We start from the raw sequence: 42,039 nt of genomic DNA, 5'->3' as shown, positions 1-42,039 counted from the left end.
GCCGCACGCCGAGAATGGCCCGCCTCGACAAACCGCACAACACGTTCACGCAAATCGAGCGAATAGGGCTTGGGCATGGCAAATCACCTCCACAAGGAAGTGAACCACAAACCTTACATCAGCGGAATCCTTCGCGATTCAATCTGATGGTCCGACGCTCTAAAGCCAGTTTTAGAACGGGATAAGACCGGAGAACGGAACGGAGGTCCATCGGTCGCCGTCGAAGATATGTGCCGCCTCGTCGTCAAAGGTTACGCAGAAGTCGTCGTTCGAGGAAAGATAGTACCCTGGCCTCTCGTAAAGCGTAGCGAAGGAGCCGTCTCCAGCGATCTCGTCGATCGTTTCAGCTTCTAACGTGGTTAGCAATCGACCTTTGAAAGCGTGAACATCCTGCAGGCTGGGACGATCTTCGGAAATATCGGTCCAAGAACCTGAGCTGTATAGAAAGGCGACGCCTTCATCCCCAACTGCCACGCCTTTTTCCGGTGTGGTGAAGGCGATTCCGTGCAAATCGACGTTTGTTGGAAGATGCTCAACGGAGGCGGTGCCCGCCACATAGGTAATTATCCGGCCGGATGAGGCGGCGAAGACATATTCGTCTCTCTTCCTTCGTGCCACTGAGTAGATATCCTGCTTGCCGCGGAAAGAGATTCGTTGCCATGAGCCGCGCCGGTTCTCGAAGATGAGACCATCCTCACCCATTATGAACTGAGGTTCATCCGCGAAACCGGTGAGTTTGATCGTCCCCAGAAGATCAACAGTGGCGATCGGTTCGACCCTGTCTCCGATCAATAGGATTTGACCATCCCAGACAGCTCCAAAAAGCTTGCCAGAGCGGTTGGCCCAGATCGACGCTACCCAATCTCGAATCTCGGCGACGAGCCGGACCTGGGGATTTCTTCGCCCGCTAAAATGATAGATGCGAGAAAGATGATCGCCAGGGCCGAGTTCCTCGTAAAACAGGCAGAAAAAGGCGTCGTTTACGGCGATGTGTGCGTCGGTGCATTCCATCGATCATACCTTTGGTACGTCACATTTGACTTCGTTGAGCCGGTCTTGGCTCCGTTTTCTGGTGGCCCATTTGAAATAGGTGTCACATATGGCCTTCAGGCATTCCTGGGCGTCAGGGCTAGCGGCCAGCTTAGGAAGGCTTTCTGCTGTATGCTGAAGTTCGGCGTCCCGAGCCTCTTCATATGTTTGCGAACAGGCACCTGACTTACCGGCACCTTCCGCTCGGCGCTGCGCTGCCGCCCGCTTGATCTGCTTGCGGGACTTTTTGCCATGCTGCGTGGTTTTTTTCTTCCCGTCGTTGAGGCAAATGCAAGGCGCGTCGCCCTCGGTATAACGTGGGAAGGCACCTATTGGTCCGCCACCACGCTCGGGTTCAAAAAAGGCATTCTGAATGACGTGGTCGGACTGCTGTTTTCCTTTCTTGCAGTGATTGTCAGCCTCGTCATAAGGGTGCACATGGATGTCAATCGAGGCAAGCAACGCTAAGCAGTTCTGTCCGCCTACGGACAAGGACGCTATATGAACCCAAGGCGGGGTGTTGCCTATTGGAGATGCATGATTGTTAGTAGCAAGATCCGTATTCCGGATAACCGGCTCGCCATCGAACTTTACGTTGTTTGACCAGGAGTTGAAGTACTCCTTGCCGGTGTTCTTCGAAGTGATAACGCCCTTCTTGGCGGCACAGCCCGCCTCTGTCCCGGACGTTTTGGACAAGTCGGATTTGTTCTTGATATTGACGGTCTTCCCGCCGATCTTGACAGTGCTCGTCCCCTGCTCGGTATCGCTGGCCATCCCGAAGCTGGGATACGGGATGGGCACTCCAGGGGGGGTTGCTGGGTTTTCGGGTGGCGTGAAGCAAACGTCAGGGAATGCAGCAATTGTCTGGGCGTTCACCGCCTTGCCGGAAATTTCCAGACCATTCGCGAATACATTGCTCACTAGTCGAATCTCGTTGCAAAGAGTGCGGCGCCACATGCGCCGGCATCGTTCGATGCTTCGATTAGCACTGGACTGCCGGCGGCATATCCCTTGCGGGCAGCCATCCAAGCCATGCCAATCATGAGCGGACCTGCTGCCGCGCCCACATTGCCAAGCGATTCGCCTGGGGACCAGATGTCCTGAAAATCGTGACGGCCGCGCAATAGACGCAAGCTTGCCAGTGCGCTCTGCTTAAACCAGTATTGCTCACCGATTAGATCGGCAATGCGATAGCCGAGTCGGCTCATCTCGATGCCCGTTTCCTTGAAGGCTATGTCGTATGCCGCAGTCATACCATCGCCGCGCAAGGGCAAGTCGTCGGAGTTGTAGATCGACGCGACCTCGCGGGCCAGGCCGAGGCCGAAGAGGCGAAAGCCACCACGCCCCGATCGCAGGCACAGAACTGCCGCAGCTGCTTCACCGGGGATAAAACCGTTGGGATTTTCGGGCGCCAGAAGTCGATTGTTCTTCTGGTAGTGTTCTATGGCCGGAGCCGTCAGATAGCTGTCGACGCCGGCAATCATCACGTAAGGCGCCTCACCCGATGCAATCATCCTGCGCGCTTGTTCCAGCGCCACATGGCCCGATGCACGATCGTGATTGATAATGCGCGAGCGTGCGTGGGGCTCGACATCGATAATTTCAGCGATATGGCGAAGCAGGCGACCTCCGTCGGCTATCGGCCGGCCCGGCCGGCTCTCTTCTGCCAAGCATAGAATGAGCGCGGTCTGACCTCGTGCTTCAGGAACGCTTTCGAAGGCCTCGCAGATCGCGGCGGCGGCGAGGTGGGCCATCCGCTTTTCGCCGATCCATTCGCGTGGCAAAGGCACCGGCGCGCCGGTCAGCCATTGACCGCTTGGTCCCAGAAAGCGAGTTTCCTGAAAACCGTCGAGGCGGGCGCGCATCGCTGCGCAGGCCGAGGGCGCATCAAGACCGACTGCCGTCACCATGCCAATCGCGGCTATATCGATGGCGATACTCATGCGTCTTCAGCTTCGTCATCAGGAACAGTGAGGCTGGCTCGAACATAAGCGCGCCCACTGGCGCGTGCTCGCAGCATTGACTCGGTCGGCGGCCCGACCCAGCATTCTGAGAAATCGAGGATAGTCCGCTGGATGCGTTGCGAGACGCGCCAAACCAGCGAAAAGCGGCGCTTCTCAGGCTCGAGGAGAATGGTGTCGGGGAAAACATCGGCCTCGTATGCTTTCTGCCTGCCCTTGAACAGTGTCATCGGCAGCGCAGTCGAGGGCAGCCGGAAGCTTACGCGCCCTTCCGGCGTCAGGTTCACCAACACCACCTCTTCGCCACCACGCGGATGATCGATTTGCTGGTCAGGCGGCGCCATCTGGAAGTAGCGCTCGTCGAAATCCTGCGGCAGGAATGGGAACACATTGTCGATCCAGTTCTGGTCATAAGTGCCGCCATATTCGATGCGGCCGGGCCAGCCTCGCCCCATCGGCCCGAAGCTTATCGGCTGGTAGTCGCCGAAGGGGGAGCGGATTTCTTCATTGACCGCCTGCGTGTTGGGCAGCCGCAGGCCTGGAATGAAACGCTGGTTCTTGGCGCGAGACCAGCCGGTGCCGACCGGGTTGTATTTGTAGCTGGCGGGAAGCTGATCCTCGGGGTCCAACCGGTCGACGCCGCCCCAAGCGAAATCGTAGGAGATCGGTAGTTTCAGGAAGGGCTGCGGTGCAGTTGCGGTGAAGACCGGACCTATGGCCCGCCACTCCCGGTGGCCGACCACTTCGAAGAGCTTCGACCAGTTGCCGACCTTGATGCCGACTGGTACCCGTTCCGCCGGGCGTTCACCCGGTGCATAGGCGCAGCCATTGGCAATCACGTCGCAGCGCGGCTTACGGAAGGCGAAGTCGGTCTCCCACAGCGTCGCTGAGTAACCCGGCGCGCCGGTATGCGTGTCAGCCATGACCAGCGGAACTTGCTCCGCCGATTTCTGCACGAGGCCGCCGGGCTTCTCCGGAAAATCGAACGTGCCCTTCACCACGACCACGATCCACTCATGGCCGGCCTTGTCCATGCCCATGGTGAACTGATGCGGAAAACCCAGCTGGTTCCAGATCTGCATCAGCTGGTCTCCCAGCTAGCGGCGAAGATCCGCTCCACCGTCTTTTGCGGCGCCTGCGGGTCGACGTCGAAGATATCCGTGCGCGCGGTCCACATGACGAGGTCGTCGACAACATCGCCATCCTCATCGACCGCCGGGGCAGGCAGGGCGCCCAGCGCGGCATCCAGTTCGTCGGGCGTCAGCTCGCCCCGTTGCGCGGCGAAGGCCGCTTCCTCGATGCGGTCGAACCAGGCATCCGAATAGGCCAGCCTGAGCGGCGCCTCGGCAAGCCGTGCGACGACGCTGAGCGGGAACTGTCGGCCGACCTTGTCGGCGCTCTGCACGATGACGCCGGCCGAGGCGCCGAACGAGGCGGGGCCGGCGAGGAAGCGCAAGGCAGTGTCCGTCTGCCAGGCATCGTGGCCAAACAGCGGGACGATCTGCTGCGCCAGCCAGCGATCCCAGACGCGCACGAAATCGCCCGGCAGCCGCCGCGTCACGAAATCGCCGGTGGCGGGCATCTTGCCGTAGAAGCCGGTGCTCATATCTGCGGCGGACATGTGAACTTCTTGAACATCTCGAGTGTGTAGGGGTTCTCGACGCTGGCCGCCTTGAGCTCGAAATCGGCATACATGCCTTTCGTGCCGAGGCGCAGGCTATAGACGTCGGATAGGTTGGTTCCGGCGAACTTGCCGCCGCGCAGCATCCTCAGCCACGCCCAGCTGCCGGTCTCGTTGAGCATCACCTCGGGCGAGCCGTCGACCGGCTGGAAGGCGAGCGAGATCACGCCGGTGCCGTCCTTGCCGGGCCACGTCATCGGCTGCGGCCGGGTCGCGTTGTTGTAGTAGACGAGGTTCTGGCCATCGAGGTTGAGCGTCACCCGCGCCACGTTGGGCGACAGATCCTTTGGCTCCAGCGTGAAGTTCATCACCGGGCCGGTGCCGCCGGGAAACAGGTCGTCGCGGATGTGCCGTGCCTGCTCGAACGCCGCCAGCGCGGCCGCGTCGAGGCCGAAATCGGCGCGCCATTTCCACGGCTGGCTGGCGGTGTCGACATAGTTGATCAGATGGTCGTTGATGAAGGCGTCGATCAGGCCGGCGGGGCCGAAGAGGCGCTGGAAGTCGCGCACATTGACGTCGACCGCGCTCTCCGGGCTGAACGGATAGCGGTTGTTGAGCGCCGCCTGGCAGAAGGGCAGGATGTCGGCGCGCCAGATGGCATTGAGCTCGTTGGTGACCGCCTTCTGCGACAGGCCGCTGGTGTCGCCGGCAATCCCGCCCAGCCAGTCGTTGATCGGCGAAGGCAGGATCTGCGCCTGTCTTGCGACCGCCCCCGTCAGCTCGGCCAGGCCGCCCTGCTTCTTGATGGCGTCCTGCGGGTCGGGGTTGGCCGACACGGTCTGCAGCACATTGGACAGCGCTGTCAGCGCCACCACGGCTGCGTCGAGCGCCGGCGGCTGGCCGTCTACCTCGGCGATCGTGCCTTTGAGCGGCTTGAAGTGTTCGGCCACCAGGCTGCCGGTCATGTCGACCTGCTCGGCCGAGCCCGCGCGCGGCAGTAATTTCGCTCCCGTCTTCACCACCTTGCCGAGTTTGCCGAGCTTGGAGAGCAGCTTCGAGCCGCTCTTGGCGGCGGCGCCGTTCTTGTTGTCAGCCGGCGCTTCGTCGGAACGGGTGAGATCGAGTTCCTGCACGACGGCGGTGAGGAGGCGTTTCAGCGCGGAATCGGCGCTCGAAAGGTCCTTGAGATTTTCGCTGGCGACATTGAGGTCGGTCAGCGGCGCCAGCCGCATGTCGCGCAGGAAGCTGTCCCACTGCGAAATGTAGTCGTCGTAGTAGAGCTTCAGAATGTCCTCGGACAGCGCCGAGACCGAGGTCTCGGCATTCTCCGAGCAGCCGCCGGCAAATACCGCGCGATCGAGCGCCGCCTGCGCCGCCACATCCTCGACGCGATCGAGAACGGCGTCGTGGAAGCCGGCATAGGTGTAGGCGCCGGGAACGCCGACGCGCAGCGTCTTGGCGGAGCGGCGCGCGAACACTTTGGCGCCGTTCGGGCCGGCGAAATTGGCCGGCACCCATTCCTTTACCGCTGCCACTTCCGGATCCGCGAGCAACTGCTTGTAGGCGCGCTCCGGCAGCGAGATGGTGCACACCGTCTTCAGCGCCTCGGCCACCAGCTCCTTGTCCGGGGCGATGTAGCTGTCGTCAACCGCCATGCGGCGGATCGCGGCAAGCTGGTGCTGTTCGGCGTCGGCGGTCGGGAAGGGCGGGGCGGGCGCGAATTCCGGCAGACTGTTCACCCACCAGTTCTGCACGAAGTCGGTGTCCATCTGCGACAGGCCGGTCATCATGCGATAGGTCTTCAGCGCGCCGAGCATGAAATCCGGATCGCGGATCTGTCGCCACATCGTGGCCTCGAGCAGCGCCACCATGTGTGGCTCGAGCACATTGCGCAGCGCGTGGTCGTAAGTGTCGGTCTGGGCGCGCACGAGCTCGGCCGAAGCGGTCGGGCCGAGCAAATTGTGGACAGCATCCGGCGGTGCGGTGCGCGCCGTCGCTACCGCATCCATCGCGGCCAGCGCCCCATCCATCGTCGGCTGCTCCACCGAAGCCGGCGTGGCGGAGACGTCGGTCAGCGGCGCCTGCAGCGCCTCGAACTGGCCGGCCTGCTCGGTGATCGCATTGCGGTTGTCGAGATAGGACCAGGTGAACAGCCCGCCCGCCAGCAGGGCGGCAAGCGCGCAAGCCGCGGCCGCGCCGCGCCAGATCCAGGCGCGCCGGCGCTGCGCCAGCGGATCGAACGTGCCGAGACCCGCTTCCTTGAAGATGACCTCGGTCAGGAGATTGCGCAGGAAGAAGCTGCGCTTCTCGACGCGCGGCGCCAGCATCGCGCGGCGCGGCGGCAGTCCGAAGGAGGAGGACAGCGCCGCCGTCAGCCGGTCGATCGGCGCGCCTTCCTGTGTCGCCGAGGTCAGATAGAGGCCGCGCAGCCAGGCGGCTTCCTCGTAGCGGCTTTCGCCGAACATCGCCTCGATCAGCATCTGGATCGGCTCGGAGAGGCTAGCGAGCTGGGCCGGGAAACGGAAGATTTCCGCGCGCGATCCGAGCTTGTCCTCGTCCTCCAGACGCGGCACCAGCCGCCGCTCCAGCTCCGTGGCAAGCGCGGCGAGCTCTCTTTCGACGGTCTTGGCGTCGATGCGGGCATCGAGCGGAAAGGTCGTCCCCCATACCTGCTCGCGGGCGGCGGTCGAGAGACCGCCGAAGAAGGCCTCGAAGCCCTTGATCAGGTCGGCCTTGGTCAGCATCAGGTAGACGGGAAGGCGGATTTCGAGGCGGTCGTTCAGCTCCGCCAGCCGGCGGCGGATCTTGCGGCCATGCGCCTTGATGGCTTCGTCCCCTTCCGAAAGCGCATCGATCGACAGCGCGACGATGACGCCGTTGAGCGCGCGGCGGCCACGATGCTTCTTGAGAAGATCGAGGAAACCCAGCCATTCCGTCGCGTCGACATCCGGCTGGCTCTCCTGTTGGACATAACGGCCGGCGGTGTCGATCAGCACCGCATTCTCCGAGAAGAACCAGTCGCAGTTGCGCGTGCCGCCGACGCCCTGCAGATCGTCGGTGAGATCGATCGGGAAGTTGAGGCCTGACTGTCGCAGCGCCGTGGTCTTGCCCGTGGCCGGCGGTCCGACGATGACATACCAAGGCATCTCGCGCAGGAATTTGCGGCCGCCGAGCTTGCGTCGCTTGAGCTCCGCCATCACCTCGCCGAATTTGGCGCCGACCGCGGCAACGCTTTCCTCGCCAGGAGTGAGCTGCTTTTCCGTCACGGGCGCGGCGATCTCGGCGACGAACATGCGGTTGGCGCGGATCGCGCGGCGCTGCGCGATGATCAGCCAGATCAGCCACAGGATGATCAGCCCGGCGATGATGGCGATGCGCACATTGTCGGAATCGAACGGCGCATACGGGCCGACCTGGACGATCGGGCCGAACACCCAGATCAGCAGGGAAAGCAGCGCGATGCCGATCAGCGTCCAAAGGAAGCGCGAAGTGAGAACCGCCCAGAGGAAGCGCAGGATGAACATCAGAGCCTCTTCTCGACCAGGACCTCGACGCGGCGGTTGAGCGCGCGGCCCTCGCGCGTCGAGTTGTCGGCCACCGGATCGGTCTCGGCGCGGCCTTCCGAATGAATGCGCTCCTGCGGGACGCCGGCCTGCACCAGAAGGTTGGCTATGGTCTCGGCGCGCGCTTCCGACAGCCGCTGGTTCGACGAAAGCGGGTTCGATTTCTGCAGGCGCACATTGTCGGTGTGGCCGACCACCGTGACGTTCCCGATCAGTTCCTGATTGGCGAGGATCACCTTGGCGATCGATTCGATTAGAGGCTCATAGCCCTGCGTGAGTGTTGGCCGCGCCGACTGGAACAGTTCGGGATTGGAAGACTGGATGACGAGCTTGGCCAGCGACACGCTCTCGGTCCCGCTCAGCGCCCGCTTGAGACCATCCGGTGCCTCGGCCTTGAATTCAGGCAGCAGCGCAAAATCGACCGGTTCCGGCTGTGGCGCCTCGGGTTCGGGCGCGTCGACCTTGGGCGCGGCGCGGGTGACGTCGCCCCGCGAGGGCGGCGGCAAAGCGCGGACCAGGGCGGAGAGCTCGACCGCCTGGCTGCTCAGCCCCATCGACAGGCCGACATAAGCAGCGGCGGCGATGACCACGGCCGCCAGCGCCATCACCCAGATCGGTACGATGAAGCGCTGCGGCTCGTCCGAGGCGATCACGCCCTTCCAGTTCGGCGACAGCGGCGCATCTTCGGCGTCGGCATTGCGCAGGAAGCGCGCCGCCGCCACGCGAACGGCATTGAGCGAGCGGTCGCCGGCGCGGCCAGGCACGCGATATTTGCCGCGGAAGCCGAGCGCCAGGCAATAATATTGCAACTCCAGCATTTCGCGGTCGCGGTTCGGATGCCTCTCCAGTTCGTCGAGCCGCGAGAAGAACTGCGTGCCGGCATCGACGTCGCCGCGCAGCATCACCACCAACGGCTGGCGTGGCCAGGCGCTGGCGCCGCCCCAGGGCGTGTTGAGCGCGAGGTCGTCGAGCAAGGCCGCCACCGCCCAGGCGGCCTGATCGGCCCGCTCCAGCGACGAGCCCGCGGCCATCGCGGCGTCGCGTGCGCGCACGAGCTCCTCGAGCAGGCGCGTGCGCAGCACTTCCGGGTTCTCTGGCGCCAGCGCGCTTTCCAGCTCCGGCGCGAATTCGAGCAGCGGCGCGAAGCTATTGATCAGCACATTGGGATGGGCGCGCGCGCGCTTCACCGGCGCGCCCGGCGCCAGCGGCGCCATCGGCCGGGGCGAAGCGCCCGTCAGCCTGATGCGCGTGCGTTCGCGATCCTCCGACAGTCCGAAAGGATCATCCCGGCTCATGGCCTCACCTGTTCACCGAATAGCAGTCGACCTGCGGCTCGCTTGGCAGCACGCCGGAAACGCCGATGACGAAACCGGGGGCGTCGAGCAGCGAGGCCCAATGCTCGCTCTTCTGGTCCAGCTCCAGGCACAGCCGGTCGCCGTCATAGGGGATCTCGCGCGGCTGCGAATGCAGCGGCTTCAGCGGAATGCCGGGCAGGCGCGACTTCCACAGCCCCTCGAACTGGTCGGCGGACCCGACGGTGGCCTGGTTGACGAAGATCTTGCGCAGCGCGTCTTCCGACAGTTCGGAGCCGACGCGGATGACGATGCGGCTGGCCACCAGAAGTTTCGGGTTGTCGATGCGCACCTTCCAGACATTGGTGGCATGCCGCATGACCGGCAGCGCGCGCGATTTCGGCTCGATATACCGCAGGCTGAGGATCAGCGAGCGCAAGGCGTCCGCCAGGGCCATATAGGCAGGGCCGGGCGCCATGTGGTCATAGGCCGGTAGCTCGCCGAGCCGGCGCGAGCTGGAGCCATAAGTCGCCATTTCGCCGGCGAGGCCGGCGAGCTCGAGGTAGAGCTCGGCCGGATGGAAGACATCTTGCGCCAGCATGTGGGCGAGCCGCGGCTTGGCCGCATTGGCAAGATGAAGCATCAGCAGGTCCTCGACGCTGCGGCCGGGGCCTCCCATCACCATCTTGCCATGCGCTTCGGCGATCTGGTCGAGACCGGTGACGACCTCCTGCAGCAGTTGCCGATACCAGGCGACCGCGCCCGTGATCAGCGTCGGCGGCAGGAAGCTCTCGTCGAGCGAGACGCCGCCGTCGGCCCGCACGCCCTTGATGTCGGCGACCGGCAGCGCGGTATAGCCGCCGACCGATTTGCCGGGCGCAAGCAGCACCGCTTGCGGCCGGGCGATCTCGATCTCTTCCGGGTCGGCGCCGCCCTGCACGGAATCGCGCACCGACACGATCCTGCCGTGATAGCGCGCGCCGGTCGACGCGGCATGCGCCGGGTCGAAACCGACGCCGCCGGGCGGCTCGAGCGGCAGCGCGACCAGCACCGGCCCGGCGCCGGTATCGGCCGTGACCGGCAGCGGTTTCGGCGCGTCCATCATTTCCGGGATGGAGAAGGGCGTGCCGTCGGGGAAAATACCCCGGGCGGACACGATAGAAACCTGGCCTGCATCGAGCAGCGATTGATCGAGCGTCAGCTGCTGGAAGCCGAACGTATGGAGCTGGCCGGCCTGCAGCGCGCCCCGCACCATCGCCTCGAAGAACCGGTCCTGCTGCTGGAAATGCTGGGTTCTCAGGAAGAGCCCCTCGGACCATAGCACCCTGTTTGCGTCGCTCATGCCGCTGCTCTCTGCACTGCCAACTTCTGTCTCGCCGTCAGGCGGAAATACCGCCGCCGCCTAGCGTGACGTTGATGGTGAATTTCGATCCCGCCGACACCGACTTGGTCGTGCGCCAGTTGCGTCCGCCGGGTTCGCGGATCAGCGCGACGAAGCCGAGCGCCGTCGCGTTCGGTTCGACCGTGATGGTCTTGGCCGCCGTCTTGCCCGGTGCGACGGAGATCGAATCGGATCCGATAAGGTCGGCCCCAAGTGCGGACCCCGCATCGCCCTGCAGCGCGAAATAATCGGCCGAATTGAACTTGCCGGTGCTGGCAAGCCGCATCACCAGCACAGTCACCGGTCGATCGCCGCCGCCGGGTCCCGGATTCATGCCGGCGCCACCGGTCACGTTGACCGAGATAACCGATGGTTTCGGCGGGCCGCTCTGGCAAGCCGCAAGCAGCCCCGTCGCGCCGAGCGCAACGATGAATTCGCGTCGATCGATCATGTCCTACTCCTCTTCGTATGCATCCCTGAAGTCTGCGCCGATCTCGCCCAGGAAACTCGATTCCGCGCTTTGGGCGATGTCGCGATGGCGTTTCTGGTAAAGCTCCCACAGCTTAGCGTTGCGGCCGCCCGCAAGCAGGTTGCCGATCGCGGAATTGGATTTCAGCTCTTCCTCGATCGTCGCCGGATCGAACCGGTCGATCATGCGCCGCAGCGCTGCCTGAACGCCGCGCCAGGCGCGCACGTGGTGCTGCGCGAGATCCTTCACCGCATCGCCGATCGCCGCCTCGCCGGAGAGGAAGCCGGGACTGCGCTCCGAGATTATGGTGACGATGACATCCTCGACCGTCGGCAGGAATTTGAGCGGGTTGACCTCGGAGGCGCCGACCACCGTCTGGGCAACGCGCGCGCTGCCCTTTTCCTCGGCGCGCTTGCGCAGAAGCTGCATCAGCCCGTCCAGCATCAGCCGGTACTCGCGCCCGAATTTTTCCATCTCGGCGATCGCGTCGCGCCCGAGAAAATCGGCCTCCTCGACCCCCATGCCGCGCAGGAAGGCGGCGCGCAGCGCCATATCGCCGGGCACAGGCTGAGCTGCACGGGACGGCCTGGGCGCGGGAGCCGGGCGCGGCGGGGGAGGCGGCTCGGGCGTGCGCGCCGGCAAGTCCCGCGGAGGAGCGACCTGCGGCTTTTCGGCCGGCTGCTCGCTGCGACGGGCCGTATGCGCGCCGTTGGCGGAGGCAGGCGTCGCGGCGGGACCGAAGCCGAAGTCGTCGAAGCCGGTCGGTTTCGGCGCCGGCTGCGCCGTATCGCCGCGCGCGGGCATGTCGCCGAAGCCGAACGGATCGGAGCGGCCAGTTGCCGAGTCGTCGTCCGAGGCCTGTGACGCCACCGGGTCGAGGCTGAATGGGTCGTCGAAGGCGGGCGAATTGCGCTGGTTCGAGGCGCGGTCATACGCGCCGGGCACAGGCTGCTCGAACGGGTCCGGCAGATCGGCCGGCCGCGGCCGCCGCGGCTCCTCCTCGACCTTGGCCGAAAAGAAATCGTCGCCGCCAATGCTGGACGAAGATCGCGGCTGAGGCGCCGACCAGGCGGCGGCGGAATGGTTGGCGGCCTCACCGACCGAAGTCTGGCTCGCGCTTGGCTGGACCTCGACATAGAGCACGTAGTCGCCCAGTCTCAAACGCATGCCGCTTTGCAGCCGTGCCGACCTGCCGGTGCCGAGTGGGCTGTCGGAATCGTCGATGAACAGCCCGCTGCTCGACGTGTCGGTGACGAAGTAGCCGTCGCGGCCGCCGCTGATCTTGCAATGGGCGCGCGACACGAACATGTCCGGATCATCGATCTGCCAGCCGGCATCGGCGCTGCGCCCGATCACCAGTTCGCCTTCGTCCAGCCGGGTCTGCCTGACCACCTGGGAGCGCGGGCCTTGTTCCAGCGTCAGCAGCAGGCTCATGCGGCCGCCTCCGCCATTTCCGGCCGCCAGCCGACGACAGTGCGGAGCTTGAGATCGTCGGCGTCTTCCTTCTCGGCGGGGCGAGCAAGCCAGGAGGTTCGGCCGAGCTGGACGGTGCCGATCTTCGGCGGCGGCACGGCGTCGCGCGCAAGCACGATGCGCAAATCGACATCCAGCGCTTCGCCGATCATGTCGCGCACCGCTTTCTTGAAGAGGGCGAGGCGCCGCTCTCCAGGCAGGAACGACTTGAAGTCGTCGAGATCGAGCGGGCCGACGCGCAACTCGATCCGGCTCTGGCGGCTGAAGACGCGCGGGCCGATCGTCGCCCCGCGCCCGAGCGCCGCATAGGCCTTGCCGACGCGGCTCTGCAGTGCCGCCGGTATGGTGATCCAGGAAGCGACGAATTCCTTGATCTCGACCGGCACCTTGAAGGCCGTGGCAAGAAACAAGGTGAGCCGTTCCGGACCGTCGACCTGGCTGGCCAGCGATCCGGCCTGGCGCAGCCGCACAGCGTCGAGTTCGGCATCCTGGGTGCCGGGAAGGCCGATCCCCGACATTGCTTCCAGCATGGCGCGGACGCGTCCGCCGATCGAGCGCTCGACCTGCACCGCCGGATGTGCGTCGGCCCAGGCGCGGTAGTAAAGCGCGATCATCCGGTGCTGCAGGATGTTGACGAAGTCGACGAAGGTTGTATCGCTGGTCTGCTCCGCTTGCGTGCCGGTGAACCAGCGCTGCGACAGCCGGTCGAGCACCCAGCGCGTCAGATGCAGCGGCATCGGCCCTTCGGGCCCGAGCAGTCCGAGATTGGCGACGGTCACCCGCGCCGGAGCCTTTTCGCCCGCCTCCTGGAATTTCATCACGTCCCTGGCCGAGAAGCTCAGGCGGACATGCTGGCCGAGCCGCGCCGGCTCGCGATTGGCCTGGCCGGAATAGCCGAACAGCCCGCCCCTCTGCTCCAGCCGGCGCAGAAGCTCGAAGAAGTCAAAGCTTTCCGACAACGCCCCGATTCCGTCTGAGACGGCTTCGCTCAGGGCGGGCCGCGCTAGATCAGGTAGCGATTGCCGGGCGTCATCGGCCATGGCACATCCTCCTGCTTCTGCAGCAGCCGCGTGCGTGTCCGCACGAAACCGTTTATCCCGGCATGGCGGGCAAACAGCCGCGCCAGCAGGGCCGAAAGCAAAAGCGTGCTTTGCCCCGCCAGCACCGACTGGTCGACATGCAGCGTCACTTCCGTGCCCCGCCCGAAGCACATCGGCCCGTCGATCTTGAGCCGCTCGATCACCGGGCGCGAGTCGATGCGGGTGATCGAATGCACGTTGCGGGCGAGGCTCGGGTCGCCGCGGTCGGCATAAAGATCGAGCAGCGCGTGCAGCGGATCCACGCCGTGGCCTTCCTTGGCAAGACTCAAGAAGTTGAGCGAGAGCTGCGCCACCAGCCGCCAGGCAAGATTGTCGGCGCGGGATTCGCCTTCGGCGCCCGCCGGCAGCGACGCCGGGATCGACGGCTGGGGCGGCCGCAGCGCGCCGAGCAGCCTGACGGCCTCCACCGGGTCCGCCGTCTCTAGCGTCAGTGTCGGTGTGTCGTCGAGGATCGGCAGGTCGCGATTGGTGCAAAGCGCCATGATGTCGAGGCGCTTGAGCGGCCGGTTGGCCGGGCTGCCGGCCGGGCGCGACACCGAGAGGAAAACGTCGTCTCCCGTGTAGGAGGTGCGAGTCAGGCCGTCGCGACGCTCATCTTCGGTGGCCCTGCGAGGGCGCCGCTCGGTCGAATACACCCAGCCGCTGCCGCGGTTCTGCCCCAGGCTGAAAAGCTCGGGAATCTCGGCCTCGCTGCCCTCCGCGTCGGCATCCTCCACTCGGGTGACGCGGAAGATCTCGAAATCGCGCGCTCTGGTTCGATCGGCATGCAGCACTTGCCTTGTCCTGCGCGGATCGATCTCGATGACGTTGCATTCGCGCTCGAAGAGATTGATCAGCGGCGTCACGAAGAGCTCGAAATCGGCCGGCGCAACGTCGGCGAGCTCGGGCACCGGGCGGCGGAACAGGAAGATGATCTCCATCCCTGCCTCGCATCTGCGCACCACCGGCTGCAGGCCGGCGACCCGCACATAGTGGAAGCGTTCGGGGACCATGAAATATTCGCGCAGCAGGCGGTAGCCCTCGAAGGTCGGGCGGGTGCGCGGCATCAGCGCCTCGTCGTCGCGGATGCCGACCATCTCGGGCTCGGGCAACGCCGATAGCGGATTGGTCTTTCCTTCCGCCCGCGCGCCGACGGCCGAGCAGGCCCCGAAGATCGCGTCGAACAGGAGCGGCGCCTTGGTGCGACCGGCGAAATAGAGATCGAGACGGTCGAGCGACAGCTCGCTGAGCTTGCCCTTTCCGGTGCGCGCAAGCGCGACGCGCAGCGCTGCCTCGCCGCGCGCGCCGGCGACTGGGCCGATGCCGGCGGCAGCCAGCGCGCTGCGATCCTGGAAATAGCTGACGGAGGTGATCGCGATCGGCCATAGCGTGATCTCTTGCGCGGTGCTGAAGGTTGACCGCGTCGACAGCCCTGGATGCAGGCTGGAGACCAGTCGTGTGCCGCGCGCGACTGTATGACCGGCGATCATCGACTGCACTTGCTGGCCGGGTTTCAGCACCGCCATCGCCGTTGCCGGCGCCGGGGTGACCAGGTCCGGGTAAAGAACGTCGAGCACGGCGCGCGAGAAGCGCGAGCGCTCGGCGTCGACCTTCAGCCGCGTGCGCGCGGCAAGGAAGGCCACGCCGTCGAGCAGCCGTTCGACATAGGGGTCCGGGCAGGGAACGGTGTCGAGGGAAAGATTGCGGGCGACTGCCGGATGCATATCGGCGAATTCGGCCGCGAGCGCCCGGATATGGGTCAGTTCTTCTTCGTAATATTCGACGAAGACCCGATCCATCTCAGGTCTCCCGGAATTCGGTTCGCGCCAGGCCGTTGTCGAGATTGATCGTGGTGCGCAGCCGCATGCGCTCCGGCGCCGGCGTCATGATCAGCACGGCGTCGATCTCGATCTTCAGGCCGACGCTCTTGTCGCCAAGGGTGACATTGACCGTCGTGGCGCTTTCCTTGAGCCGCGGCTCGAAGGTGGCGAGCACCGCGCGGATCTCGCGCGCCAGGGTATCGCGGTCGAAGTCCCGCGAGGAGCGGCCGGAGAAGGACGGCACGCCGTAGTTCACGACGCTGCGGCGCACCTCCGGAAAGTCGGCAAGCGACGGCAGCTCGTCCAGGGGCTGTTCGTGCTCGGCATCGGAAAGCATCGGAACGGACTCGAAGCGCTCGGTGTTGAACAAGGCTTCGATGTCGCGCCGGACGGCTTCCCTGAGCACCCGCGCCGACACCACCACGCCGCGGCTTTCGATCTCGGCGCGATGTTCGGCCTGGAACACCAGACGGTGCAGGCGCCGCTTTTGGTCGGGGGTGAGTTCCGCATCGGCATCGATGGTGCGTGCGCTGCCGGCAAGAAGAGCCTCGACGCGCTCGGCGCCGAGTTCTTCTTCCAGCAGGCGACGCAGCCCCTCGATCTCCGACGTCAGCCCGGGCAGGTCGTTGATGAGGCGGTCCCAGAGGGAGGGCTGGACCGCCTCGCGCTTTGCTCGCGAACTGCCGGCGAGCTGCGCCCTTGCGCCGGGCCTTTTGGCCTCACTTGCCGACATAGACATCCATTTCGATCTCGTCGTCCTTGTCGTAGACGAATTTGATCTTCTTATAGGCGAAGCTCACTTCTTCCTCGATCAGGTCGGCCTCGTCATCGGCCTGCTTCATGTCGTATTCCATGATCGAAGCGTCGGTGAGCGTCACCACCAGATAATCGCTGGTCTCGCCGTCGATGGTGCGGCGCGCCGAAAACACCACTTCGTCGAGCGCCTTGTTGTCGAACAGCGCCTTCTTCAGGTAAGGCGACGCCTTGTCGTAATGCTTGGTGAACTTGATCATCCCCAAGGATACGCGCCCGCGGCGCGAGAGCGAATTGGGATCGTAAGGCGCGATCATCTTGTAGTCGACGCCATGGACTTCGATCTCATCTTCGTGGCCGTCGCGCACGCTGGGACCCTTGATGTCCGGAACTTTCAGAAAACCATCGATCTTCATTGAAGGCATTGTCTTTCTCCACCGCTCTCAAACCAAACAAGATGACTATGCTTGCGATTTCACCCCTTCACTGACGGCAGTTCGGACACCAGCCGGAGCGAGGCATTGATGCCTTCCAGCTGGTAGTGCGGACGCAGATAGAAACGGGCGTTGTAGTAACCGGGCCGGCCTTCGACACTGTCGACCTGGACCTCGGCCGCGGCGAGCGGGCGCTTGGCGCGCGCCTTGTCGTCGGCAAAGGCTGGATTGGCCAGCACGTACCGGTTGATCCATTCGGTCAACCAGATCTGCATGTCGGTGCGTTCCTTGAACGAGCCGATCTTGTCGCGCGCGATCGCCTTGAGGTAGTGGGCGAAGCGCGAGACCGGGAACAGGTAGGGCAGGTTGGCGCTGAGCCGCTCGTTGGCCTGCGCGTCGGGATCGACCAGACGCCCGGCTCGGGTCTCGTCGTCCTGCAGCGAATGGGCGCCGATGAAGGCCGCAAGGTCGGTGTTCTTCCGGTGCAGGATCGGCATCAGGCCGAGTTTGGCGAGCTCCGCTTCGCGCCGGTCGTCGATAGCGACTTCCGTCGGGCATTTCATCGCGATCGATCCGTCGTCGGTCGGAAACGCGTGCACCGGCAGGTTGAGCACCGTGCCGCCGTTTTCGACGCCGCGGATCTGTGTGCCCCAGCCAAAAAGCTTGTGGCTGCGGTTGATGTTGACGCCCATCGGGAAGGCGGCGTTCATCCAGACATATTTGTTGTGGTCGCCTCCCACCTCTTCCTCGAAGGTGAAACCCTTCACCGGAACGGTTTCCGAGCCGTAAGGCAGGCGCGCCAGCACCCGCGGCATGGTGAGGCCGATATAGCGGGCGTCCTCGCTCTCGCGCAGCGACTGCCACGAGGCATAGGCCGGGTTGTTGACGATCATCTGCAGGTCCTGCGGGTTGGGCAGTTCCTGCCAGCTGTCCATGCGGAACAGGCGCGGCGAGGCGGCGGCGATGAAGGGCGTGTGCGCCGAGGCGCAGACGCCGGAGATGTTGCGCAGCAGGCCGACGTCGCGCGGATGGTTCGAGAATTCGTAGGCGCCGAGAATGCAGCCGATCGGCTCGCCGCCCAGCATCGAATACTCGTCCGTATAGACCTTCTTGAAGATCGGGCTCTGGTCCCACATCTGGCCTTCATAGTCTTCCAGCGTGTCGGCCAGCTGTTCCTTGGAGATGTTCATCACCCGGATCTTGAGCTTCGTATCCGTCTCGGTGTTGTTGACGAGATACCAGAGGCCGCGCCAGGTGCCTTCCATCTCGCGCACTTCCGGCGCGTGCAGGATCTCGTTGACCTGCGTCGTCAGCATCTTGTCGATGCCGGCGATCAGCGACTTGATCGACTTGATCGCATTGGACGAGATGGTGGTGGTTTCGGAGCGCGACTGCGCCGCCAGCGCCAGGTTGCGCACCAGCTGCTGCAGCTTCTCGCTGTCGTCTTTCTTGACCTTGAAATCCTTTTCCAGGAGGCCGCTGAATTCGCCGAGGTCAATCGCTTCCGCCTCGGCGGTGGCGGCTGCGGTTTTTTGCTGTTCAGCCATGACTTACTCCTCGCCCTTGCCCTCAGAAATCGCCTGGCCGGCGATCTTGCTCAGCAGCGGTTCGTTGTTCAGAAGCTGCGCGATGCGCTTTTCGGCGTCGACGCGGCCGTCCATGAAGCCGAGCAGCTCTTCGAGCTGCCGGCGCATCTTGAGGATCTCGGCCAGTTGCGGGACCTGCTCAGCGATCTTGTCCGGCGCGAAATCGCCCATCTTGGAGAAGGTGAGATCGATCGCGAGCTCTTCGTCCCGCTCGGCGCCCTCGGCTTGCGGGAGTGTGTTCTTTACCCGTGCCTTCACCCGCGGCCCCATGGCCTCCATGAACTTCGGGAACCGATTGGCGTCGGTCTCGACGAAGTTGCGGTCGAGCACTGACTTCACCGCTTCCTTGGTCTGTGAAGCGCCGGAAAGATCTGCCATCACGGCCATGACGAACGGCAGTTCGATCGTTGTCGGGCTGCCGTAGGTCTCGACGTCATAGGCGATCTGCACGCGCGGGGCGCGGTTTCTTTCGATGACCTTCGCTTTGCTCTCTGCTGGCATGCTTGTTACCTTTCATCCTTCTGGGCCGGCTTCTTCGGATCGGGGACACCGGCAAGCAGCCGGAACTCCTTCAGCCCCGATGGGGCGAGATCTTCCATCAATTCCACGAAATCCATGTGCACCATGCGGCGCACGCGGCGGGCGAGATGCGGGATCGGGCTCGACGGCTCGGTGCGGTCATAAAAGGCGACGACGAGATCCAGGCATTTGACGACGTCGTCGCGCGAGGTGATCCGGTCGGGCAGCCCGGCGCCCGGTTCCGCATAGCTTGCGACACTTGCCATCGATTCGGCTCCCCTCGCTTCGGCGCCCATCCTTTCGGCACCATGGCCGTTTGGGCCGCGCGCTGCCGGTTCCGCCGGCTGCGGGATTGGCTTTGCGGCCCCGTTCGCCCCGGCACCGGCGGCGGAATTCCGCTCCAGCGTCGTCAGCAAACGCTGCAGGAAGCGTCTCAATTCCGGAATGGCGGGGCCGTTGCCGTCGATGCGCTTGTTGAGGGCGGCGTCGACCTCGTCGAGAGCGGCGATCACCGCGCGGGCGTCGGCGAGCAGCGAGGTCATCGCCTCGCCGGCCTGATCGACTTGCGCCTTGCACCCGGTGCGCACCCGGTTCACCAGCTGGTTGTGGCCGCTCACCAGCGCCGCCTTTTCCGCCGCGCCCAGTCCCGAAGCAGCCTCCTGCAGCATGACGTGTTCGTCGAGGCTGCCCTTCTCCAGGTCCTCTCCCTTGATCGGGCCGACCGTGCGCGGCGCAAAGAAGACCATGCCGCGCAGATCCTTGAGCAGCCCGTCCTGGCTGTTTTGCAGGTCGATCAGCGCATTGATGCGCCGCAAGGCAGCCTCGCGCGGCGTGGCGCCAGAGCGCAGTGCCGGATGCATCGTTTCCCAATGCCTGTCGAAGGTTTGGGCGATCAGCGTCAGGCCTTCGGCGAGCCCGCCCAGCTGTTCTTCGTTGGCAAGGGCACGCACAACCAGGACGAGGAGGCGCAGGTCCCGCCCGTGCGACCGCAACTCCTCCGCCTTGGTGAGTACGACGGACCAGTCGACCGGAACATCGACTTCCGATTTGTTGTTTCCTTCGTATTCGACCTTTTTCTGCTGTTCGGTCAGGCGCTCCAGCTCATGAAAGGCCGGGTCGTTACGCAAGTCCTCTCCCGACGGATTTTCACCGTTCAGAGGATTCAGCCAGAGTGCGAGATCAATCACACTAACCCCCAGCCAGCGGCCCTGAGACCCTATGTGACGCAACGTTACCACCGGCCTCGCGCCACGACAATTGAGCAGCTGCTCAAAAACTAACGGATGCTAAACGCGACCGTTTCTTTCAGCAAAACCCATTGCGCGATTGCCGGGCCGGGTATGTGAAATGGCTCGCATAGCCCGCACCGCAATCCGGTATTTCTTGCACGACATTGCAGAGCTTGTGTAACCGGGCAGTGCCGCCCGGATGGATCCAAACGCCTTATCCGTCACACGGCTTTGTCAAGCCGCCGCTTATATGGCAGGGTACGGTTGGCAGATTGCGGGAGCAGGTTCGAATGGAACAGCGCCGGTCATCGCAGAGCTTCAAGCGTAAGGAACTGGTCGCCAAGCTCAACGCCACGGGGGTGCGCGCCTTCAAGGCCGCGGCCGACACGGCCAAGCTGCGCGGCAATCCTTATGTGGAGCTCGTCCACTTCATCCAGCAACTGGTGCTGTCCGAGCGCTCGGACGTGCAGATGATCATCGGCGATGCCGGGTTGGACGTCAGCCGGCTGACGGCTGACATGACCCGGGCCATCGACAAGCTGCCTTACGGCGCGACCTCCGTCGAGGAATTCTCCGATCACATCTTCCACGCCATCCAGGAAGGCTGGAACCTGGCGACGCTGGAGTTCGGCGTCGAGGAGGTGCGCAGCGCCCATATCCTGCTGGCCTGCCTGAGGACGCCGGTACTGGAAGGCCTGGTGTCGAAAATCAGCGCCGAATTCGACAAAATCGATGCCGACGGCGTCGTTTCCCGTTTCGCCGATGTCACCGAAGGCTCGCTCGAAGCCGGCACACCTCCCGCCTCTGCCGCCGCCGAACAGCCGATGAAGCGCGGTGCGGGCGGAGATTCGGCGCTGGCCAAATACGCGACCGACCTCACGCTGCGCGCCCGCGACGGCAAGATCGATCCGGTCGTCGGCCGCGACCCGGAAATCCGGCAGATCGTCGACATCCTCATGCGTCGCCGCCAAAACAACCCGATCCTGACCGGCGAGGCCGGCGTCGGCAAGACGGCGGTGGTCGAAGGATTTGCGCTCCGCATCGCCCAGGGCGACGTGCCGCCGACGCTTGAGAATGTCAGCGTGCGCATGCTCGATGTCGGGCTGATGCAGGCGGGCGCCAGCGTCAAGGGCGAGTTCGAGAAGCGGCTGAAGGCGGTCATCGACGAGGTTCAGGCCTCCGAGGTGCCGGTCATCCTGTTCATCGACGAGGCGCATACGCTGATCGGCGCCGGCGGTGCCGCGGGCACCGGCGACGCCGCCAATCTTTTGAAGCCGGCGCTGGCGCGCGGCGAGCTGCGCACCATTGCCGCCACGACCTGGGCCGAATACAAGCAGCATATCGAGAAGGACCCGGCGCTGACGCGCCGCTTCCAGGTGGTCAAGATCGAGGAGCCGTCGGAAGCTGTGGCCGTGCTGATGCTGCGCGGCGTCGCCGGCGTCCTGGAGCAGCACCACAAGGTCCAGATACTGGACGAGGCGATCGAGGCGGCGGTCGCGCTCTCGCACCGCTACATTCCGGCCAGGCAACTGCCGGACAAGGCCGTCAGCCTGCTCGACACGGCTTGCGCGCGCGTTGCGGTCTCGCAGCATGCGACGCCAGCCGAGGTCGAGGACATTCTGCGCCGCCGCCAGGCGCTGGAGGTCGAGAGTGGCATCATCGGCCGCGAGGCGGCGATCGGCATCGAGGTCGCCGACCGTCAGGCTCGCGTCGATGCCGGGCTGGCGGAAACCGAGACCACCTTAGCCGCCGCCCAGGCGCGCTGGGATCGCGAGAAAGCACTGGTCGCCGAGATTCTTGACCTGCGCGCTAAACTACGCGGTGAAGGCGTGCCGCTCGATGCGGCGGGGGGGGAGGCCGGGGAGGAAACCGTAGCGGCTGAGCCGGCTGCGTCCGAAACTCCCGAAGCAAAGGCGCCCGAGAGCAAGGCGGCTGAAACCAAGCCCGCGAAATCCAAGGGCTCGAAAGCCAAGGCGGCGAAGGGCGAGGCGGTCGAACCCGAGGCGGTCGTCGGAGAGACGATCGCCGAGGGATCGGCCGGTTCGTCTGCCGATCTCGCGCGGCTGCGCGAGCTGATGGCGGAGCTTGCCGCGGCGCAGGGCGAGACGCCGCTGATCCTGCCTTCGGTCGATCGCAATGCGGTCGCCGCCGTGGTGCAGGATTGGACCGGCATCCCGACCGGACGGATGCTGTCCAGCCAGACCGAGAAAGCGCTCAGGCTGGCCGCGACCCTTTCGGAACGCGTGGTCGGCCAGGATCACGCGATGGAGATGATCGCCAAACGTGTCCAGACCAGCCGCGCCGGCCTTGGCGCGCCGGAAAAGCCGGTCGGCGTATTCCTGCTCTGCGGCCCCTCCGGCGTCGGCAAGACCGAGACCGCGCTGGCGCTTGCCGAGACGCTTTATGGCGGCGAGCAGAACCTGATCTCGATCAACATGTCCGAGTTCCAGGAAGCGCATACCGTCTCGACGCTCAAGGGCGCGCCGCCCGGCTATGTCGGTTACGGCAAGGGCGGCATCCTGACCGAGGCGGTGCGCAGAAAACCCTATTCGGTGATCCTGCTCGACGAGGTCGAGAAGGCGCATCCGGACGTCCACGAGATCTTCTTCCAGGTTTTCGACAAGGGCATGATGGACGACAGCGAGGGCCGACGCATCGATTTCAAGAATACGCTGATCCTGCTCACCTCGAATGTCGGCTCCGACGTCATCATGGACCGCACCAAGAACGGCACCGTGCGGACCGGCATCGACGATCTCGACGCGGCCCTGCGCACGCCGCTGCTGAAAGTTTTCCCGGCCGCCTTCCTCGGTAGGGTGGTCACCATACCCTATTATCCGCTGTCGGATTCGATGATCGAGGCGATCGCCCGCCATCAGTTCGGCAAGATCGCGCGGCGGCTTAAAGCGACCAACGATGCCGAACTGGTCATCGGCGACGGCGTCATGGACCTGGTCAAGGCGCGCTGCACCGAGATCGAGTCCGGCGGCCGCATGATCGACGCCATCCTCACCAACACGCTGCTGCCGGAGCTTAGCCGCGGCGTGCTCAACCGCTCGCTGGAGGGTGCGAAGATGACGAAGGTCACCGTCGGCGCGTCCAAGGAAGGTTTTACCTACTCCTTCGAGTAGCCGCAGCAACTCCGGGGAAGGAGTGTAGCGCCCAATCGGGCCAAGCTATTTTGAATGTGGAGTCGGGGAACTTTTGCTCCGCTGGCGATTTTGGATATGCTGCTGATCCGAATGGCCGGAAGGGTGCCGCCGATGACGAAAAACCTTGCGATCTCCGCTCTCGTTCTGGCCACGGCCATTGGCGTGTCCGGCGCGACGTTCGCCGGCGACCGGCAGCTCAAGCGCCCGGTCGAGCAGGAGCGCTACGTTCCGGCCCAAGGCGACCTCATCGACATCCTGTTCGGCGGACCGCGCTACTATGACGCCATGCTGGTCACTTCGGCGGCCGGCGCATGTTCGTACCACCGGAGGGGGCCGGACGCGAACGCGCTGAACAAAATCAACGACCATCACTGCGGAAAATAAAGTCTGCCCCGCGCCATTCGTACGGGCCAGCCGTCGGCAAGCCGCGACCGCCTCCATTGATCATGCCGCGAACTGATCGTTCGCCGAGGTGGCTGGCCGTTCGGACAGCCAGTCCTCAGCCTGGCCCGCGGTTGGGCCGCTCTGCCGTCGCACACATTCAGCCCAAACATTGTATACAATAACAAAGAAATCTGTTGACAATCTGTCCCAGGCGGCTTCCCATAGGCTATCCGCGCAGCCAATGAGCAAAAACAAAAGCGCGATAACCAGAAGGGAACCGATATGATCAACCGACGCTCGACTTTGAAATCGCTGGTGCTTGGCGCCGTCTCGACCCTGGCCATGGCCGCCATAGGCATCCCGTCCGCGCAGGCTGAAAACAAGGAACTGAAGATCGGCTTTGTTGGTGTCACCAGCGGTCCCGCCGCCGCCTGGGGCACGTCCAATGTGCGCTCGATGCAGACGCGCGCCGCCTGGCTCAACGAAAAAGGCGGCGTCAAGATCGGCGACGACACCTACAACATCAACATCGTCACCTTCGACGACCAGAAGGATCCCAAGCGCGCCATCGCCGGCATGGAGAAGATGGCGCAGGAGGGCATCCACTATGTCGTCGGACCCAATGTCGATGACGGCGCTGCTGCGGTGCGCCCTGTCGCCGAGGCCAACGGCATCATCTATTTCCCCTACGCCTTCCCGAAGGCGCTCTACCAGAAGCCGGCCTCGAACGCCGTGCTCGGCATGATCGCCAACTACCAGTCGGGCCCGGCGATCTATAAATACCTCAAGGAAAACAAGGGCGTGAAGACGATCGCCTTCGTCGCCGCGAACGAATCCGACCCGCTCAGCCAGCGTGACAGCGGCGTCGAGGCGGCCAAGGCGCTCGGGCTCGACGTCGTCGCGCAGAACGACACATACCAGAACGACACCCGCGACTTCACGCCGGTGCTGACCCCGATCGTCGCGCTGAAGCCCGATCTGCTGGTGCTGTCCGGCGTGGCGCCGGCCAACGCGCCGCTGCTCATCCGCGCCGCCCGCGAGCTCGGCTTCGAGGGCTTGATCTCGACCGAGACGGCGCAGGACGCCAAGGTTCTGGAGGAGGGCGCCGGCGAATACGCCAACGGCTTCATCTCCGTCGGCGGTGCCTCGACGCCGGAGATCGCTTCCGACGAGATGAAGGAGTTCGTCGCCCGCTACACCAAGATGTTCGGCGAGTATAACGACGAGTCCAATACCAAGGTTTACGCTTTGGAGTACATCATCGAGACGATGAAGGCCAATCCGGCCGCTATCAACAATGTCGACGAATTCAAGAAGACCATGGACACCTTCTCGGCGCCCAACCCCTTCCTCAAGGGCGACGCCAAGCTGAGCTATGTCGGCGCGACCTCCTTCGGCCAGAAGCGTCAGCTAGCCGTGCCGATGGTGGTCAACGAATACAAGGACGGCGCTTTCCAGACCCTGTTCGTCGGCTCCGTCGACTAGGTTTGGGTTCCTAAGGTTACTTCCTCCCGAATGCCGGGGGTCCGGGCGATGCTCGGACCCCGCGGAAGATCGAAGGATCCATGGAACAGGTCATCGCCAACGGATTGTATCTCGGCGCCCAGTACGCGCTGATCGCGCTCGGGCTAACCCTGATCTTCGCCCTGATGAACGTGCTGAATTTCGCCCACGGGCAGATGTACGTTCTGGGCGGGTTCATCACCTATACCGTCTACGGCCAACTCGGCCTGCCTTTCGTGGTGGCGCTGCTGGCCTCCGGCGTGACGCTCGCCGTCATCGGCGCGCTGATGGAGAAATTCCTCTTTCGAACGGTTATCCGCCGCAGTCACCGCGAGGAGAGCACCATGCTGCTCGCCGCCGCGACGGCCTTCTTCTTCGACGCCGTCATCCTGCTCATGTTCGGTGAGAAGCAGCGCGGCGTTCCCAAGATCGTCAAAGGCGTCTTCAACGAGGCCGGCATCATCATGCCTTATGACCGCCTGGTTGTCGGCGCTCTGGCCATCGTCTTCATCGCCGCCTTTGTCCTTTACATGCAGTACAGCCGGGTCGGCCGCGCCATGCGCGCGCTCGCTCAGGACCGTGTCGCGGCCCAGCTGATGGGTGTCAGGGTCGACCGCTATTCCATGATCGGCTTCGCGCTCGGTGCCATGCTGGCGGGCGTTGTCGGCGGCCTGCTGGTCACCATCACCGGCGTCAATTCCGGCATTGGCGGCCCGATCTCGATCAAGGCCTTCCTGATGGTGATGATCGGCGGCGCCGGCGTCGTCGGCGGCGCGATCGCCGGCGGCTTCATCCTCGGCATGATGGAATCGGTTGGCCTCACCGCGCTGCGCGAATATGGCGACGTCACCTATCTCGTCATCTTCGCCGCCCTGATGGTGTTTCTGTCGATCCGCCCCAACGGGCTGATGGGCAAGCCGTGGGGTTGATCGCGCCATGACCCGCAATCGCAACATGAAGATCGCTTCGGTCGCAGCCTTCCTGGCGATCGTCTTCATCGCCGTGCCGGCCGCGATCTCGGCCAGCGGCCGCATCGACCTCTACTACACGCTGACTTCGGTGGCGCTGCTCAGCATCGCCAGCGCCGGCGTGTGGCTCACCTTCTACATCGGTCGCATCAATATCGGCCAGGGCGCCTATGCGCTGATGGGCGGCTATGTCTCGGCCATACTGGTGATGAACCACGGCTGGTCGTTCTGGCTGACGCTGCCTGTCGCGGGTCTCTTCTGCGCCGGCGCGAGCGTGCTGATCGGTCTGCCGATCCTGCGGTTGCGCGGCGTCTATTTCGCCATGGTGACGCTGGTTCTGACCGAGGTCGTGCGGCTCTTGGCGCTGGCGCTGCCGATCACCAACGGCGCCAAGGGCATCGTCAGCATCCCGCTGCCCGGCGCGCTCTCGGTCTTCGGGCTGACCATCATCCCGGACTTCGCCACGCTGCAGAATTCGCGGCTCGCGTTCTACCTGCTGGCGATCACGCTGATGGTGGGCTGCTTCGCGGTGATGTATCGGCTGGTCAACTCGCGCATCGGCAAGCTCTGCCAGTCGCTGCAGCAGAACGAGGAACTCGCCTCCTCGATCGGCGTCAACATCGCCTATCTGCGCGTCATCGCCTATGCGGTGTCCTCCTTCTTCGGCGGTCTCGCCGGCGCCATCTTCGCCGCCATCTCGCAGTCGATCTATCCGTCGAGCTTCACGGTCACCGATTCCGTCAACTTCATGCTGAACTGCTTCCTCGGCGGCCTCGGCTACGTGTTCGGTCCGATGCTCGGCACGCTGGTGCTCTATTTCGGCTGGGACCTCTTGTTCCAGACCGGCCAATTCCAGCTCCTGATCTATTCCGGCCTGATGATCGTTTTGATGCTGGTGCTGCCCAACGGCCTGCTCAGCCTCACGGTTCCGACCCGGAAGAAGGCTTGAGCCATGGCCGAAATGCTCGAAGTTTCCGGCATCACCAAGCGCTTCGGCGGTCTCGTCGCGGTCAACAACGTCTCCTTCTCGGTGCGCGAGAAGGAGATTCTCTCGGTCATTGGTCCGAACGGCGCCGGCAAATCGACGCTGTTCAAGCTGATCTCGTCGTTCCTCAGGCCAACGTCCGGCGAGGTCCGCCTGAAGGGTGAACGCATCTCCGGCATGGCGCCGCATATCGCCGCGCGCAAGGGCGTCGTGCGCACCTTCCAGGAAACGACGATCTTCAAGAACATGAGCGTGCGCGACAACGTCATTATCGCGCATCATCTGCGCTCGAAGGCGAGCCTCGTCGGCTTCTTTCTCGGCACCGGCACGGCCAAGGCCGACGAAGCGGCTTTCGGCCAGTCCGCCGACGAGATCCTGGCGCTGCTCGGCCTGGCTTCGCTTGCCAGCGAGATCGCCCGCAACCTGCCACATGGCCATTTGCGGGCGCTGGGCATCGCCATCGGCCTTGCCACCGATCCCTCGATCCTGCTGCTCGACGAGCCCTTTGCCGGCATGAATCACGACGAGACGATGCGCATGGTGGCGATGGTGCGGCGCCTGCGCGATCTCGGCCTCACCATCCTGCTCGTCGAGCACGACATGCCGGCCGTGATGAAGATCTCGGACCGTATCGTGGTGCTCAATTTCGGGCAGAAGATCGCCGAGGGAACACCGTCGGAAATCCAGGCCAACGAGAAGGTCATCGAAGCCTATCTCGGCAGCGAAGACGAGGCGATCGGGCTATGAACCAGATCCTGAACTTCGCCGGCGTCGAACTCTATTACGATCACGTCTATGCGCTGAAGGGCGTCTCGCTCGAGGTCAATGAGGGTGAGACCGTCGCGCTGATCGGCGCCAACGGCGCCGGCAAGTCGTCGATCCTGCGCGCCATCACCGGGCTCAACCGGATTAGGTCCGGCGAGATCCACTACAGCGGCAAGCGCATCGACGGCGCCGCTCCAGACGAGATCGTCAAGATGGGCATCGCCATGGTGCCGGAAGGGCGCCGCGTCTTTCCCTATATGACGGTCAGGGACAACCTTTTGATGGGCGCCTTCACGCGCTCGAGCAAGGCCGAGATCGCGGCGACCTTGGAGATGGTGCTGGGGCGCTTTCCCCGGCTGAAGGAGCGCTTCTCCCAAGCTGCCGGCACGATGAGCGGCGGCGAACAGCAGATGCTGGTCATCGGCCGCGCGCTGATGGCCAAGCCGAAGCTTTTGCTGCTCGACGAGCCGTCGCTCGGAGTCGCGCCAAAACTTGTCCAGGACATCGCCCGCTCGATTGTCGCCATCAACCGCGACGAGAAGGTCAGCGTTCTATTGGTCGAGCAGAATTCCCGCATGGCGCTTCGCATTTCGCAGCGCGCCTATGCGCTGACCACCGGCAGCGTCGCCCTGAGCGGCAACTCCGCCGAATTGCTGAGCGACGACCGGGTCAAACGTCTTTATCTCGGCGGCGAGATCTGAGGCTGATTTTAATGCGCATACTCGTCATCAACCCCAACACGACCGCGTCGATGACCGGCAAGATCGGCAAGGCGGCGACAAGCGTCGCCTCATCAGGAACCGAGATCGTCGCTGTCAATCCGGCCGATGGGCCGCCGAGCATCGAGGGCTATTTCGACGAGGTGTTTGCCGTACCGGGCATCATCGCCGAGATGAGCAAGGCGCCGGCGGCGGATGCCTATGTGATCGCCTGCTTCGACGATACCGGGCTCGACGCCGCGCGCTGCGCGACCGAAGCGCCGGTCATCGGCATCGGCGAGGCGGCCTTCCATCTCGCCAGCCTTGTCGCCGGCAAGTTCAGCGTGGTCACCACGCTTGCCCGCTCAGTCCCCGCCATCGAGCACAACCTTGCGAAATACGGTCTTTCCTCGCGCTGCGCCAAAGTGCGCTCGTCGGAAGTCGCCGTGCTCGAGCTTGAACGGCCAGGCTCGAACGCCAGGCATCGGATCTCGGACGAGATCGCGCGCGCCATTCGCGAGGATCACGCCGAGGCGATCGTGCTGGGCTGCGCCGGCATGGCCGACCTTGCGCACAGCTTGTCGCAAGAGCATGGCGTTCCGGTGCTTGACGGCGTCGTCTGCGCCGTCACCCTGGCCGAGAGCCTGTTCAAGGTCGGCTTGAAGACATCGAAGATCGGCGGCTATGCCGCCCCGCGAGGCAAGCGTTTCGCGGGTATCTTCGCTTCGGCGTCTCCCCCGGGCGCCGGTTCGCCCGGCTGAACGTGGCCCCGGGAGATCGATCCCGCGGGATTGACCGGGGCGCGAGCGCCATTAGATTGGACCGGCCGCTGGCGATTTGGGGGCAGAGCGGGCCGCGTCGGGCCTGCGCATTGAAAGCATGTTGACGGTACTCAGAGAAGACGATCGCGACGACAAGCCGGCAGCGCGCTGGTCGCCGATCTACTATGGGCTGAGAGACGCCATCGTCAGCCATCGTCTCGCTCCGGGCACCAAGCTGCCCGAGGACGAGCTGGCATCGATCTATTCAGTGAGCCGCACCGTCGTCCGCGCCGCCTTGCAGGCCCTTGCGCATGACCGGCTGGCGCGGCTGGAGCCCAATCGCGGCGCCTTCGTCGCGCAGCCTTCGAAGATCGAGGCGCGCGAGGTGTTCGAGGCGAGGGCGCTGATCGAACCCAAGGTGGCGGCGCTCGCCGCCAAGGCGGCGGTACCCTCCGACATCGCGCAATTGCGAATGCATCTCGAGAAGGAGCATGAGGCGCTGCATGCCGGTCGCGATAGCGACGCCATCATGCTGTCGGCGCGCTTCCATGTCGGCATCGCCGAGATCGCGGCTCATTCGGTATTCACCAACTTCGTGCGCGACCTCGTCTCGCATTCCTCGCTGATCATCGCGCTCTACTGGAAACGCCGCGACGCGACCTGCGAGAAACATGCCCATCACGCGTTGGTCGACGCCATTGAAGCCGGCGACAGCGCCGACGCCGCGGCGCTGATGAACAGCCATCTGGTCGATCTGCTCTCGGGGCTCGATCTCACCGACAAGGTCGAGAAGTCCGACAGCCTCGCTGATCTGCTCCGCATCTGAGAGAGGCGTGTGCCCGGTCGATCGGTCTGATGCGTTAAGCCTGAGCCTGCCGTCCCCTCGGCCGTTTTCGGGTGGTCTCGGCGCCGCCTCGATACCTGATGTGATCGATGAATGCGCGCAGTTTGGGCAGGACCTGATGTTTTTCCGGATAGTAGAGGAAGACACCCGGCGATGTCGCGGCGAAGTCCGAAAGCAGCGTTTCGAGGCGCCCGTCTGCGAGCGCCGCGGCGGCAATCGGGCTTGGCACCTGGGCAAGCCCGGCGCCCTGGATCGCAGCGCCAAGCAGCGTGGGATAGTCGTGTGCAATGAACGGCCCGGAAACGATTGCCTCGACCGCCTTGTTGCCCTTGGTGAAGCGCCACGGCGCGACCGAACCGTTCGATCGGCGCAGGCGCAGGCAGGCATGGTGGCGCAGATCCTCGATGCGCTCCGGCGTTGTTCGCTGGCGTAGATAGCCGGGACTGCCGACGACCACCATCGGAAAGGACGGCGTCAGTCGAACCGCGACCATGTCGGCCGCGATGAGGTCGCCGAGCCGGATACCGGCGTCAAATCCCTCGGCTGCGAGGTCCGCCAGTTCGCCGCTAGCGACGATCTCCAGCTCAATCTCGGGATAGGCCTGGCAGAAGGATGCGATCATCGGCTCCAGCAGCGTCGGCACCACCGCAGGCGGAACCGACAGGCGCAAAAGTCCAGCCGGCCGCTGGCCGATTTCGCGCGCGACCTCGCTTGCTGCTATCAATTCCTCGAAGGCTGGCCGGGCGCGCGAGAAAAAACGCTCGCCGGCTTCGGTCAGGCCGACGCTGCGTGTCGTGCGGACGAACAGCGCGGCGCCGATGCGCCCTTCCAAAGTCCGCACCGCCTGGCTGATCGCCGACGGCGTGACGCCCAGCTCCGCCGCCGCCTTGCGGAAATTGCGATGCCTGGCGACGCTCAGGAACGCCTCGACGCCGTCGAGCGCGCCATGCCGGACTGTGAAGTTTTGCTTCATGACCCATGGAGATTATCGCGGATAGTTCCCGGCACAAAGCAGTCGTATCTGTGTTGTCGATTGGAAGGCTGAAGGGAAGTGGCAATGACGGACGATTTGGATCGCGTGCGGCTGCGGGCGTCGGGGCCGCCGCCTTCGCTAAATCTCGGCGTCGTCATGGGGCCGGGTTCCGCGGATTATGCCGCCAATCTTGGACGCAATCTGTTGGAAGGCCGTCTCGGTATCCTGACGGCGGTATTCGAAGCCGTTCCAGCCAATGTCTGACGGGAGACAAGAATGACGCCGGCCACGATCTTCAGCATCCATCTCCTCCTGGGCTACGTCCCGTGGCTGCTTTGCTTCGGCGCCTATATCTGGCCGAGGCTCAGGCTCATGGACCGCGTCGAGGCGCAGCGCGCCATCGCGACGCTGCACAGCTTCCGATTCTTCGGGCTGGCCTTCCTGGTTCCGGGCGTCGTTGGCCCGAACCTCCCGGCGGACTTCGCCGTCTTTGCCGCCTATGGCGATTTCGCGACCGGGCTGCTGGCCATGCTGGCGCTGCTTGGCGTGAGGCGGCCCTCGATCTTCTGGCCGTCCGTCGCAGCCTTCAATCTGGTAGGAATAGTCGACCTCGTCGGCGATTACTATCACGGCACCGTGCTTCATCTGCCCGAGCAGGCCGGGCAGCTGGGCGCCGCATACGCGATCCCGATCATCTATGTGCCCCTGCTGATGATTACGCACGTGGCCGCCCTTTATCTTCTGGCGCGACCTCAGCCCAAGACCGAGCCGGGCGCGGACAATAGGAAGGCGAGCGGTCTCAGTTCCCTTCGCTCTCCTTCATCCGTTCGATGATCGATCGGGCCGAAGCGCCGGCCTTTTCGACGGGCTTCGTCTGCTCATTCTGCACCATCGCCAGCGCCGTTCCCGGCTCGCCCTCCCACAGGATCAGGCTTGCCGCGCCGACCAGCCCGGCGCGGTCGCCGAGCTCGGCCGGCACGATCGGCACGTCGCGATATGCCTTCATGGCGCGCTCGTCGACCGTCGCCCTGATGCCGGGCGCCAGCAGGTCGAAGCCGTTGGCAAGGCCGCCGCCCATGACGATCAGGTCCGGCGAATAGAGATGCAGGAGATTGGTGAAGCCGATGCCCAGCCATTTCGCCTCGGTGTCGACCAGTTCGCCGGCGGCCGCGTCGCCGGCGCGCGCGGCATCCACGACATGCCGGGCCGAGACGTCGCCGTCGTCGGAAAGACGTCTGAGCACCGAGCCGTCGCCTGGCTTGGTGAGGCGGGTCGCCCGGCGCCCGAGCGCGGTGCCGGAAGCAACGGCCTCGAAGCAGCCGACGTTGCCGCAGAAACAGCGGTCGCCTTCGCCGGTGATGGTCATGTGGCCGATCTCGGCTGCGAGCCCGCGCCTTCCATGGTAGATGTGGCCATCAGCGACCACGCCGCCGCCGATACCGGTCGAGACGGTGACGAAGACCAGCGAGCCCGCGCCGCGGCCGGCGCCGAAACGCCACTCGCCGAGCGCCGCGGCATTGGCGTCGTTCTCCAGCCGTACCGGCAAGCCGAACCGGCGGCTGAGGATGTCGATCAGCGGCACGTTGTGCCAGCCGGCGAGCGTCGGCGGCCCGATGACGATGCCTGCCTTGGGGTCGAGCGGCCCCGGCGCGCACATGCCGATGCCGCTGACCTTTGCCTTCGGGTGTTCTTTAAGCAGCCTGTCCGCCAGCGCGATGATCTGGCCGATGACCGCTTCCGATCCGGCGCCGGCAAGCGTCGGCGCCGAGACGCGCTTGACGACCTCGCCACTGCGCTCGACCAGCGCGCCGCGCAGTTCCGTGCCGCCGAGATCGAAGGCAAGGGCGATCGTGCTCATCAGGCGGCGGCCTTCAGTCCATGCAGCCAGGCCATGCGCTGGGCGAGATTGGGATCGCCGAAAGCGAGCGAGCCCAGCACCACCGTGTCGGCGCCGGCGGCGCGCAGCAGCGGCACCGTCTCATGGCGGATGCCGCCATCGGCGGCGAGCCGGATGTCGGGCTCGCGGCCGGCCTTCCTCATCAGCGCGCGCGCCTCGACCAGCCTTGGGCAGGCTTCCTCGGACAGGCTCTGTCCCTTCACCCCGATCGAGGTGCCGAGCAGCGTCACGAAGGCCACGCGTGGCAGGAACGGCTCGATCGCTTCAACCGGCGTCTCCAGCCGCAGCACCACGCCGGCCTCCGCGCCGAGCTCACGCGCCAGCTTCACGGCGCGCAAGCCTGCAGCGCCATTCTCGGCATGGATGGTGACGAGATCGGCACCAGCCTCGATGAACTGGCGCGTCTGAGCCTCGACGATCTCGGCCTCGACCATCAGATGGACGTGGATCGGCTTCGCCGTCAGCTTGGCGATGCGCGCCACCATGTCGGGGAAGAACAGGAAGCCTGGCGTGAAGCGGGCATCCGCCACGTCGATATGGTGCAGATCGACATGGGCTTCGATGCGCTTCAGGTCGCGCTCCATATTGGCGAGATCCGCCGACCACAGCGAGAATTCGCCGATAAGCCGGTTGCGCGGCAGTGCGGCTATTGCCGCGGGTCCGGAGACGGGTTTGGCGGTCATGACGGAATGAGGCTCCGGGCATTCGAGTTGGACTGGAGGAAGGAACCGATCTGCTCGTGCAGTTCGATGAAATGTCTGGCGCTGTTGCGCGCCTTCGGCGTGATTTCGGCGAAGACCGCGCGGGGCATCGCGGCGGCAAGCGTGTAGGCGCTCGACAGCGGATGCACTGCGTCCATCGCGTTGCCGACGACCAGCGCAGGAATGTCGAGCGCCGCGACGTCGCGGTCGCAAACGCCTGGACCGTCGCCGGCGATGTCGGCGAGCACTTGCGCGAACTCCTTGGCGTCGGGCCGGTCGAAATAGCCGAGCAGCGAGGACAGATTGTCGGGCGCCTCGCGGTAGAGCCGCGTGGCCGAGTCCGATCGTGCGAAGATCGTCCGCCCTTTGTCGGCCCCGTGTTCCAGGATGAGCTCGGCGGCCTCGGTGATCGGCTGCATGTTCTGCGGTGCCGGCGAAAACGTCCATGCCGGCCGCACCAGGACCAGGGCGGCGACGCGCCGCGGATGACGGCAGGCGAGGCGAAGCGCGATCGCGGCGCCCATCGAGACGCCGCCGGCAACGAAGCGGTCGAGGCCGGCACGATCGGCGGCGGCAAGCACATCGTCAGCGAAGATTTCGAACGAGAACGGCCGCCGCTTGCCAAGCCCAGAGCCGCCATGCCCGCGGCATTCCAGCGTGATGCGCCGGAAGCCTGCGGGGAAAGTCTGCGCGACCTGCGCCTCGCCGCCGCCGAGCCCATGCTGAAAGACGACCGCCAGGCCTTCGCCGGTGTCGGTCATATGCAGCGTGGCACCGTCGCGCAGCAGCGTGCCCATCACATGAGCCCCTTGAGGAAGCGGGCGACGCCCGGCGCTTCCTCGGCCGAAAGCCCGTGCGTCACCAGCGGCCCGTCGAAGCCTGTGACCCTCAGGCGAGCGACGAAGTCGTCGAAGTCGACCACGCCTCGTCCGGCCGTGGCGAAGCGCCCATCGGCGAAACGGTCCTTGGCGTGCGCAAGCGCGACATGACCCGCCGTGCGCTCGACCGCTTCGGCAACGATGCCGCGTGCCTCGTCGGCATTCGCTCGCTCGAACAGATTGGCGGGGTCGAGCACGATGCGCAGCCGGTTCGAACCCATTTCGGAAATCAGCCGCGCGGCGTCATCGGCGGAGGTGACGATGTTGGCTTGCTCCGGCTCGATGCCGAGATCGACGCCGTGGTGCTCGGCGAGCTGAAGCGCCTTCTCCATTTCCCGCGCCATGTCGGCCCAAGCCGAGGGATCGGCATTGTCGGGGTGGTGCGCCCATTGGTCCTCGGCGTTGCGCGTTCCGGTGCACAGTGTCACCAGCGGGATCGAAAGCCTGGCGGCTGCCTCAATGACCACCCCGAGCCGCCGCAGCCCGTCATCGCGCACCCGGCTGTCCGGATGCGCCATGTTGTAGGTTCCCGACAGCGCGACGAGACCGACGCCGCTAGCCGTAGCGGCGGCATCGATCGTACGGATCGCTTCGTCGGGAACATCGTCCGGCATCGACGGCAGGCCGGCGCAGGCAAGGTTGAACTGGGTGACTGCGAAGCCCGCTTCGCGAACGGCGGCGAGCACGCCGGCCGGCTCGCCGCCTGGAAAAGTCTTGGCGAACACCCCGACCTGCATCAGACCGCTCCGGTGACGCCGGCGAGCTCAACGCGCTGGCCGCTTTCGACCGAGCGGGCGATCGCCACCATGGCGCGGATCGAAGCGAGCCCGTCCTCCACGGTAGCGCCGCGCTGCGGCGCGCCGTTGAGCACCGTGTCGGCGAGGCCTTCCAGTTGGCGGCGGAAGAAGTGGCCGTCGGCGCCGAGCGGCTTGCGCGACGTCGCGTCCTTCTCATGAAAAATGTCGACCTCGCTGGCGCGGAAATACCAGGGATTGAAGGTCTTCGCGATCACCGAGCCGTTCTCGCCATAGAGCTGGAAGCCCTCGTGCCAGTCCATGCGCACCGCAACGGTCAGGTCGAGATGGCCGAGCGCCCCATTGGCGAACTCCGTCTCGACGAACCAGCAATAAGCGCCGAAGCGTTGGTTGAGCCGCGCGCGCACGGCGGTGATGTCGCCGCACAGGAAGCGCGCCGTGTCGACCAGATGCGAGCCATGCGCCAGCATGAAATACTGTCTCAGGTCCGCCTTCGGATTGCCGGCCGGCTTCCTCGCCAGCTTGCTGGTGACGGGCAGCGGCTGCACGGCGTCGGTATTGGTGTAGCGATGGGTGGAATCGCAATACCAGGCCTTCAGCGCGAGGATCTCGCCCATCTCGTCGCGCACGAAATCGCGCGCCGCCTCCAGCGCCGGGTCGAAGCGCTTCATATGCCCGACCTGAAGCACCTTGCCGGAGCGCTTGACCGCTTCCGCCAGCCTCTCGCCTTCTTCGACGGAAATGCCGATCGGCTTTTCGCAAAGCACGTGCTTGCCTGCTTCGAGCGCCCTGATCGACATCGGCACGTGGTAGGCGTCGGACGTCGCGACGATCACCGCCTCCAACTTGGGGTCGGCGAGCATCTCGTCATAGTCGCCATACATTTTTTGCGGCTCGTAGGTGGCGCTCATGCGCGCAAGCAGGTCGGGCGCCGCGTCGCAGATCGCGTAGAGGTCGGCATTGGCTGCCTTTACGCAGGATTCCAGATGCGCGAACTGCGCGATCGGCCCGCAGCCGAGCACACCGACACGAAGACGACGGTCTTGTTTGCGGATCATCGCCTCAAGCCCCGTAGCCGCGCATGGTCTGGCGATTGGTCTTCACCGCGCCAGCCGGATCGGCGGCGGCGGTTTCGGATTCCTCCTCCAGCACCAGCCAGCCGTTGAAGTTGGGCGCGGCGCTTGCGATCTCGATCACCTTAGCCGTGTCGCAGACACCCTGGCCGAGCATCGCCCAACTGCCGTTGGCATCGACGTCTTTCAGATGCACATAGCGAATGCGGTCGCGATAGGTGGTGAGCGTATCGGCCATGTCCTGACGGCCGCGCAAGATGTGTCCGGTGTCCGGCACCCAGCCGACCAGCGATGGGTCAAGCAGGGAGAAGATGCGGTCATAATCGGCGCGGTCGAAGAACAGCGTGTTGTTATGCGAGCTTGGATGCACAGCCACCTGCACGCCGGCCTTGCGCCCAAGTTCGCCGGCCTTGTTGTAGACCTCGGCGGCGATGGCGAATTTGTGGTCGCGCGGGCCGTCGGAGACGACGGTTGCCGAGCCCATCGACACCAGCGCTCCCGGAAAGGCGGCGGCGAAGTCGATCCAGCGACCGGCGGTTTCGAGGTCCTCGCCGATTTTCTCCTTGAGCGTGAAGCCGCTCTTCGAGCCGAAGGCGAACGAGACCAGCATGAGGCCGGATGCCTTCAACGCGGCGGCGAACTCCGCAGGCTTGCCGGCATAGCGACCGATCATCGTGTCGGTGATCTCGATGCCGGCATAGCCGCCGTCGGAAATCGCCTTGATGAGATCGTCCGGGCCGCCGCCAAAACGGTCGCCGAGCATCTCCCAGGTAAAAGTCTGGCAGCCGACTTTGAGGTCTTTCACGTTCATTCTTTCATTCCTTGATACCGCCCATTCCTTGGTGTCGCTCTGCGTCTTCATGGGAGGGACGTCCTACTTGACCGAGCCCGCGGTCATGCCTGCGAGGAAGAATCTCTGGGCAACGAGGTAGATGAGCAAAAGCGGTAACGAGCCGAGCACGCTCATCGCCATCATCTGGTTCCATTCGAAGGCGTGCTGCCCCATCAACAGCTGGATGCCGATCGGCACGGTGCGCATGGACGTCGACTTAGTCAGCGTCAGCGCAAAGAGAAATTCGTTCCAGCATAACAGGAAGGTGTAGACAGACGTCGCCACGATACCAGGCAGCGAGATCGGGACGATCACCCGCCAAAGCGCTGTCCAACTGGTGCCGCCGTCGACAGCCACCGCTTCATCGAGATCGCGGGGCAAGGTGTTGAGATATCCCGTCATCAGCAGGATCGCGTAGGGCAGCGTAAACACCAGGTAAGTCAGGATCAGCGCGATATAGGTGTCAAAGATGCCATATGAGACGACAAGCCCGAAGAAGGGGATGAGAAGCGTGATCGGCGGAATCGTCTGCGTGCTGATGATGAGTGTGTTCAGGCTGCCCTTGCCGCGAAAGTTGAAGCGGCTGAACCCGTAGGCCGCCAGCAAGGCGATCAGCACCGTCAGCACGGTCACCGCTGCCGCCACGAAGTAGCTGTTGAAGAAGAAGCGCAGCTTTACCGGGTCGCCAACGATGGCTGCGTACGCTTCCAGCGTGAAGGCCTTCGGCAGGATGGTTGGTGGCAGGGCAAAGATCTCGGTATTCGACTTGAACGAGCTGCTGAGCATCCAGTAGATCGGGAAGGCCGCGAAGAACAGCCCCGCGGCAAGCGCGACATGCAGCGCGACGGTGATCAGCCTGTCTTTCGGCGTGTGCCTTTTCCTCATGGTGACTACCGAGCCTTTTGATAACGGACGTAGAACAGCGTCAGGCCAAGCGAGATCAGCAGAATGACCACAGCGCTCGCCGACGCCTGAGACAGGTTGTAGCTCGAAAACGCCAGCTTATAGGTGTAGGTGCTGAGGACCTCGGTCGAGTAGATCGGACCACCGCCCGTCGTTATCCAGATCAATGGGAAGACCTGCATGGTCCAGATGAAGTCGAGCAGCGAGATGCTGATGATGATCGGCATCAACTGCGGGATCGTGATGAAGATCAGCTTCTGGTAGGCCTTGGCGCCGTCGATATCGGCGGCCTCGTAGAAATCCTTGGGAATGCCCTGCAGGCCTGCGAGCAGGCTGACCATGAAAAGCGGGTACCCTGCCCAGATATTGGCGAAGGTGACGGCGTGCAGCGCGGTCTCGGGCGAGGAAAACCACTCGACCTTGGAACCGATGATGCCCATCTGCATGAGAATGCTGTTCACGACCCCGTTCGGCTCAAGCAGGAGGCGCCAGATCACGGCGATAATCACCGCAGTGAACAGCCAAGGCAGTATGTAGAGCACGCGCAGAATATTGCGCAGCATCGGATTGATGCGGTCGCTGTTCAGCATGAGTGCGAAGACCATGCCGATGGTCATGTGGAAAACGACACTCATGCAAGTGAAGTAGAGCGTGTGCCACAGCGAAGCCCAAAACACCGGATCGGCAAAGATCGCCTGGTAGTGTTTCAGTCCGGCAAAGGATGGGTCACGGCGCAGCACCGCGCTGTTCTGGAACGAATAGGCAATCACCGTCACCATCGGCAGCAGCATCAGAAGACCGATTATGAGGAGCGAGGGCGACAGATAGAGATAGGGTGCGACCGCTCGTTTCAGTCTGTGATGGGAGCGCTTCTGCGGGGTCATGTGCCAACCTTGAAATACGCCTTCAAGAGAAGGTGAGCTTCGGAACACGGGTCCACCGATCCGTTGTGGCCGGGTGGCCTGCCCGAAGTCAGGCCACCCGGTCGAGAAAGTGAACGGGGAACAGGCCGATCAGAATTTCGCCATCCAGCCCTTTTGAGCGTTGGCTGCGGCTTGTTCCGGAGACTGCTCGCCGGCAAGCATCTTCTGGGCTTCCACGTCGAACTGGGTCATCAGGCCTTCCGCCACCGGCAGACCCGTGAACTCGTTGGCGAGATAACCGGTCTTGAAGATTTCGAAAGCCTTTGCGAATGCCTTGTCGGACGTCACGAAATCGGGCTTGGCGTTGACGTTGCCCGGGAAGGCGTTTGCAAGCGACACGAGCTTGGCGTTCACCTTTTCACTCATCAGATATTGGACGAGCTTCCAGGCCTCCTCCTGGTGCTTCGAGCCGGCAGAGATACCGATGCCCCAGGAGGCATAGGGAAGGCCGCGCTTGCCGTTGTAGTTCTCCACGACCGGGACCGGGATGAGGTCGAAGTTCAGCTTGGGATTGCGTTTGCGGATGAGGTTCACATGCGCGAGCGAGTCGATCATCATCCCGACCCGGTCGTTGACGAATTCCTCGACCTTTTCCTGTTCGGTCTTGGTGGCGATGCCGGGCGAGATGGTGCCGGCGTCGTTGAGCGATTTCACGAAGCTGAGCATATCCACCACCGGTTTGCCCTCGAGGTCGGGCTTGCCATTCGCCATCATCGACTGGCCCGAAGCCCAAACCCACGACATCATGTCGTTCTGAACGCCGGACGGCGTCTGCAGCGACAGCGGCAGCACCCAGCCATACTGGTTCTTGTCGGCATGGGTCATCTTCTTGGCGGCTTCGAGGAACTCCGCGCGGGTCGACGGCAGCTTGGTCACGCCTGCCTGGGCGGCGAGGTCCAGATTGACGAACACCGGATAGACGAACGAAGCGACCGGGAACATCACGGCCTTGCCGTCCACCTTGATGATGTCCGCGACCTGGGCTTTGTCGAACTTGCTCGCATCCATCATCGGGTTCATGTCGGCCAGCGCATTTTGTGCGTTCAGATTGTTCACCCAAGCGCCATCGAGACCGACAACGTCGCTAAGCGTTCCGGTCGCAGCACCGACCGAGATCTGGTCTCGCGTGGTCGCATAGGGGCCGCTGACCAGCGTCACCTTGATCCCGGGGTTTGCAGCCTCGAACTCGTCCATGATTTTGCGCAAGGAGCCTGCGGGCAGCTCTGGCTCCCACCACTGCGTGAATTCCAGCGTCGTGTCTGCCATGGCGCCGGTTGCGCCGAGCAGCCATGCGGCCGCGGCCATTTTCAGCATCGCGGGTCGTATCCGAAACGTCATTTTCTCCTCCTTCTTAAGATCGACCGCACAATGCGGACGATCGTCTGCTTCATTCAGAAGTCTTCTTACGAGTACTTTCGCAGGCGCATCGCTCCTGCCTGCGGGCTCTGCGACAAATCTTCAGATCGCCAGATGCGTTTCGGGATCGAAGAAATGGAGCTTGGCGTCGTCTACGGCCAAGCGGATCTCCGAGCCGGGCAGGACTGTGCTGACCGGTTCGAATTTCGCCACCGCGTTCGAGGTCATGCCGAAATCCTGCACCGCGTCCGGATCGCCGGAGTCCACCCGCACCGCGTCGATGCTGAGATGAACGATGTGTTCGGACCCGAGTTCTTCGATCGAGGTCACCTTTGCCGGGATCGTCTGATACTTGCGGCCGGATTCGAGACTGCTGTCATAGAGATCCTCCGGTCGGATCCCGAACACGACCTTGCGCCCCGCATACGACCTCAAGGACGGCCTGCGCACGAAGGCTGCGTCCTGCAGCCGGATGGCGAAGGTGCCGGACATCAGTTCGTCGCCCGTCAGCGTCGCCTCGAACAGGTTCATCGAAGGAGAACCGATGAAGCCGGCAACGAAGGCGTTCACCGGCGATTCATAGAGTCTCTTGGGAGTGTCGACCTGCTGCAGCACGCCGCCCTTCAACACCGCGACCCTGTCCCCCATCGTCATCGCCTCGGTTTGGTCGTGGGTCACGTATATGGTCGTGACGCCGAGCTGCTTTTGCAGGCTGGTGATTTCGGCGCGCATTTGAACACGCAGCTTCGCGTCCAGATTGGAAAGGGGTTCGTCCATGAGGAAGGCGGCCGGCTCGCGCACCATGGCGCGGCCCATGGCAACCCGTTGACGCTGTCCGCCTGAAAGGTTCGCGGGTTTGCTGTCGAGCAGAGATGTCAGCTGAAGGGTTTTGGCGATCTCGTCCACCCGCTTCTTGCGCTCGGCCTTCGGCTTGCCTGCCAGCCGCATCGAAAAGGCGATGTTTTCGAACACCGTCATATGCGGGTAGAGCGCGTAGCTCTGGAAGACCATCGCGATGTCGCGGTCCTTGGGCGGCATGTCGACGACGTCGACTCCGCCGATCCGAAGGCTGCCGCTTGTCACGTCCTCCAGCCCCGCGATCATTCGCAGCGCGGTGGATTTGCCGCAGCCGGACGGCCCAACGAGAATCAAGAATTCGCCATCCTCGACCGACAGGTTCAATTGGTCGATTGCGTGAAAGTTGTTCCCATAGGTCTTGCAGATATTCTCAAGAATGACTTCTGCCATCTTCCTCCCTCCACAAGGCTAAGCCGCTCGTTTTTATGATTATTATCGGCCTATGTTCGCCTGCGAATGTTCCTCGGATAGTTTCAACTATGTTCCGGTATCGAGGTGCGATTTCAGTTCGACTGCCGACGGGGCTTTCGTCGATGCCAAGAGTTCCGTGACCTGGCCCTCGGTCGGCAGCGCCTCGCGCCCGCCACGCCCCGTTATCGACAGGGCCGCGGGCCCCGCCCC

At 64.2% G+C, this 42,039-nt stretch carries 39 protein-coding genes; 11 read left to right on the top strand and 28 right to left on the bottom strand.

The features are described 5' to 3' along the window. Positions 1–171: 171 nt before the first annotated feature. The 17 genes from P9228_RS30130 to tssA are packed head-to-tail and all read right to left on the bottom strand — an operon-like array spanning position 172 to position 20,167. Positions 172–1,011, bottom strand: a complete 840-nt coding sequence (locus P9228_RS30130; RefSeq protein WP_095823908.1) for a hypothetical protein — start codon at positions 1,009–1,011, stop codon at positions 172–174. A gap of 3 nt (positions 1,012–1,014) precedes the next feature. Beyond that, positions 1,015–1,950: a DUF4150 domain-containing protein gene (locus P9228_RS30125; protein ID WP_245322307.1), complete on the bottom strand. Its 936-nt coding sequence runs from the start codon at positions 1,948–1,950 to the stop codon at positions 1,015–1,017. Next, a complete protein-coding gene (locus P9228_RS30120; protein ID WP_095823906.1) occupies positions 1,950–2,972 on the bottom strand; it encodes a beta-ketoacyl synthase N-terminal-like domain-containing protein in 1,023 nt (340 codons plus the stop codon). Before P9228_RS30120 ends, P9228_RS30125 begins: the two co-directional genes overlap by 1 nt. Beyond that, positions 2,969–4,072: a DUF2169 domain-containing protein gene (locus P9228_RS30115; RefSeq protein ID WP_095823905.1), complete on the bottom strand. Its 1,104-nt coding sequence runs from the start codon at positions 4,070–4,072 to the stop codon at positions 2,969–2,971. Before P9228_RS30115 ends, P9228_RS30120 begins: the two co-directional genes overlap by 4 nt. Further along, entirely contained in the window at positions 4,072–4,611 is a 540-nt protein-coding gene (gene tagF / locus P9228_RS30110) for a type VI secretion system-associated protein TagF (protein WP_127240058.1), read from the bottom strand. The genes P9228_RS30115 and tagF overlap by 1 nt, the downstream gene beginning before the upstream one ends. After that, on the bottom strand, positions 4,593–8,135 hold the full coding sequence (tssM, locus tag P9228_RS30105; RefSeq protein WP_278057020.1) for a type VI secretion system membrane subunit TssM: 3,543 nt from the start codon (positions 8,133–8,135) through the stop codon (positions 4,593–4,595). The genes tagF and tssM overlap by 19 nt, the downstream gene beginning before the upstream one ends. Next, on the bottom strand, positions 8,135–9,469 hold the full coding sequence (gene tssL / locus P9228_RS30100) for a type VI secretion system protein TssL, long form (protein WP_067327605.1): 1,335 nt from the start codon (positions 9,467–9,469) through the stop codon (positions 8,135–8,137). The genes tssM and tssL overlap by 1 nt, the downstream gene beginning before the upstream one ends. A gap of 4 nt (positions 9,470–9,473) precedes the next feature. Continuing rightward, positions 9,474–10,808, bottom strand: a complete 1,335-nt coding sequence (gene tssK, locus P9228_RS30095; protein WP_067327608.1) for a type VI secretion system baseplate subunit TssK — start codon at positions 10,806–10,808, stop codon at positions 9,474–9,476. 37 nt (positions 10,809–10,845) lie between these two features. Continuing rightward, positions 10,846–11,298: a type VI secretion system lipoprotein TssJ gene (tssJ, locus tag P9228_RS30090; protein WP_066989071.1), complete on the bottom strand. Its 453-nt coding sequence runs from the start codon at positions 11,296–11,298 to the stop codon at positions 10,846–10,848. 3 nt (positions 11,299–11,301) lie between these two features. Next, the gene (gene tagH / locus P9228_RS30085) at positions 11,302–12,750 is read right to left on the bottom strand and encodes a type VI secretion system-associated FHA domain protein TagH (RefSeq protein WP_278057017.1); all 1,449 of its coding nucleotides are present in this window, start codon (positions 12,748–12,750) and stop codon (positions 11,302–11,304) included. Then, complete coding sequence (gene tssG, locus P9228_RS30080) at positions 12,747–13,829, bottom strand: type VI secretion system baseplate subunit TssG (protein ID WP_278057015.1); 1,083 nt, start codon at positions 13,827–13,829, stop codon at positions 12,747–12,749. Before tssG ends, tagH begins: the two co-directional genes overlap by 4 nt. Continuing rightward, a complete protein-coding gene (gene tssF, locus P9228_RS30075) occupies positions 13,793–15,667 on the bottom strand; it encodes a type VI secretion system baseplate subunit TssF (protein ID WP_278057013.1) in 1,875 nt (624 codons plus the stop codon). The genes tssG and tssF overlap by 37 nt, the downstream gene beginning before the upstream one ends. 1 nt (position 15,668) lies before the next feature. Next, positions 15,669–16,421, bottom strand: coding sequence for a type VI secretion system baseplate subunit TssE (gene tssE / locus P9228_RS30070; protein WP_278057025.1), 753 nt, complete (start codon positions 16,419–16,421; stop codon positions 15,669–15,671). After that, on the bottom strand, positions 16,408–16,857 hold the full coding sequence (locus P9228_RS30065; protein WP_170950255.1) for an Hcp family type VI secretion system effector: 450 nt from the start codon (positions 16,855–16,857) through the stop codon (positions 16,408–16,410). The genes tssE and P9228_RS30065 overlap by 14 nt, the downstream gene beginning before the upstream one ends. 59 nt (positions 16,858–16,916) lie before the next feature. Further along, positions 16,917–18,422, bottom strand: a complete 1,506-nt coding sequence (tssC, locus tag P9228_RS30060; protein ID WP_066989059.1) for a type VI secretion system contractile sheath large subunit — start codon at positions 18,420–18,422, stop codon at positions 16,917–16,919. Positions 18,423–18,425: 3 nt separating this feature from the next. Continuing rightward, positions 18,426–18,962: a type VI secretion system contractile sheath small subunit gene (tssB, locus tag P9228_RS30055; RefSeq protein ID WP_066989057.1), complete on the bottom strand. Its 537-nt coding sequence runs from the start codon at positions 18,960–18,962 to the stop codon at positions 18,426–18,428. 5 nt (positions 18,963–18,967) lie between these two features. After that, positions 18,968–20,167: a type VI secretion system protein TssA gene (tssA, locus tag P9228_RS30050; protein ID WP_278057010.1), complete on the bottom strand. Its 1,200-nt coding sequence runs from the start codon at positions 20,165–20,167 to the stop codon at positions 18,968–18,970. Positions 20,168–20,499: 332 nt separating this feature from the next. Here tssA and tssH point away from each other — a divergent pair, with 332 nt between their 5' ends. The 9 genes from tssH (at position 20,500) to P9228_RS30005 (ending at position 30,251) form a co-directional block, all read left to right on the top strand. Continuing rightward, the gene (tssH, locus tag P9228_RS30045) at positions 20,500–23,340 is read left to right on the top strand and encodes a type VI secretion system ATPase TssH (RefSeq protein WP_127216885.1); all 2,841 of its coding nucleotides are present in this window, start codon (positions 20,500–20,502) and stop codon (positions 23,338–23,340) included. Between the two features lie 96 nt (positions 23,341–23,436). Continuing rightward, the gene (locus P9228_RS30040) at positions 23,437–23,745 is read left to right on the top strand and encodes a hypothetical protein (RefSeq protein WP_278057023.1); all 309 of its coding nucleotides are present in this window, start codon (positions 23,437–23,439) and stop codon (positions 23,743–23,745) included. Positions 23,746–24,027: 282 nt separating this feature from the next. After that, positions 24,028–25,230, top strand: a complete 1,203-nt coding sequence (locus P9228_RS30035; protein ID WP_095823900.1) for an ABC transporter substrate-binding protein — start codon at positions 24,028–24,030, stop codon at positions 25,228–25,230. An 80-nt stretch (positions 25,231–25,310) separates the two neighbouring features. Continuing rightward, positions 25,311–26,177: a branched-chain amino acid ABC transporter permease gene (locus P9228_RS30030; RefSeq protein WP_095800998.1), complete on the top strand. Its 867-nt coding sequence runs from the start codon at positions 25,311–25,313 to the stop codon at positions 26,175–26,177. A gap of 7 nt (positions 26,178–26,184) precedes the next feature. Further along, entirely contained in the window at positions 26,185–27,165 is a 981-nt protein-coding gene (locus P9228_RS30025; protein ID WP_278057005.1) for a branched-chain amino acid ABC transporter permease, read from the top strand. Between the two features lie 3 nt (positions 27,166–27,168). Continuing rightward, on the top strand, positions 27,169–27,948 hold the full coding sequence (locus P9228_RS30020) for an ABC transporter ATP-binding protein (RefSeq protein ID WP_095800997.1): 780 nt from the start codon (positions 27,169–27,171) through the stop codon (positions 27,946–27,948). Then, positions 27,945–28,667, top strand: a complete 723-nt coding sequence (locus P9228_RS30015) for an ABC transporter ATP-binding protein (protein ID WP_066989044.1) — start codon at positions 27,945–27,947, stop codon at positions 28,665–28,667. The genes P9228_RS30020 and P9228_RS30015 overlap by 4 nt, the downstream gene beginning before the upstream one ends. A gap of 11 nt (positions 28,668–28,678) precedes the next feature. Continuing rightward, positions 28,679–29,425 (top strand): aspartate/glutamate racemase family protein, encoded by a 747-nt coding sequence (locus tag P9228_RS30010; protein WP_095823899.1) that lies wholly within the window; start codon positions 28,679–28,681, stop codon positions 29,423–29,425. Between the two features lie 118 nt (positions 29,426–29,543). After that, the gene (locus tag P9228_RS30005; RefSeq protein WP_095823898.1) at positions 29,544–30,251 is read left to right on the top strand and encodes a GntR family transcriptional regulator; all 708 of its coding nucleotides are present in this window, start codon (positions 29,544–29,546) and stop codon (positions 30,249–30,251) included. A gap of 34 nt (positions 30,252–30,285) precedes the next feature. On the opposite strand, the gene P9228_RS30000 is transcribed toward P9228_RS30005, so the two are convergent. After that, complete coding sequence (locus tag P9228_RS30000) at positions 30,286–31,242, bottom strand: LysR family transcriptional regulator (RefSeq protein WP_278057004.1); 957 nt, start codon at positions 31,240–31,242, stop codon at positions 30,286–30,288. 84 nt (positions 31,243–31,326) lie between these two features. On the opposite strand from P9228_RS30000, the gene P9228_RS29995 reads away from it, so the two are divergent. After that, a complete protein-coding gene (locus tag P9228_RS29995; RefSeq protein WP_245322305.1) occupies positions 31,327–31,506 on the top strand; it encodes a hypothetical protein in 180 nt (59 codons plus the stop codon). 12 nt (positions 31,507–31,518) lie between these two features. After that, positions 31,519–32,076 (top strand): hypothetical protein, encoded by a 558-nt coding sequence (locus P9228_RS29990; RefSeq protein ID WP_245322304.1) that lies wholly within the window; start codon positions 31,519–31,521, stop codon positions 32,074–32,076. On the opposite strand, the gene P9228_RS29985 is transcribed toward P9228_RS29990, so the two are convergent. From P9228_RS29985 to P9228_RS29940, 10 genes are all read right to left on the bottom strand, one after another. Beyond that, entirely contained in the window at positions 32,042–33,100 is a 1,059-nt protein-coding gene (locus P9228_RS29985; protein ID WP_278057003.1) for an ROK family protein, read from the bottom strand. The genes P9228_RS29990 and P9228_RS29985 overlap by 35 nt on opposite strands. After that, on the bottom strand, positions 33,100–33,822 hold the full coding sequence (locus tag P9228_RS29980; RefSeq protein ID WP_095823897.1) for a ribulose-phosphate 3-epimerase: 723 nt from the start codon (positions 33,820–33,822) through the stop codon (positions 33,100–33,102). The genes P9228_RS29985 and P9228_RS29980 overlap by 1 nt, the downstream gene beginning before the upstream one ends. Beyond that, a complete protein-coding gene (locus P9228_RS29975; protein ID WP_095823896.1) occupies positions 33,819–34,637 on the bottom strand; it encodes an alpha/beta hydrolase in 819 nt (272 codons plus the stop codon). The genes P9228_RS29980 and P9228_RS29975 overlap by 4 nt, the downstream gene beginning before the upstream one ends. Then, complete coding sequence (locus P9228_RS29970; RefSeq protein WP_095823895.1) at positions 34,637–35,455, bottom strand: sugar phosphate isomerase/epimerase; 819 nt, start codon at positions 35,453–35,455, stop codon at positions 34,637–34,639. The genes P9228_RS29975 and P9228_RS29970 overlap by 1 nt, the downstream gene beginning before the upstream one ends. Next, on the bottom strand, positions 35,455–36,531 hold the full coding sequence (locus tag P9228_RS29965) for a Gfo/Idh/MocA family oxidoreductase (RefSeq protein WP_278057002.1): 1,077 nt from the start codon (positions 36,529–36,531) through the stop codon (positions 35,455–35,457). Before P9228_RS29965 ends, P9228_RS29970 begins: the two co-directional genes overlap by 1 nt. A 4-nt stretch (positions 36,532–36,535) precedes the next feature. Next, positions 36,536–37,357 (bottom strand): sugar phosphate isomerase/epimerase, encoded by an 822-nt coding sequence (locus P9228_RS29960; protein WP_278057001.1) that lies wholly within the window; start codon positions 37,355–37,357, stop codon positions 36,536–36,538. Between the two features lie 63 nt (positions 37,358–37,420). Continuing rightward, entirely contained in the window at positions 37,421–38,263 is an 843-nt protein-coding gene (locus P9228_RS29955; protein ID WP_095800988.1) for a carbohydrate ABC transporter permease, read from the bottom strand. 5 nt (positions 38,264–38,268) lie between these two features. Next, positions 38,269–39,165 (bottom strand): sugar ABC transporter permease, encoded by an 897-nt coding sequence (locus tag P9228_RS29950; RefSeq protein WP_095823892.1) that lies wholly within the window; start codon positions 39,163–39,165, stop codon positions 38,269–38,271. Between the two features lie 129 nt (positions 39,166–39,294). Then, positions 39,295–40,542, bottom strand: coding sequence for a sugar ABC transporter substrate-binding protein (locus tag P9228_RS29945; protein WP_278057000.1), 1,248 nt, complete (start codon positions 40,540–40,542; stop codon positions 39,295–39,297). 120 nt (positions 40,543–40,662) lie between these two features. Continuing rightward, on the bottom strand, positions 40,663–41,808 hold the full coding sequence (locus P9228_RS29940; protein ID WP_278056999.1) for an ABC transporter ATP-binding protein: 1,146 nt from the start codon (positions 41,806–41,808) through the stop codon (positions 40,663–40,665). Positions 41,809–42,039 lie beyond the last annotated feature (231 nt).

This window comes from Mesorhizobium sp. WSM4898, assembly GCF_029625845.1.
Classification (GTDB): Bacteria; Pseudomonadota; Alphaproteobacteria; order Rhizobiales; family Rhizobiaceae; genus Mesorhizobium.
The sequence above is the reverse complement of the archived record's forward strand: the minus strand, read 5'-3'. Positions and strand labels throughout refer to the sequence as shown.

Coding starts and splice junctions, on each gene's coding strand:
- P9228_RS30130 (WP_095823908.1), bottom strand. CDS start 1,011: ATGGAATGCACCGACGCACACATCGCCGTAAACGACGCCTTTTTCTGC.
- P9228_RS30120 (WP_095823906.1), bottom strand. CDS start 2,972: ATGAGTATCGCCATCGATATAGCCGCGATTGGCATGGTGACGGCAGTC.
- P9228_RS30115 (WP_095823905.1), bottom strand. CDS start 4,072: ATGCAGATCTGGAACCAGCTGGGTTTTCCGCATCAGTTCACCATGGGC.
- tagF (WP_127240058.1), bottom strand. CDS start 4,611: ATGTCCGCCGCAGATATGAGCACCGGCTTCTACGGCAAGATGCCCGCC.
- tssM (WP_278057020.1), bottom strand. CDS start 8,135: ATGTTCATCCTGCGCTTCCTCTGGGCGGTTCTCACTTCGCGCTTCCTT.
- tssL (WP_067327605.1), bottom strand. CDS start 9,469: ATGAGCCGGGATGATCCTTTCGGACTGTCGGAGGATCGCGAACGCACG.
- tssK (WP_067327608.1), bottom strand. CDS start 10,808: ATGAGCGACGCAAACAGGGTGCTATGGTCCGAGGGGCTCTTCCTGAGA.
- tssJ (WP_066989071.1), bottom strand. CDS start 11,298: ATGATCGATCGACGCGAATTCATCGTTGCGCTCGGCGCGACGGGGCTG.
- tagH (WP_278057017.1), bottom strand. CDS start 12,750: ATGAGCCTGCTGCTGACGCTGGAACAAGGCCCGCGCTCCCAGGTGGTC.
- tssG (WP_278057015.1), bottom strand. CDS start 13,829: ATGGCCGATGACGCCCGGCAATCGCTACCTGATCTAGCGCGGCCCGCC.
- tssF (WP_278057013.1), bottom strand. CDS start 15,667: ATGGATCGGGTCTTCGTCGAATATTACGAAGAAGAACTGACCCATATC.
- tssE (WP_278057025.1), bottom strand. CDS start 16,421: ATGTCGGCAAGTGAGGCCAAAAGGCCCGGCGCAAGGGCGCAGCTCGCC.
- P9228_RS30065 (WP_170950255.1), bottom strand. CDS start 16,857: ATGAAGATCGATGGTTTTCTGAAAGTTCCGGACATCAAGGGTCCCAGC.
- tssC (WP_066989059.1), bottom strand. CDS start 18,422: ATGGCTGAACAGCAAAAAACCGCAGCCGCCACCGCCGAGGCGGAAGCG.
- tssB (WP_066989057.1), bottom strand. CDS start 18,962: ATGCCAGCAGAGAGCAAAGCGAAGGTCATCGAAAGAAACCGCGCCCCG.
- tssH (WP_127216885.1), top strand. CDS start 20,500: ATGGAACAGCGCCGGTCATCGCAGAGCTTCAAGCGTAAGGAACTGGTC.
- P9228_RS30040 (WP_278057023.1), top strand. CDS start 23,437: ATGCTGCTGATCCGAATGGCCGGAAGGGTGCCGCCGATGACGAAAAAC.
- P9228_RS30035 (WP_095823900.1), top strand. CDS start 24,028: ATGATCAACCGACGCTCGACTTTGAAATCGCTGGTGCTTGGCGCCGTC.
- P9228_RS30030 (WP_095800998.1), top strand. CDS start 25,311: ATGGAACAGGTCATCGCCAACGGATTGTATCTCGGCGCCCAGTACGCG.
- P9228_RS30025 (WP_278057005.1), top strand. CDS start 26,185: ATGACCCGCAATCGCAACATGAAGATCGCTTCGGTCGCAGCCTTCCTG.
- P9228_RS30020 (WP_095800997.1), top strand. CDS start 27,169: ATGGCCGAAATGCTCGAAGTTTCCGGCATCACCAAGCGCTTCGGCGGT.
- P9228_RS30015 (WP_066989044.1), top strand. CDS start 27,945: ATGAACCAGATCCTGAACTTCGCCGGCGTCGAACTCTATTACGATCAC.
- P9228_RS30010 (WP_095823899.1), top strand. CDS start 28,679: ATGCGCATACTCGTCATCAACCCCAACACGACCGCGTCGATGACCGGC.
- P9228_RS30005 (WP_095823898.1), top strand. CDS start 29,544: ATGTTGACGGTACTCAGAGAAGACGATCGCGACGACAAGCCGGCAGCG.
- P9228_RS30000 (WP_278057004.1), bottom strand. CDS start 31,242: ATGAAGCAAAACTTCACAGTCCGGCATGGCGCGCTCGACGGCGTCGAG.
- P9228_RS29995 (WP_245322305.1), top strand. CDS start 31,327: ATGACGGACGATTTGGATCGCGTGCGGCTGCGGGCGTCGGGGCCGCCG.
- P9228_RS29990 (WP_245322304.1), top strand. CDS start 31,519: ATGACGCCGGCCACGATCTTCAGCATCCATCTCCTCCTGGGCTACGTC.
- P9228_RS29985 (WP_278057003.1), bottom strand. CDS start 33,100: ATGAGCACGATCGCCCTTGCCTTCGATCTCGGCGGCACGGAACTGCGC.
- P9228_RS29980 (WP_095823897.1), bottom strand. CDS start 33,822: ATGACCGCCAAACCCGTCTCCGGACCCGCGGCAATAGCCGCACTGCCG.
- P9228_RS29975 (WP_095823896.1), bottom strand. CDS start 34,637: ATGGGCACGCTGCTGCGCGACGGTGCCACGCTGCATATGACCGACACC.
- P9228_RS29970 (WP_095823895.1), bottom strand. CDS start 35,455: ATGCAGGTCGGGGTGTTCGCCAAGACTTTTCCAGGCGGCGAGCCGGCC.
- P9228_RS29965 (WP_278057002.1), bottom strand. CDS start 36,531: ATGATCCGCAAACAAGACCGTCGTCTTCGTGTCGGTGTGCTCGGCTGC.
- P9228_RS29960 (WP_278057001.1), bottom strand. CDS start 37,357: ATGAACGTGAAAGACCTCAAAGTCGGCTGCCAGACTTTTACCTGGGAG.
- P9228_RS29955 (WP_095800988.1), bottom strand. CDS start 38,263: ATGAGGAAAAGGCACACGCCGAAAGACAGGCTGATCACCGTCGCGCTG.
- P9228_RS29950 (WP_095823892.1), bottom strand. CDS start 39,165: ATGACCCCGCAGAAGCGCTCCCATCACAGACTGAAACGAGCGGTCGCA.
- P9228_RS29945 (WP_278057000.1), bottom strand. CDS start 40,542: ATGACGTTTCGGATACGACCCGCGATGCTGAAAATGGCCGCGGCCGCA.
- P9228_RS29940 (WP_278056999.1), bottom strand. CDS start 41,808: ATGGCAGAAGTCATTCTTGAGAATATCTGCAAGACCTATGGGAACAAC.